We start from the raw sequence: 57,671 nt of genomic DNA on the forward strand, positions 1-57,671 counted from the left end.
ACTGGCTGATGTGAAGAACGGGAACGGAAACCGGCGTATTTTATCCGCCTCAGATGAGCTTATCGCGCCGCTTGTCTATGAAATCAATGATATTATCGTATCTTATGAAAACAGGCTTTCCGCGTTTCGCCAGACAGACGAAACAAACCGGCAGCTTATGACGAGCCTTTCGCATGATGTGAGGACGCCCTTGACTACCCTGATTGGGTATCTTGACGCCGCGCACAAAGGCATTGTTACCGGAAAAGACCGCGACGATTATATAGAAACTGCCCGGCGGAAAGCGCATGACCTGAAAGAATATATCGACGTGCTTTTTGACTGGTTCAAACTGAATTCAGATGAATTTGCGATGGAAATAAACACCGTTGAAGCGGGGGAGCTGACAAGGGATATACTGATTGACTGGATACCGATATTTGAGGATAAGCAGATAGAGTACCATATTGACATTCCCGAACAGCCATTCCGGGTAAAGCTGGATACAGACGGCTATATGCGGATATTAAACAATCTCATACAAAATGTGATTTCTCACAGCCATGCGGATAAGATAGAAGTGATTTTGTCAAAGCAGAGCGGAAATATGAAAATCCTTTTAGCCGACAACGGCACCGGAATCGAAAAAGAAGATTTGAAACATATCTTTGAACGTCTTTATTAGTGTGATAAAGGACGGTCTGAAAAGGGCAGCGGTCTGGGACTGTCTATTGTACATCAGCTTGCAGAAAAAATGAACGGAACAATAACAGCAGAAAGCGTACCGGGAAAAGGAACCGCTTTCACGCTGATTTTTCCTCTTGAAGATTAAGGCTCTCTCCTTTATGGCGGGAGCTTTCATTATTCTGGCAGCATTCCGGATAAAGCGGAGGTGCAGAGCAGATATTCACATTTTGCTTTGCTGCATATGTATGGGAATGCGGGGCGTCGCGCTTAAATTGCAAGATTAATGCAAGGTTCCGGCAAGGTTAATGCAAGGATGGCGTGGTATAATCCCTTTCAGAACAGGAGGTCTGAATATGAGCGATTACATCATTGAAACAAAAAATCTGACAAAACAGTATGGTACACAAAAGAGCGTTGCCGACCTCAATCTCCATGTGGAGAAAGGGAAAATTTACGGTCTGCTTGGAAGAAACGGAGCCGGAAAAACAACGACCATGAAAATGCTGCTTGGGCTGACACAGCCCACGTCCGGCGAAGTCAGAATATGGGGAAAGCCTTTAAAGGGCAACGAAAAGAAAATACTTCCGCGTATCGGCAGTTTGATTGAATCTCCTGGCTTTTATCCCAATCTGACCGGCACAGAGAACCTGCGTATCTTTGCTACGCTGCGGGGAATACCGAACAATCATGCAATCAAAGATGCTCTGGATTTCGTCGGTCTGCCCTATAAGGACAAGAAGCTGTTTTCGCAGTATTCCCTTGGGATGAAGCAGCGGTTGGCGATTGCCCTTGCCATCATGCACGACCCGGAGCTTTTAATACTGGATGAACCAACCAACGGGCTTGACCCTATCGGGATTGCAGAGGTTCGTTCGTTTATCCGGGAGCTTTGCGATGCACGGGGAAAAACAATTTTGATATCCAGCCACATTCTTTCGGAAATTTCTTTACTGGCTGATGATTATGGAATTATCGACCACGGTGCATTACTGGAAGAAGAAAGCCTTGTAAAGCTGGAACAGAAAAGCAGCAGGCATATCCGTTTTATTGTTTCTGATACGGCACAGGCGGCAAGAATTTTGGAGCGCAATTTCCATGAGAGCCAGTTTTCCATACAGGATGACCACAATCTGCGCCTGAACAACCTGGATGTGTCTGTCGGGGAGATTGTTACCGCTTTTGTGGAAAACGGACTGGTGGTATCGGAAGCCCACACCTGTGAAGAAAGTCTGGAAGATTACTTTAAACGTGTGACGGGAGGCGAAGGGATTGCTTAAATTAATATGTTGTGAATTTCTGAAATTAAAACGGAAAAAATTTGTATTTTTAACGATTCTTGCAGCCGCCCTGTTTCCTGTTCCTATGACCGCATTTGCCGCGAGAGACAATTTAGGATTTGACTGGCTTTATATGAATATCGGAATATTTGCATATTTTTTACTATTACCAACGGTTTTAGGTGTTCTGGGGGCGATATTGTTTTTTTCGGAAGAAACGAATGGAACTCAAAAGAATCTTAACGCGATTCCGGTTTCAACAGCCGCCCTGTTTATTGCAAAGGTAATTACGATACTGATATTTTCTGTTATATATTCTCTTGCGACGACTGGCGCGACCTTAACAGGGGGATTGCTGACCGGCAGTACCGACCATATTCTTTACAGGCTGCTGATGGGACTTCTCACAGGCGTTATGGTGGCAATTTCTGTACTTCCTGTTATCGCCATTGAATGTCTGAGCAGGAAGGGCTATATTTTTTCCATCATTTTATCGTTTGTTTATGCAAGTGCAAGCTTTGCGATTGTATTTGCTATATCAGACGTTTTGACTCCTCTGTCTGCTGTTTTCAGATGGGCCTTGCCTCGCATGACAACAGGACCTGCTACCGGTTACGGATTAGACGACTGGTTCTTAAACTCGCCCGCCTGTATTGGGGTTCTGGTATTAACCGCTGCTGTTTCGCTGACGCTTGCGATTGTCTGCAAAAGCAGGCAGGAAATTTAGGGGGGGGGGTGCCAAAAATGATGCGACTGATAAAAACAGAATTCTTAAAATATAAAAGATACAATATTCTCTGGCTTGGAATTGTATCTGTACTTTCTTCCATTATTTTAGCGGCATTCCAGTTAGCCGGAACCAATAACAGTATTTTCAGTTATACAGGACTTTCCGGGGGCGTTGTCTGGAACCACTTTAGTTTATTTCTTCCGTTTACATTCACGTTGGTGGTTGGATATTCCATTAACCGGGAATATACCGATTTTACATTAAAAAATATATTGGTTGTTCCGGTTTCAAAATTCAGGCTAATCTTATCTAAACTAATAGTGGGCTATGGGCTGGTAATTTTTGAATGGATTTTCAGCTTTACGGTTACTCTGATAATTGCGAAAATAATGGGCTGCACAGATATAAATAGTAATTCCTGCATGATAAGTCTTAAACAGATGTTTGTTGTAAGCACCTGTTGTTATATTGCGGTTCTTCCGGTCATTGTGATAGCAACGAGAAAGCAGGATAAATTTCTGTCCGGGGTAATTTTTTCATTCTTCTATGGATTTTGCGGAATATTCCTTGCTAACGGAAACCTGATTAATGTATATCCTGTGACGACAGGACTGGTGCTTTCCAATTATGCACATGATGAAAAAATTGTATATTCACCGTTATTGAGTATAGGTGTTGTTGTTATTATTTTCGTCGGCGCGATTATTCTTCTTAAAGTGTTTAATCGAAAGCATAATGACATATCACTGTAAACAGAAAACAGGAGTGATAGAATTGACTTCTTTTGCTGATAGAGGCATAATAAATCATACAAAACACATACTGATGTATGCGCTTTGCATAAGAATGAAGGAGGCGAAAGGAATGGCTGAAATTTCTTTTTCTACAAGGCTTCCGTATATTGTCACCCCGTCAGAGATGATGGAGATTCTGAATAAATAACGGACATACCTTCATGAGTAGGATGAAAAAATAAGTGTGGGAAGACACCGGTCTTGCTTAGGATTCCTGCGCTTCCGTTTCCGCGCGCAGCATGACATTGGCGATAAACCGCCCGTCCTCATACAGGAACCGGCAGTATCCGCCGTTTCTTTCTGCAATATGCCGCACGGACTGTGTTCCAAGACCAGGGCTGCGGCGCTTTGAGGATTGCAGCACGCCATTTTTTTCTCTGATTTCCCCGTCAAAGGCATTTTCCACGGTCAGCAGGATTACATTGCCGGAATGCAGATATGCCTGCACATGGACGTTTCTTTTTTCGGGCGCTGTTTTCAGGCTTGCCTCCAGTGCGTTTTCAAAAAGGTTGGCAAGTATAGAGCACAGGTCGGTTTCCGGCACAGGCAGATGGGCGGGCAGGTCAAGCTTGCAGGAAAAGGGGACGCCCGCATTGCCAAAACGCAGCGCATAATGCCCTGCCACGCCGTCTACCGCCTGGTTATCGCACAGATATATTTCCGTATCGGGAATCCGTTCGCGGACGCTGGACAGGTATTCTGTCAGAGCGTCCCATTTTTTCTGTGAAGCGAGACGCAGCAGGGCGTCGAAATGGTGCCTCATGTCATGGCGGGCTTCCCTTGTTTCATCAATAGCTTTTTTCAGACTGTCATAGCGCTCCCGCTGCATGGAAAGACGCTCATTTTCCTGCCAGAGCTGGCTGTTGCGGTTCAGGCTTGATGCCATGAGGTAAAACAGACCGTAAAAAAGCAGCAGAAGAGCCAGCATCGACAGGCTGACCACAATATACATCGGGAGCAGGCGTCCCTCTGACAGCAGCTCCGGATGGAGAGGGCGCATGAAAAGATTCAGCGCGATAAACAATACCGGCAGAATCCAGAATACATACCATGTCTGTGCAAAAGAATTGTCCTCCAGCAGCGTCCGCGCCGCGTGGGTGGCGGGATACCATACAGCCGCGAGAAATATGCAGCACATTAAAAGCCATGCAAGGGATGCAGAAGGGGAGAACCACAGGGCGTCCCCGCTGCGCCACGCAGAGATATCAATGGCATTTGCAACGCTGCCAAGACAGGAGAAACACCCGAATATGGCAAGAAACACGCAGGCAGACTTCCAGGGTGTGATATCCAGCGTGGAATGGTAGAAAATCCCGGCGGCAAGAGCAACCGGAAACAGCATATACAGCGCCGGGACAGAACCGAAAAAGCACAGCGCGCCGCCCAAGAGGCAGAGCAGGAGCGAAAACGGGACGGCGAGCGCCGCCAGCTTCCGGGGCGGCAGCTTCAGATAATGCTTCATGGGCAGGTATGCCAGCAGCAGACCGGGAAGGATGACCGACAGCTCCAGCACAGGGGAAAGAAATTCTGTCATAATCCCGGCCTCCTCTGAAAAAGATAATCGCCGAAGGCAATCCGCGCATCCTTTGCAAGGTCACGGCTGACAGGGAGCTTTTCCCCGTTTCTGAGAAGAAAAGCCGTGCCGTTAAAATCCTTTGCATATTCCAGATTGACAATGCTGCCTCTGCTGCACTGGAAAAAGCGCTCCTTTGGGAGCTGCTGCGCAAATTCCCGGAATGTCTGGCGGGTGATGGTGGTCTGTCCGTTCGCCGTATGGATATGTATCTGGTGCCGGAAGTGCTCGGCGTACAGGATGTCCCCAAGCTGCAGCCAGACAGTGCTGCCTGTTACGGGCGTTATCTCCATATACTGGTCTGGGCTGGGGAGCCGTTTTAGCGCCTCGTCAAACAATCCTGTCAGCTCCTCATCCGTATAGGGCTTTACGAGGTAGTGCATTGCCCGCACCCGGAATCCGTCGAGGGCGTGGTCACGGGAAGTGGTGGTAAACACCAGCAGGCAGTCGGAATCGAAAAGCCGCAGCTCCTTTGCCGTGTCCATCCCGTTCTCATTTTCCATATAAATGTCCAGAAAAGCCATTTCAAACCGCTCTTCCTCTGCGGCGGAAAGGAAATCATGACCACTCTTATATTCAAAAATATCCGCGCGCAGGGAAATACGGGCAAGCTGTACGTTCACACGCTCGTGCAGGATTTCACGTTCTGCAGCGATATCATCTATAATTGCAATCCGCATAAAAGCCTCCTTTACCAAAATCAGTATACAGTATAGCACATGATGGCGGACAGGTCATGACTAAATTACAATTCGTGCCGGATTTTTTACGATTCGTGCCGCCCCTATGGAAATGAGAATGGAAAAAGAGTATAATAGCGTCACGTCAAATCTGCCGCAAGGCAGGAAATTTTTCAGGAAAGGGTTGCGTATGATGCTGCCAAATGAGATAATCTGTAGACAGACAGACAGACAGACAGACAGACAGACAGACAGACAGACAGACAGACAGACAGACAGACGGACAGGATAATTCTGTCTTTTTATGCTGCCCTTTCCCATATTGTAAAAGAAAGACCGTTGACTGCGGGTGTAGTATACCCCTGCAGCCAGCGGTCTTTTTTGTTATGCATCTGCGGGAGCTGCCGGTGGTGGTTCTGCAGGTTGCCATGCACCGGGGAACTGTTGGTGGCGGTTCTGCAGGTTGCCCTGCATTGGGGAACTGCCGGTGGCAGGTTCCGCAGGTGCCATAGAAAAATATGAGAAAGGGGGAGGATTCGGATATGCGGGCAGCGTTTTATACGGAATCCAGGGAAGAGTACCAGATGCTGTCTGGGAAGCTGCTGGAGGAAATGCCGGATGCGGAGCTTCATTATATGGAACAGGACGGGTATTTCCACTTCTGGGACAGTGATATGATCGTGGTTGCGCTGGACGGTGCACGGGGGATGGAAACCGTACTGGAGTGCAGCAGCCGTTATCCGCAGGCGATGATCGTGTGGGTGACAGATGATAAATATTTTGCAAGGATGGCGATCCGCCGCCACATTTTTGATTTTATCCCCCGGCCGCTTTCAGAGGAACGTTTTTCAGAGACGGTAAGGAGCGCGGCGGTGCAGTGGGGATGGAAATCGGGGCGCAGACCCCTTCTGGAACAGGAGTGATACAGGGATGAGAACGATAAAACAGAAATTACGGAAAATATCTGCATGGGCGCTGGCGGCGGCTCTGCTGGGGAGCAGCTTTGACGTCTCTCCGCCGGCGGAAGCGGCGGCAGCCGGTGGAAATAACAATAGCGCTGCGATTCTTTCTTTTGCGGAAATTTCGGATGAGATAAAGACGCAGACGCTGGAAGTCGGCGCGCAGCAGTCGGAGATTATTCTGCCGGAGGAGCTGGAGGTTACAGTGGAGCTTCCGGATGCAGGAAACTCTGGAGGAGAGAGTGAAACGGATACCAGCGCAACAGAGCCGGAGACACAGCCGAAAACAGAGCCAGAGACACAGTCGGAACAAACAGAGCCGGAAACAGCGTCGGGACAGACAGAGCCGCAGAGCGACGGGCAGCCGACGAATCAGACCCCGGATGAAGCAGGGGGAGAGAAACAGACGGATACCGGCGCTATAACGACGGAAACGCAGGGACCGGTGCAGGATGATACGACAGAGGAAGTACCGACGGAGACAGTGCCGGAACAGGCAAAGACGCAGGAAGAGAGCCAGAAGCCGGTCGCCAATGTGCAGAGCCAGCCGGAAACAGATCCGGAAATTACGCCGGAGCCGGAAGAGACGATACAGGAACAGTCGGCAGGTGACATGCAGAATGCGGCGGCGCTGGAAGCTGCGCCGGCAGAAGAAATCCCGGAAACAGAAATCGCACAGGCGGAGGTAGACGGCGGTATCCTGACCTCACTGCTGGATGCAGTATTCCCGTCCATGACGGTTCATGCGGCGGAGATTAATAGCCAGCCGGTCACTTTAACAGATATTACATGGAAGATAGATGAAACCCAGAGCAGCGGCGGAACCTTCCAGTCCGAAACGGCGGCGACATACGTTTACGTTCCAGAACTGCCGGAAACGGTGACGATAGACAGTACAGAGTATACGCTGGAACTTGGGGAAGGCGTGGAGCTGCCGGAGATTACCGTTACGATAGCCTGGGCGGCAGATGAATACGGGACGCCTGTGGACGGCGGGACAACCGGGGACTGCAAATGGAAAGTGTATGACACGGACGGGGACGGGACGGCGGACCTTCTGGTGATCGGCGGCGGAACCTATACGACGGATTACTACTATAATGAGAGTACATCGCCTTGGATACAGTATTATAAGACCATCACGAATCTTGTGGTGGAAAACGGTGTTGAAAAGATAGGCGACTGTGCGTTTGATAGCCTGGAAGCCCTAAAAACGGCAAGCTTGCCGGAAAGCGTTTCAGAGATAGGGAGAGCAGGCTTTATGGGGTGCGGGTCCCTGGAAAGCATAGTAATTCCGGATGGTGTTTCTTGGATTTGGGAGGATACTTTTCAGCAATGCTATAGCCTGGAATCGGTTGTTCTGCCTGAAAAGCTTGCATATATAGAGGGGTACGCTTTTTATGGTTGTGGGCTGACGGACATTGATCTGCCGGAGACGCTGAGGAATATTGGCGGGGATGCATTTAATGGTTGCAGTCTGGAAAAGATGATTATTCCCACGAAGGTCACTTATATAGGTGATAGAGCATTTGTAGGAACAGCGCCGCAGAATGTTTATAATCTGTCTGGTGTGACACTTACCAGAGAAATGTTTGAACGGGATGGCTCAACAGGCACTGTCTACACCGTCACTCTGAAGGGCAGCGGTGATGCGGCTGACAGGACCCAGAAGATACTCCCCTCCCAGGTGGCAGCAGGAACCCGGTATGCGGGCACGGAATACGACGCAGCCAGTTATTTCCCGAAAGGGGATGGAAAATACTGGATGGTCGTAGACGAGGCAAGCGGTTCCTGTACAGCGGTTACTGCGGAAACGGAAGGGACTGTCTTAGCGGGAAATCCGACGCTTTATTACGCAGATTTCCTGTACGGGGAGAACATAAACGTGGAGGTGAGCCTCACCGGAGGAGATGAACGGTATACGCTGACTGTGACGGACAGCAGCACCGGAGAGACACTGACAGAGGGAACTCATTACACCCACACGATTACCAGCGTGAACGGAACGGATGAGAACGGGGAAGTCACCAGCGACGGGACAAAGCCGGGAAAAGTTACCGTGACCATTACCGGAATCCCGGAGAGCGGCTATGCCGGGACAAGGGAGGTCAGCTTCCTGGTCTCTGCGGCTGCCAGCGTAAAGCTTGGGGAGGACGGAGAGGAAACGGAGTATGCCAGCCTTTCCGCAGCCCTGGCTTCCGTAGGCGACGGCCAGACAGCCACAGTCACATTGCTGGAGAACGCGGTGGGGAATGTGACTGTTTCCGGCAATGTCACACTGACCGGCAGGGGAGATAAAGAGGTTGAAATCTCCGGTACGGTTACCGTTCCTTCCGGCGCCAGCCTTGCACTCGTGAGCGACACGGTTACTGTCAGTGGGACATCGGCTGAAATTGCATACGGAGTGTGCGTTACAGGCGGGACATTTGTAATGGAGGCAGGAACAGTTAAGGCGGTAACAACAGGTTACAGTCTGGCCTATGGAATAGAAGTCATAAGCGGAACCGCTGAAATCAAGGGAGGAACAATCACAGCAGGAGGCACAATGCAAAAATTTAGCGGATATGCCGTACATGCCGATCCAGGGAGTACTTTATCAGTTACTGCCGGGAATATCAGCAGCGACGGACTGGGGCTTTTTATTTCCAGTGATAATGTGTCACTCAGCGGAGGAACTATTTCCGGAGAGTATGCTGCGGTATTTATTGGCACGAATTCTAACAGCAATACAGTTGGTGGAACGTTGGAAAAAGGTTATGTGTATTATGGCTCAGACGGGGCTTATGCGGCGGGAGTAAACAGCACAGACAGCAGTCTCCCGGCGGGAACCTACACCATTGGCAAATGTACGGAACACGCAGGAGCCTGGGAACCTACGGCAGATAATGACATGCATACGCGTACCTGTGAGCGCTGCGGAGAGGAAGAGACAGAAGCCCATACATTTGACGAAGACAACAGATGCGAGAAGTGTACCGTGCAGGCGGCTGCCAGCGTGACCATAGACGGAGAGGAAACGGCGGTCTATTACACTTCCATAGAAAAAGCCTGGGAGGCGGCGCAGGGAAAAACCGCTGTGATAACACTTCTGACAAATGTGGGAGTCAGCGCAACCCTTACGGTAACGTCTGGCAGTAATATCACTTTAAAGAGCGAAACGGACGGCAATGGGGGCACCTATACCATCTCCGGAGATGTATTAAACGAGGATAGCGGGTTGATAAATGTTGCCGCCGGAGGAAACTTTACTCTGGATAGTGGAAACATTAACAACGGCTCAGGCGGAACGAATGCTATTGCGGTAAGCGGCGGGCATTTTGTCATGAACGGCGGCTCGGCTGTCGCACAGGCGGGCGGACATTCCGGTATCTGCGTATACAGCGGGGGAACGGCGGAGATTAACGGGGGAAGCGCCAGCGGATACAACGGTCTGGCAATCGTAAACGGAGGCTCCGGCACTGTTTCCGGCGGAACCTTTAGAGGAATCTTTGATGTCAGCAACGACTCGGCTGCGATACTTCTGAGAAACGTGGGCAGTACGACGCTGAAAAGCATACTGGAACCGGGCATGGCATATTACAGCGGAACGGATGTGATTGCAGAAAATCTGATTACGGATCTGACTGGAACAAGGCTGTACGGCACCGTGACCGTGGGCAGATGCGAACACAGCTATGGCGCATGGACAGATGACGGGGATGGAAAAACCCACAGCAGAGAATGCGTGGTCTGCAGCGCAAAGGTGTCAGAAAATCATACCTGGGATGAAAACGGGAAGTGTACGGCAGATGGCTGCGATGCACAGGGAACGATTGTAGCCAGTGTGACAGCGGACGGAGAAACAATCTATTATACGGATATTGATGAAGCATGGGCGGCGGCAAACGCCGCGGATTCCGCAGAGGTGATGCTGCTGACGAATGTGACATGCCAGTCGGTTCTGTGGGTGGAGGCTGGTTCGGATATCACACTTGCTATGCAGGAGGGTGTTGTCCTGTCTGCAGAAAAAGTTAACTATGTAATCTCTGTAAGTAGTTCTGGCAGCTTTACCATGAAGAGCGGCAGTATCGTTACGAGCGGGCCATATGGAATATGGGTTCCTGCTTCCGGAAATTTTACGCTTGAAGACGGGAGCATTGCGGCCAACGGCGACGACAGCTACTATGGAATATATGCGAGAGGAAACATTGATTTGAAAGGAGGGAATGTCAGCGGCACGAGAGATGGAGTATATATAAGAATAAGCGACGGTGACACAGGAAGTGTTACCATAGGTGATACTGTGATTTCCGGCGGACGGTATGGTGTACGGCTGTTTTCCGGAAGCGTCAGTATAAATGGCGGAGAGATAAGCGGAGGAAGCGCCGGCATATATGTGTATGAAGGAACGGCTTACCTGAATGGAGGAACCATCGGCAGTGCGGATAACGGGGTAAATATTCATGGTCTGGGAACGGTGAAAATTGACGGAAGTACCATTAATGGGAAAACAGGTGTGAATAACGAGGGCAGCTTGTCGGTTTTGTCCGGAACGATTACCGGCACGGAGATTGGACTTTCTACCGAAGCTGATAATACACAGCTGTCCGGCGGAACCTTTACCGGCGGCACCTGCAGTATTTCCTGTAAGGATAATGTCGCCCTGGCGGGGCTGCTGGCAGAGTATCATGACTGTTACGTTGGAAAAGATGACACAACGGTCAGAATTGAGGATACGGTTCTGAGCGGCACAGAGCTTTCTGCGGCGGACGGTTACGGTACGGTCACGGTGGCCCGCAATCTGGATTATGTTGCGCTGGTGGAGATGGGCGGCAGTGAAACCTTGTATTCCACCGGAGAAGAATATGAAACTGTCCTGGCTGCTCTCAATGCGGCATGGAGTGCTGCGGCGGCAGCGGGAGAGAATGCAACAGTCACGCTTCTGCAGAACATAAATATCGGAACGGGTTCGCTGGAGGTTCCGGCGGGCAGCAGCATTACACTGAAAATGGCGGACAATATCGCTCTGTCAGGCAGCAATAACGAAAAAACGGGAGGCATTATCAAGATTACCGGAGGCAGTTTTGTGCTTGCCGGTGGAACCGTCAGAAATACCATTACCTATGGCTATGGCGGGCAGGGCTTCGGTATTTACGTGGAGTCTGGCAGTCTCAGCGTGGAAGGCGGAGAGGTGGTCGGCAATTATGCCATTTATCTGCCGGAGGGTGCCGGGGAAGATGCTTCGGTACAGATCAGCAGCGGGCTGATTGCAGGATATGGATGTGGAATAGGGATATATGGCGGGCAGGTTTCTGTCGAAGGAGACGCCGAGATTAAAGCAACAGGAAATAGTTGGATTGTTGTTGGAGCGTTTGTACAGGGCGGGAAGCTTGCAGTAAACGGCGGTCTGGTCAGCGGAAATTATATCGGTATCTGGAATGGAGGCGGAAACGTGACAATTTCCGGAGGAACCGTTACTGGCGGGTACGGGATTTACATGGCGTATGGGGAGACGGAGATACTTGGCGGAATAATCCGCGGAACGGAATACCACGGAGTGTATGCCGAGCGTGGTACGCAAGAGGCGGTGAAGCTGACAATCCGCGGAGGAGAATTCGATGGCGCAGAAAGCGGTATTTATCTGTACGAAAGAAGCACAGAAGCGGAAGTCCAGATCTGTATTTATGGCGGGACATTTTATGGAAAATACGGTATTTACGCGGGGGTTGGAAATAAAAGGGTTCCAGAGCTTTTTGGCGGAACCTTTACCGGAAGTGTATGCAGCGTATATCTGGAGGACGGAACAGTTGTCGGCGACCTGCCGGCAGAGGGATATTCCCTGTATACTGTGGCGGAAGATGGTGCGCAGACACTGATTCCGGAGGAGGCTGCGGCTGGCAGCAGTCTTTCTGCAGCGGACGGTTACGGTACGGTCACGGTAAAGCGTTCAAATGAGGATGTTATCTCCGTGGAGGTTTCCTGGGGTGCGATGGATTTTGTCTATACGGACGGCGCATGGAATCCGGACACCCACACCTACGGCGAAGGCGGCTGGACGGCGTCGGAAGACGGCGGGGACAGGATCACCGTTGCAAATAAGGGAGAGACAGAGGTTTCTGTTTCTTACCAGTACCAGCAGACCAGAACCGATGTCTCCGGCAGCTTTACGGACGGGGAAGGCGGCGCAGTGGAAGGTCCGGCGGCGCTGGCGGCGGGAGATACAAAGGAAATGTATCTGTCGCTGACGGGCAGACCGCAGACAGAAGAAGGCTTCACCGGCGAGACGCTGGGAAACGTGACAGTGATAATTGGAGGTGAGTGACGGTGGGACAGACGGAAAGCAGAGAAAAAAATAAAAAGATGAAAATATTGATTGTGCTTCTTCTGCTGGTTACGGCTGCCGCTATTAGTGTGACGGTCTGGGCGCTGTTTTTCCGGGATACCACTCCGGTACTCTCGCCCGACTACGCCCCGGTGGAGGAAGAAGTAAACGCCGAGGACATCGAAGGGGAAACAGAAGAGGAGAAGCTGGAGGCTGACGAGGGCGGCGGCGCCGTCTCCATGAGCTACCAGAAAACGGTCACGGTATCCCTTGCGGACCGGACGGCGGAACTGATGTTCCAGAATCCGTCCAGATCCGTCAACGATATGATCCTGCAGCTTATCATTGTGAGCGCGGACGGGACGGAGACAGTCATCGCCCAGTCCGGAACCATCCATCCGGGGAAGCAGGTGGAAAAGCTGGAATTAATTGACGGGGCGGCAGAGCTTTCCGAAGGAACCTACAGCGGAAAGTTCAACGTGCTCTACTACGACCCGGATACTGGGGAAAAAGCGATTGTGAACGGCAGCATAGAGGGAATCGAAATTACGGTGACAGCTTAGAAGCTGCGCAGGATAGCCTGACGGCAGGAAACTTTGTACCTGCTGCACAGGATAATCCGGCGGCAGGAAAACTTTGTACCTGCGGGGCGGATGGAAAAACAGGTAGTATTTCCCGGCATGTCCCAGGAAGTCTGGTATGGGGATATTTCAGAGCTGGTACTGTATATTTCAGAGCTGATACTTCATACTTCAGCGGAGCGGACGGGATTTACATATAGGAACAGGGGGACCACCCTGCTTCATAACCGGGGCTTTTGCCACCGGCATCATAATATCCCAGTAAGGAGGAAAAATATCATGAAAAATTTAAAGAAAATGGCAGCTTTAAGTCTTGTGGCGGCGCTCGGTATGACGGCGGGCAGCACCGCGCTGGCGACGGACACAAGTCCGAAAACCCTGACGGGTGAGGGCAGTGCGACAATCGGCGTGACGGGAACCTACGACGGCAGTACGGCGGAACCGGGAAAGGTCTACAGGATCGACATCGAATGGGGAAGCATGGAATTTACCTATGAGGCAAACGTGACGAAGACATGGAACACGACGACCCATGATTATGTCGAGAGCAGCGGAAACGGCGTATGGGCAGCCGCAGCGGAAGGCGTGAGCAATAAGATTACGGTCACAAACCATTCCAACGCAGCGGTAAGTGCCGGACTTTCCTTTACCGGAACCCCGGCTGTCATTACCGGGGAATTTAAGGAGGGTGCGGATACCGTTACAGGACTGAGACTCGCTTCTGCAGAAGACACAAAGGCGGCGGTGGCAAAGAGTGCGCTCTTTAATATCACCGGCGGCACCCTGGATGCGTCTGCGGAAGCAGGTACCGCAATCGGAACCATTACCGTGACCATTACAGAATAGTGGAAAACAGGTAACAGGACAGCCTGGCTGGACTGTTACAGGAAAGCGGAAAGGAGGCTGTATGGTGAAGCGGGACATACGCGCAGCAGTCATGACGGCTCTTCTCCTCACGGCAGCCATACCGGGGACAGCGCAGGCGGGGGAGACATCCGCCGGGCAGCTCCCGGACAGTGCCGTGATCGATGTCCGGGCAAAATATGAAGGGGATATGGAAGTCCCCGCTGTCTATCTGGTGGATGTGAAGTGGGGAGCAATGGAGTTTACCTATACTTCTGCCGGGACAAGCATCTGGGATCCGGTCACCCATACCTATAAGGTGACAGAGAAAAATACGTGGAGCGGGCAGGGAAACACCATCACCCTGGAGAACCATTCCAATGCGGAGGTGACGGCGGAGCTGTCCTTCAGGGCGGCGGAGGGCTACAGCCTGACAGGTAATTTTGACCGGGAAAGGCTCACACTCCCGTCGGCGGAGGGGACAGAAGCCGGTGCGCCGCCTTCTGCGGAAGCGGTATTCATGCTGGACGGCACACTGGAGGCAGAAACGGACAGCTTCCATACTGTCGGGCAGATCACCGTGGCGGTAAAGTAGTATACAGATGAAATGCAGACTGCAGTGGCATTGAAGCAGTATACAGGTGAAAAAGAAACCATATGCAGGTATGGGAGATTCATACCGGGACCGTGTATCCGGGAAAAGGAAGGAGGGAAAAGCAGTGCCGGGGAAAACGAAATTACCGCCGGAGAGGCGTATCCTGCTGTCTGCAGGCGTCCTCTGCCTGCTTGCGCTGGCTGTCATGGTCTGGGTTCTGGCAGGGGGCGCGGGGACGGACGGCTCCGCCTTTACCCCTCCGCCCTTTGAGGAAGATGCGGTGCAGGGGGTCCCGGATGTGCCGGAGGAGCTGGGATACAGCGAACTGGACGCTCAGGCGTATAAGGTGTCCGTCTGCGGTGCACCTGTGGTGCAGGACGGGAAAGCCGTCCTGTACCTGACGGACCCGGATTCCAGCGGGGTGTGGCTGAAGGTAAGGATCCTGGATGGAACAGGGCAGGTCTTGGGTGAGAGCGGCCTGTTAAAGCCGGGGGAATATGTGGAGGCGGTGACGCTCTCTGCAATCCCCGGAGAGGATACCGCCGTGCAGCTGAAAATCATGGCTTATGAGCCGGATACCTACCATAGCGCAGGGGCGGCAGCCCTGAACACGGTACTGCATGTGGAACAGGAAGCCGGAGCCCAGGCAGCAGGGACTGCCGGATTCCGGCGCATTGCCGGAAAAGGTTTATAAAAATTATGCAGGGAGATGATGACAATGAAAAAGCTGATTCCGGGGCTTCTGTGCCTGGCGGCGCTGCTGGCCCCGGTATCCGCCCAGGCGGAAGGGCTGTCAGTGAAGACGGAGGTCGATGTGACAGTGACATATACGGAGGAAGAGCTGCAGGGCAGTACCGGTCTTGGAACCGGCGGGACCATCACCCTGCAGGACGGGACGGAAGTGAAGGTGCAGGCGGGAAGCAGCGCTGACAGTGATATCCGTGTTGCCGTGGTGCCGGTCACGCAGGAGGATGCGGAAGCATATGCCTACGTGACAGGGTGCATGGAAACATACGGGGAAAAGCCGTATGCGTTTTATATCCTGTTCTACCGGGACGGAAAGGAGGTTACACCCTCTGCGCCGGTGACACTGGCGGCTGCAGCGCCGGATGGATACGGGGAATCTGTCCTGTATTCGTTTGCGGGGGCAGGCGCAGTGCAGGAAGCAGCCGGAAAGCCTGCGGGCGGTGCATGGACATTTACTGTGTCGGACAGCCGGTATTTTGCCGCAGTCCTTCCCAAAGGAGACCAGACAGAGCCGTCCACGCCATCCACAGAGCCGGATGAAACGGAGCCATCCGTCACACCGGGGACGGAGACAGAAACCGAAACGGAACCGACCACCACACCGGGGACGGAGACAGAAACGGAGCCATCCACCACGCCGGGGACGGAGACAGAGACTGAAACGGAATTGTCCACCACACCGGGGACGGGGGATAAAACGGGAACCGCAGGGACGACTGCAGCCGGGACAAAAGGAAACGGCGGCGGGACAGATAAGGCGGCGCAGAGCAGCGCTGCAAAAACCGGGGATGAGATGCCGACCGGGCTGTGGCTGCTGGCGTTCGCAGCGTCCTGCAGCACGCTTCTGGCGGCTTTTGGAAAGAAAAGAAAGCCCAGAGAGAAATCCTGAGCGCGAAAAATTTTGCAAATTTAATTAAAGAAATGATTGGGCTGATCTGCCTTGCGGCAGATTGGCTCTTTTTTAGTGTAATTGATTAATAGGAATAGGTCTTGTGAAATATTATTCTTATTATTATATTCACAGAAAGAGGAAGAGATTTGAATGATAAAAGTACCATGAAACGAATTGAAAAAATATTTCCTGATTATTTTCAAAGATTCAAATTGCCAGATGGGGCAAGGGAAGAATCAATAATGGTATATAGAGCATGTAGAAGCGGAAAGTGTGATAAAAATTCTTTTTTACCTTCTTTTGAAGAAAGCGGGTATGTTTTGAACCCTATGGCTGATTCAGCGGATCCTGGACAATATTCTCTGTCGACATTTGAGAAACCTACAGATGTGAAAAGGTTTGCAGGTGTTATTTCTGATATGAAAGTTCCGTATCAAATTGCGATTGGAGAGACTAATCCCAGACATGGATTGGTTCAGAGGACGAAAGAGAGGACAAAGAAAAGGACTTCGCATGTAGACTGGTGGCTTTATAAAGACGCATCACCATATGAAGAATTTGAAATGATAGACAATTTTGAAGAGCATCTTCAAAATTACATTAAAAAGAGAGATGAAAAGAAATGAAAGAATTTGTTAAATTGGATAAATATGGGCAGCTTTATATTGATAAAGTTCTTTTTGAGTCATATTTACCTATTGTTTTCACATGTGTAAATGACAAAAAAGATGTTTTCATAGGCGTATGTTGCCAAAATAATGAAAAGGGATGTAAGTGGTTGCTGGGAAAAACCAACGGTATAAACATCGTAAGAATGCTGCGAGATGAGATAACTATTCGACAGTTGCTATTAGAATATTCTTTTGAAAATATATCGGTTGATTATGTAGAAGATAAATATGTAATATCTTATAATAACTCGGATTGGGATGAAAGTAGTCCATATCTGCCGAAAGAAGATTCATATATGTACGGGGAGAAGGTAAAAGCGTATCTGCGCAGAGGCGCAAAGCCGCTGGCGGCGTTTGGACGGTATCCCAATGAGGAAATCGGGTATGGGGTGCTGTGCGTGAGGGATAGTTTGCCAGTTTAATATTGACATGTGTAGTAAAAAATGCTAATATATGTGTGAGAAAAAATGCAATATGGGAGGGCTATATGAGGCAAAGTACATATGACAGGCTGGAATCGGTATACCGGAAGTTTAAAGGGTATATAGGTACGCAGGAGCTTCTGAAAGAGGGTTTTTCAAACCGCCAGATAGCGGTCATGGCAGAAGAGGGACATCTGGAAAAAGTATGTCATGGATATTATTGGCTGGCAGGGAAAAAGGAAGCGAAACCATCAGACTATAAATGCATAGAAGTATGCCTTAGCGATCCCAGGGCGATTGTTTGCATGGACAGCGCCCTCTATTATCAGGGTATGATGAAAGAAGAGCCGGAACATTTGTCTGTTGCCACGGCGCGAACGGACCGCAGCTTGTTGAGTATGTCTTTTCCGATTACACGACATTATTTTTCGACGAATTATTACTTAACAGGCGCGAGAAAAAAAGAAACAGAATTTGGCTGCTATAATATCTACGACATTGAGCGGAGTATCTGCGATATGTTTCGTCTGGAAGCGGATGTTGATATAGAGCTTGTAGATAAGATAAAAGCGAATGAGGAACAATACAGACGTATATTGAGATACGCAGAGCTGCTGCGGGTAAAACAGAAATTATGATGACAACATAAAAGAAAGATAAAGTATTTGCCGGGATGAATTGTAATTAGGTAATTGCGAAACAGGTTCCGGATATAGCTCTAATTAGTGCCGAAGCTTGGGAGTTTAGAATATCTGAGATTGAAAAGAACGGAAAAACATGGTGGATCATGATATAAGTTGGAATTGAACAGGAAATGGGCGCATTTATAGAGGGAAATGAAAAAACTTGTTTTAAAAATAGTAACTTCTATGCAATTAGGGGTTTAAGGCTTCGGATGTACTGATGCTGTTCGATCTTATCAGCCAGAATCACTCCGATAAGCTGTGTGATGCCGGCCAGGATCAGATCAGCATGAAGCGTTTTCTCATTTTGCGTCTTGCGGCCGGCGATCCCAAAGCTGTCTTTGAAGTGGCTGATGGAGCGTTCCACAGTGGTTCTGATCCTGTATGTATCGTTCCATTCTTCAGTCCCACGCACAGTGCCGGGATAAGTACGGAAGTCTTTTTCCGGGTAAAGGTATACCATTCTTCCGCATGGTGAAGATGTGCAGGGAGTGTCACAGTGACAGACACGGTGATATTTTCCTGTGGAAGGATTCTTTTCCCATCTGACTTTTGGACAGCTGAATTTATAGCGCACAATGCCGTTCTTCCGCTTACTGGTCCCTTCATATTTCATGGGAAGGGATGGGTCATCCGGACAACAGGGGATCCCATTTTCATTTACGGAACAGTCACTGTTTTCCAGTCCGGAACGGGAATTTAATGGGATGTAGGCTTTTTGAAAGTGAATGCCATTACCGTCAGCATCCATGCCAAAGGTGTCTCCTGAAAGAAGCTCTTTATAAAGTCTGGCGGAGTCAAAGGCGGCATCTCCTAAAAAAATATCCGGGCTGATGAGGGGATGTGCAGCAAACAGGTCCTGTAAAGTAGGGATAAGCAGCCTGGCATCATGGACCGATTTATCCTCATCCGGAGAACCGGACTTCTTTCCAGGAATAATTTCAGGATGCTTATCAAAAAAATCCTTATTGTAGAGGTCGATATGCCGGACAATGCCCAGACCATTTGTGACAATGCCAAATTTGTAGGCATAACAAAAATGCCCGTCAATGTAAAGCTGCTTAATATCGGAATTTGCGGCAGCATGGGAAGGCATGGAGCCGTAAGCAGCCTTGTAAGGGTCATAGTTCTGATCAAAATGCATGGTCTTTGCATATGCTTTGAGCTGTTTGATAATACGGTTGGAATATTTGGGATTGTTTTCCGTAACCCAGGCCTCTATGCCAGAGGAATCAAAGATGGTCATATCAGCCCTGGCAGAATCGATTGCCTGACAGACTGGCTCAGTAAGATCGACCAGGTGGTGAAAAAGGAGCTGCAGATCTTCAAGAAAATCCTGCTTGAACCGGGTGATTTTAGAAGCATCTGGAACCTTGTTGAAACCACAGAATTCACGGAGATGCCGGGAATACTGAAGGAAAACAAGGAGCAGGGAGTCAGTAGGGACAGAAAAAATCCGCTGGATGATAAGCGCCCATAAAAAAGCGTTCAGAGGGTATTTACGGGATCTGCCCGTTGATGCATAGAAATGCTTCCGGAAAGAAGCAGGAACAATTTCATCAAGGTCAATGTGCTGTTGTAAGAGGGACAGAAACTGAGGTTTGTCAGATTCAAAAATTTCCTGGCAATCTGAAAAAATATCTGCCAAAGAAAGCTGATTGTATGGTATCATATAGGTACAACTCCTTTCAGGTGGATATGGTTGATTTTTGTTTGGTCACTTAAATTTTACCACAAACCTGTGAGGAGTTGTTCTGTTTTATCAAAGAAAAAAGCCCGATTTTATGCGGGCTGTGGCGTTTCGCAAACGCCTATGAATTGTAATTATATGGAGGTGTATAGCAGTATTATGGATGAAAAAAAGATTGGAAGATTAAAAAAACTTTTTGATGATGTTATTCATATATCAGAAGATGGAGCAATTGAATTTTGGTATGCCAGGGAATTGCAGCCATTGTTAGGATATTCCAGGTGGGAAAATTTCGAGTTAGTTATAAAGAAAGCGATGATATCTTGTGAGAATGCAGGCGGAAATGTAAACGATCATTTTCGTGGCGTCACGAAAATGATAAAATTGGCGAAAAATGCAGAAAGAGGTATTAAAGAATATGTGCTGACACGTTATGCATGTTATTTGATCGCCCAAAATGGAGATGTGAGAAAGGATGAGATTGCTTTTGCCCAAAGCTATTTTGCTGTTCAGACAAGAAAACAGGAACTTATTGAAGATAGGATTAGGCTGATTGAGCGACTGAATGCAAGAGAGAAATTAAGAGAATCTGAAAAAAGACTGTCTCAGAATATTTATGAACGTGGTGTGGATGATGCTGGGTTTGGAAGAATAAGATCCAAGGGTGATCAGGCGCTTTTTGGCGGATTTACGACAAAGGACATGAAGGAACGTCTAAAAGTAAAAGAGAACAGACCTTTGGCAGATTTTCTTCCAACATTGACTATAGCCGCTAAAAATCTGGCAACAGAAATGACCAATTATAATGTGGAACAAAAAGAATTATATGGCGAAGCGCCTATAACAGATGAACATGTTCAGAATAATTCAAGTGTAAGAGAGATGTTAGGACAGAGAGGAATAAAGCCGGAGGATTTGCCTCCGGCAGAAGATCTGAAAAAGTTGGAACGCAGAGTAAAAAGAGATGAGAAGAATTTAATGAAAGGATGAAAAATCTTTAGTCCTTACTTGACAGCAGCATATGCAGAAGATGGAGAATTTGAAGATGATATCAATTACTTTTCTTTGATTGATAATCATTTGCAATATAATACGGAATACTATAAATGTATTGCAAAATCAATGGGAACAATAAACAAAGGAATTGAACCTGTTGCAGATGCGTTGGCAGTATTTTCGTCGGTTTTGGGAAATATCTCAATTCCGAGCGAAATAATAATCAGTACCTTGAAAGTGTTTGGAGAATTGTGTACTGACATTGTAATAGATACGGATAAATATATGAATCAATATAAATCAGTTTATAATAGCGCTTTTAATGTATTATCGGAGGATTTAAGTATAGAAGTGAAATCGGATGACAATATTTATGCAGATGCGGCGTGAAGGAGAGAGAATGGGTAACTATAATAGTATATTAAACTTACAAAAACTGGTATTTGATAGAATTGAATTTGATAGAAAAGGTTTTAAGAACACCCAGGAGCTGAAATTTGAATTACAAGTACAAATAGGATTAAATGAAGACGACACATATAAGGTAACGCTTGTTTTGAAAGGTACAAAACAAGATGAGTATAATATTGATATCAGCCTATCTGGTTTTTTTAGAGTTGAAGGACAAGTGGAAGATAAGACAGTTCAGGATTTAATAAAGAAAAATGCTGTGGCAATTTTGATGCCTTATCTCAGAAGTGAGCTTACATTGTTAACAGCACAACCGGATACGGATAGTGTAGTACTTCCACCTTTTAATATTAATAAGATGTTTGGAAATTAAAAAGCACATTTGATTGGGCTGATCTGCCTTGCGGCAGATTGGCTCTTTCTTTTATTTAAAATAATTTTCATCCACCAGACGCTGTAGGCTTGATATGGCTGCCTCATAGGAAAGCGGCGAAAATAACAGGTTTTCAGTTATTTTTAAATAATCTTCTTTGTAAGCCTCTTTTGCTATGATTTCTTCAAGAATACAGTTGATATCCACACCTTCTGCAGCGGAAGGACAAATAGAAAGAGGCGCACGTAATGCACGGACTTCCCGTATTAATTTAGGCAATGACTCTGAAAAGGAGATATTTTCTACAATCTTATGTATATCATAAAGATGGCGGGAATGCCGCTCTGCTTTTCCATCCAGATAATAGTCACAGAGTGCAAATACTTTGTCAACCAGTGTGCGTTCAATAGTCTGCGTTGTAATCTCAAATGGCATCAGATTAAATTCTTCTGCCAGATATACTTGATTTGACTGCCGCAGAAACCGGTAGATATAGTTATCGGTCATACGCACTGTAGTTGGAAACGGGAGCAAGGCAATATAGGTTTCAATTATAAGCTCTGATTTGAGTTCTGCTGTTGGTGCATAGATGGAAGGATATGCAGCGTGATAGCAGTTGTAATTTCTACGACTGCGGGTTTCCTCAAGGTTGGTAATTGGAAAATTCAAGCAATTCATAGAATCAACCACAGCTTTTTTTAACTGGCGTTTTCTGCTTTCGCCGGGAATACCTTCCGAGGCAGCGTATGAAATATCAATATCTTCAGAAAAACGGTCAAGAATCTGATAGCACTTTGTCAGAGAAGTGCCGCCTTTGAATACCATTCCTCTGATGCGTGATGAGAGTTCCCGCAGAGTAAGTGTTACATAATAATCTTTTTCGATAATGTTTGCAGGTATTTTCAATTCTACGGATGCAGCGGCAATTAGTTCTTCAAAGGCATCCTTATCGTTATGCAAATTCATAAATCAATCCCCATTCAATCAGTTTTTTTGCTGTCTGAGCAGTTATATAAGGCAAAACATCTGCAAGCCGGTTTTTGGTAAAACCATTTTGGCGGATGTATTGTTTCAAAATGGCAGTTGTTTCCGACACTGGAAGTTCTGCGTATTTTTCTGAAGCAGATACAGCATCTAAAAACTGCAGGAGCCGAACATTTTTTTCTGTAATCATTGTGGAAGGACGTTTGAGTCGGATGCTTTGCCCGCCGATAGTAACGGTTCGCCCTTTGGTAGACTCCTTATTGGTGACGATTTCAATGGTTGCGGGCATCTGAGTTGTAAGCCGGAGCTGGTTGGAAAGGTATGCGCCGGAAAAATATCCAAAGATTTCAGAGCCATTCTGGATGTATTTCCGGCTCACTACTTTCAATGGATCCAGGTAAGATTTTTTTAATAATCTGGATTGTCTGGGAAGATAATATATTCCGGTATCGAAACGAATCAAATCGCCGGACTTTACCATGCGTTTAAAATATTGGCGCAGGGCATTGTCGTTTAAATTGTCCAGTTTGATTTCGTTGATAAAGATAGGCTCATTGCAACCATAAGTTTTTTCTAAATATTCTTTCAGCATATCTGTATCCACTCCTTTCACCCCCATAATACTATATTTATATCAATAAAGTCAATAAATATGTCAATTATATTGTGATAATACAGGCGCAGGAAAATATATCTGAAAATGTGCATGTCGCGGATATTACAGAAAGTGCGGTCATTGAGTATGGTATGATAGAGTCAACAAAAAAATGCAATCCGGTAAAAAGAAAATTTTATTATATTGCATGTCGAATATTTAGGCAGAAAGTATAAAGAGATTCGGGTTACTTACTTTTCTGAGGGGTAAACAGAGACATATTTTATTTTTTACATGGATTAAAACAAAAATATTGTTTTAATTTTGATTTATGCTATAATACTGATAGAGTGTTGTAAAGGAAGGTGTATCTGATGAAACTGTTGAGGGTTCGTGCATCAAACTATAAAAACTGCTGTGATGATTTTACGATTGATCTTGTGGCAAAGTCTAAGAAAACAAGTGAGGATAAGGAATATGAGCTGCAGGAGATAGCAGAAGATTTGTATGTGTTTAATACGGCTGCATTTGTTGGTAAGAATGCTTCCGGAAAAACCTCTGCAATCGAGCTGATGGAGTGTGGTTATTCCATTCTCAGTGAATTCCGTCTGGAAGATAAACATTATAATTATGACAATGTAAAATTAGAAATGATTTTCTATCATGAGAATTACATTTACAAGTATAATACCCTTTTAAAAGCCGATTCGAATTTAGGAAGTAAAGCGAATTTCACAGAACAACGCATCTGTCGGAAAAAATATTATAAATCCAGGATAAAAGAAATTTATTCTGATGAGGGATTTGAAGAGATTACGAATTTAGGAGAACTTCCGGAAGATACTTCTATCGTATTTTTCGTGCTGAAAAAGAAAGTGACCCGTGCTGTTTATTTTAATTGTGATGGCGAGGGTGCGAATACTTATCATCTGATGTTCAGAGCAATGAAAACTTATAAAATATCTGAAACGGTTCTGATGAAAGTAATCAGGATTTTCGATGATAAGATTAAGAGCCTGGAAGTGGTAGACGAAAAACATTACAAGATTGTGTATCAGGATTGTGTGAAAGAGCTTTCGGATTCTGAGATGGTTTATATGCTTTCCAGCGGGACAACCAAAGGAGTTCTTCTTTATATTTTTGTAGTTGCGGCACTGGAAAACGGCTTTGATCTTTTGATAGATGAAGTGGAAAATCATTTCCATAAGACATTGGTTGAAAATATGATAAGCTTATTCAAGGATAAGACGGTTAATAAAAAATCCGCAACACTTATTTTTACCACGCATTATTGTGAGGTTTTAGATTTGTTCAACCGTCAGGATAACATCTGGATTGCAAAATCAGATAATAAGATTCGTCTGGATAATATGTATGAAAGCTACAATATCAGACCGGAGCTTTTAAAGAGCCGTCAGTTTTACAACAATGCTTTTGATACTTCTGTAAACTATGAAGATCTCATGGCATTGAAGAAGGAGCTGATGAGATGAAGTATCTGATTATGTGTGAAGGACCGAATGAGCTTGAAATTATCCGGATGCTGTTGGAGAACGATAAACTGATTTTGACAGAAGATGATTTGCTGAACTTGGTGCCTTATCATGCAAGGCAGATTGAAAAAAATGCTGCTGTAAAGGCTGCGCTGAATCTGTATCATGGGGATGTACATGTACTGAGAATTGGTGATAAATTAAGCGATGAACTGAAAATTCCGAGAGAGTACAGAGATAAAATTAAAGGCATTAAAAAATACTGCACAAAGCCGGAATTAGAAATGCTGCTGATTATTTCTGAAAATAAGGATTCGGATTTTGAAAAAGTAAAATCAAAGCTATCTCCCAAAATGTTCAGCAAGGAGAATATTGTGTATAATCGAATCCGATACAATAACAGCACAGCCTTTTATCGGGAATATTATGGAGAACGGATGGAGTTGCTGGTAGATACAATTAAACGATATAAACAGCTGAAAGGAAAACATCAGAAAGACGAGCTTTATCTTGCAGATTTATTGAAATAAAAGTATATTACAAACAACTATTGACAGATGGTAACTACCGTAAAGTATAATCGGTTATGACAACCGGTTTAAGCAGATGTGCTATAACGCAATTTAACAGATGTGTTTTAGCGCAGAATCTGAAACAGCGAAAAGCAAAGGAGTGAAGAAGTATGAAAGTATTGCTTGTAAATGGGAGTTCCCGGAAAAATGGCTGCACAAATGTAGCGCTGTGCGAAGTGGCGCGTGCCCTGAATGAAGAGGGAATTGAAACGGAGCAGTTTTTTATTGGAAATGAGGCGCTGCCGGATTGCATTGCCTGTCGCAAGTGCAGGGAAACCGGGCAGTGCGTATTTCATGACAGTGTAAATGAGTTTGTGGAGAAGGCGAAATCCGCGGACGGCTTTGTCTTTGGCTCTCCGGTTTATTTTGCGCATCCGAGCGGCAGGCTGCTGACCTTCATGGACAGAGCGTTTTATTCCGGCGGGGCGGCGTTCCAGTTTAAGCCGGCGGCAGCCGTTTTATCTGCGAGACGTGCAGGAACCACGGCGTCCTTTGACGTAATTAACAAGTATTTTACGATTTGTTCCATGCCGGTCGTTTCCTCCACCTACTGGAATCACGTTTACGGTGCGCAGCCGGAGGAAGTAGCGGAGGATAAAGAAGGGCTGATGACAATGTATAACATCGGCAAGAACATGGCGTGGCTGCTGAAATGCATCGCCCTTGGAAAAGAAAACGGGCTGGCGCATCCGCATAATGAAAAGGTATTAACAAACTTCACAAGGTAAACAGACACATAAAAACAGGGATATCCAGATGTGTACCGGAAAAACCGGCGGACGAAAAAAGTCTGCCGGTTTTTTTACCAGTTTTACCCTGTACAGAACCAAATATACCAGAAAAATTTTCCGGTCTTTTTTTGTGGTATTGTCTTATCACAGGATATGAAAACCCAGAGAAAGAGAATGGAGGAAAAGAGTATGGGAAATGTGGAAGTTGCATATGAGGACGTCATAAGCGTCATCCAACTGGTGAGAAATCATATCATTGTGATTGCGGCGGCGCTGGTCGTCATGATTGCAGTGATGATTTTCGCACGGAAATTCAAAAAACCGGCAAAGGGATTTATCAGATGGCAGTCACTGATTGCATTTGTGATAGTGACAGCGCTGACCGTGAACAATATGTTATCCGGCGCATTGTATAATACGATCAATGTAGTGCTGGCGGATAAAGGGGAACTGTCACAGGAGAATGCAGATAGTTCCAGACAGATTATCGAAGAAATCACCAATGAAGGCATTGTAATGACCAAAAATGAGGATAGTTTTCTGCCGATCGCACCGGAAAAAATCAACGTGTTCGGCTGGGCATCCACCAATCCGATCTACGGCGGAACCGGTTCGGGAACCGTAGATGCAAGTACGGCAGTTGGTATCCTGGAAGGACTGGAAAATGCCGGATTTGAGACGAACAAAGAATTATCTGATATGTATGTGGAATACCGGGCGGACCGTCCGCTGATCAGCATCAACGACGGACAGGACTGGACGCTGCCGGAGGTGCCGGTTGCACAGTATTCCGAAGAAATGATTGAGAATGCAAAAGCGTTTTCCGATACGGCGGTTATTGTGATTGCGCGTACCGGCGGCGAGGGAGCGGACCTTCCCCATGATATGGGAAGCGTGATGGATGGCTCCACACTGGAAATCGGAACAAAGTATGTGAGGGGAACCTACACAAATAATGGCGACTATGACGATTTTGAGGATGGGCAGTCCTATCTGGAGCTGAGCCGCACAGAGGCGGATCTGGTAGAGATGGTCTGCAGTGAGTTTGACAATGTCATTGTCGTATATAACGGCGCAAATGCGCTGGAGCTTGGCTGGACAGAGGATTATGAACAGATTAAGAGCGTCCTGCTCTGTGCAGGCGCCGGGGCGACCGGGTTTAATGCCCTTGGAAATATTATTTCCGGCGAGGTCAATCCGTCCGGAAAGACGGCAGATACCTGGGTAAAGGATCTTCACCAGACGCCGTATATCAATAATATTGGACATTTTGCTTATACCAATACGCAGGAAGTATCAGACGCAGCATTGGCGGCATGGGAAAGAGCAGACGGCATCGTATCTTTTGTAAACTATACGGAGGGAATTTATACCGGATACCGTTTCTATGAGACAGCGGCAGAAGAAGAACTGATTGATTATGACGAGCTTGTTATGTATCCGTTTGGATACGGTTTAAGTTATACGACCTTTGAACAGGAAATGGGAGAGCTGGAGGTTACAGACGATACCATCAGCGTGGATGTTACCGTTACCAACACCGGCAGCATGGCAGGTAAAGAAGTTGCAGAACTTTATTATAATCCGCCGTATACAAACGGAGGAATTGAAAAATCCAGCGTAAATCTGGCGGCATTTGATAAGACGGACCTGCTGGAGCCGGGACAGTCGCAGACGCTGACACTTGCGTTTAATATTGAGGATATGGCTTCCTATGATACGTATGGCAATGGCGCATGGGTACTGGAGGAAGGAACATATGAGATTAGTCTCCGCTCTGACAGCCACACGGTGATTGATACAAAGGAATACGAGCTTGCGGATGAGATTGTATACAATGAATCCAATCCTCATGCAGGCGATGTGACTGCGGCGGCAAACAAACTGGATTTTGCGGAAGGAAATGTTACATATCTTTCAAGAGCAGATGGATTTGCAAATTATGAGGACGCTGTAAAGGGACCGGAAAGCTATGAGCTGGACGGCGAGGTCAAAGGAAATGGGACCTGGAATCCGGAGGATTACAACAATCCGGAGGATGTGATGCCTGTGACGGGCGCAGATAACGGGCTGGAGCTCTATGACCTGCGGGGCGCAGCGTATGACGACCCGCGCTGGGAGGAACTGCTGGATGAGGTAACCGTAGATGAGATGGTAGAGCTTATCGCGTATGGCGGACATCAGACGGCATCCGTGGAGTCGGTAAATAAACTCCGGACGCTAGATACAGACGGACCTGCCGGGCTTAATTCCAGAACAATCAATGCTTTTGGTACCGGCTATTGCTCCGAGATTCTGATTGCGCAGACCTGGAATGAAGACCTGGCTGCAAAAGCGGGTGAAGGAATCTGCAGGGAATTTACAGATTTTCATATTGTGGGATGGTATGCACCGTCCATGAACCTGCACAGAAGTGCGTTCGGCGGACGTAATTTTGAATACTATTCAGAGGACAGCCTGCTGAGCAGCAGGATGGCACTGGCAGAAGTAACGGCAGCAGTGGAGCAGGGAGTTTATCCGTATATCAAGCATCTGGTGATGAATGAGCAGGAAACCAACCGGAACGCGCTGCTGTGCACCTGGTTTACGGAACAGAGCGCAAGGGAGCTTTATCTGAAACCGTTTGAATACTGTGTAAAGAATACCCCAAGCGGAAAACTGGCAGTGATGTCTTCTTATAACTTCCTTGGTACCGAATGGGCAGGCGGATGCTCCGCACTTCTGAAGGATATTCTGAGGGAAGAGTGGGGATTTGAAGGAATGGTAATCTCCGATTACTTTGGAAATTATGGATATATGGACGCAGACCGGGCAGTCAGAGGCGGAACAGATATGATGCTGGGAACCTCCGGAAACGAAGCAATTATGACCGATTTGAGTGCAACCTCCGTAATTGCAATGAGAGAAGCCACGAAAAATATTTTCTACGTAGTAGTAAACAGCAACGCATATGAGGAGTATGTACCGGGTGCAATTCCATCCTGGATGCAGATTGTATACATTGTGGATGCAATACTTGCGGCGCTGCTTATCCTTGCAGAGGTTTTCTTGATCAGAGGCTATTTAAAAAAGAAAAAAAGCGTGATTACGATAGAGAGCGCGACTGCGGAAAAGAAAAAATAAGAATTTTCAAAAAGAAATTGAGAAATTGAGGAAAAGATATTGACCGGTAGTTACTATCGCAAATTATAATCGGTTACGGAAAACGGCAGAACAGTATCTGTATAAAAGAAAAAACGAGGAGGAAGGACAATGACAATGAAAAAAATAGCTGGAATTATTACGGTGGGAGCCCTGCTTCTGTTTACACTGACTGCCTGCGGTAGCAGCAATTCTTCTGCCAACGCCGCTTCTGCGGAAGAGGAGACGCCTGCAGCGCAGGCGGAGGAAACCGTGGCAGCGGGAACGGAGGCACTGGATACGGCGGCTGCGGATACGACGGCTCCGGATGGCGGAAGCGTTCTGGTAGCGTATTTCTCGCACACGGGAAATACAGAGGAAGTGGCGCAGATGATTGCGGAGTATACCGGCGGCGATCTGGCCAAGATTCAGCGGGCAAGCGAATACGAGGATCTTGAGGCAGAGGCTGAAGCGGAAATCAAGGATGGTGTGCATCCGGAAATCACGGTATCCGTGGACAGTATCGAAGAGTATGACACCATATTTGTGGGCTATCCCATCTGGTGGGATGAAGCTCCGGCGATGATTTCCACATTCCTTGCGGACAATGATTTTTCCGGAAAAACGGTGGTTCCGTTCTGCACCAGCGCAAGTGACGACATCGGCAACAGTCTTCATATTTTCAGCGAGCTCTGCCCGGATGCAGAGATTGCCGAGGGGCTTACCGCAAATAATCCGGAGGATATCGAACCCTGGATTCAGAGCCTTGGGCTTATGGATGTCACACAGGCGGAATCTGAAACGGAAGTACAGACAGGCTCTGTGGCAGACGCCGAAAACACAACGGCGTCCGGCGGGACAGAAGAAGCGGGCGCGGGAAATATTCTGATAGCATATTTTTCTGTTATGGAGACGGACGGCGTGGATACGGTAGCCGGAGCGAGCCGCGTTGCAACGGACGCCGGGGTCATGGGCAATAATGAGTACATTGCGCAGATTATCCAGCGGGAAACCGGCGGCGATGTGTTTGCCATTGAGACGGTGCAGGAATATCCCACCACACATGATGCTCTGCTGGAATTTGCCTATGAGGAAAAAGCGGAAAATGCCAGACCGGAGCTTGCGACGCAGATTGAAAACCTGGACAGCTACGATGTGATTTTCCTGGGCTTCCCCAACTGGAACGCCGACCTGCCGATGCCGCTTTATACATTCCTGGAAACCTATGATTTCAGCGGAAAAACCATTATTCCGTTTACGACCCACGGCGGCAGCGGATTTTCCAGGACGATCGAGACGATTTCCGGTCTGCAGCCGGGCGCGACCGTTATTTCCGACGGGCTTTCGATTTCCCGGAACAGTGTTCCGGAAGCGGAGGGCGAAGTTGTGGATTGGGTAAATAGCCTCGATTTAAACGTTGAGTAAGATAACAGATGAAGGCCTGCCCGCCAAATCACGGGCAGGCTTTATAATTCAATTTCCTCCCTATTAAGTCAAGTCTTTTTTCCTTAAAAATCAAGGATTTTTTCAATATATCATCAATAAATATCTCAGAAGAAGGAGCCATAGGAATGGACATTTCTCTGTATCTGGTACGAAAATAGCTGGTTTTGGGTACACGAAGTAAAACGTCTTGGTTTTCTGTTTTACATGGCCTTGTGTATACCCATCCATCTACGGCAGCGAACCTCCCGTGTCTACCAGGATCATCAGACAATTGCTGAGTCCTAACTTCTCTCGTCCCGCCTGTCCATAACCAGGGTGTCAGCTCAGCTCCTCATCAGGGTCATGCCCTCTGGAAAATATTCCTGCCGACTACTGGCTCATTCTTTGTATGTTTTATTACTGACTTTCTTCCTTCCTGCAGCAGCACTTTTCAGTGGACGTTTTCCTGTTGCATTCCGATTTTTATACTTCCAGCTACCGTGGCCAGTCTCAGCATTCAGGCATTCTTTACTCAAATGCTCAGGCCAACCACGATATACTGTTTCCTGATATTTTTATGCTGCCATTATAGTTTCCGGTCTTACGATATCACTCAGCATCTTCTGACCATCATAATCTACACCTTTTGTTAATATCGTGTAGAAGATCCTGATCAGCTTACACGCAATCGCTATGACCGACTGCATCTTCTTCAAAGGATTCTGGCTCCTTCTCCTGTAATAGTCATAGATTTCTTTAAACTCTTTGTTCTTTGCTATCACAGATATCGCAGCTTCATACAATGCATACCTCAGGCGCTTTCTTCCCCTGTGGCTGATGCGGCTTTCTCCGTTGTGTTTGCCGGAACTGTCTGCAACAATGGCATAACCTGCCAGTTTCTGCAGCTGCTTTGGGTTATCAAAACGACAAATGTCACCCACCTCTGCAATAAAACAACTTACGGTTTTTAAACCGATTCCCTTGATCTCCATCAGTTTATCAATGTATGGGATCTCTGAAAGTTTTTCTTCTATCTCCTGCATCAGATCATCCATTCTGTTTTTATATACTTCGTAATCGTTCAACAGGTTTCGGATCTCTATTCTGGCACTTCCCGGTGCTTCCGTACTTCCGATGCTGTGCTCCGCAGCTGATACCAGGGTCCTTGCCCTCTTTAAGCCAGCGCCCTTCAGCTTTGCATCCCTCCATACCTGATTCACACCATCTACGCCTAGTTCTTTGATATCACATGGCAGCGGTGCCTTTTTAATCACCATCATCCCGCTTACCGCGTCCGGACTTTTATAAACGTCTTTTATTTCCGGAAAATAAATGCAGAACCATCGGACAATCCGGTTTTTGATCCTTGTAAGTTCTTCCTGCGTCTGAATACGAAGATTTGACAGATTTCTAATCTCTGCGTATATTCCTGTAGGGATATACGGATACGAAAATCTTCCTTCATTTACCAGTCCCGCAATTGTTTTTGGATCCTTACGGTCATTCTTGTTCGGGTTGTTATCATCCAGTTCTTTGGACTTCTTTACATGATGCGGATTCACATGCACCGGCTTCATTCCCTGTTCCTGCAGGTACGCTCCAAGGTTCAGCCAGTAATGACCGGTAGGTTCCATCCCTGGAATCACCGCCTCTTTCCCATGCTTCTCTGCTATATCTTCCATCCATGCCTTAAATGAAGCAAACCCGGCTTCATCATTGTTGAAAGCAAACGGCTTTTTTGAGTACTCGTAATTTCGCCAATCAAAAGCCCTTGCATAATGAGTTTCACTTCCAACATCGATCCCAACAATTAAAGTTTTTTCCGTAATAGATGCAATTTTTGCGTTCTGTGTGTTATAATTCATTTCAGATACCTCTCTGTTCAATAAGATTTTTTACTAACCGTGCAAAGTCAGTAATCTTATTTTACACTGAGGTATTTTTTTCTCAACCTTCTTTCGCGGAATTCCTTATATTTGAATTATACAAGAAGCTCCTTTACGATTGTATCATATCTCAGATACCTTTCACTAAAGTTCTTAAACTATTATATCAGGCACAGGCTCTCGTGACAATATCAGTAAAGAAAATCGCTGCCATAACGTGCGATGCGGTTACTGTTCACGTCGTTCACAGTAACATTCGCAAATCCATTTAGAATTCGCTTCGCGAATGGGATTTGCTCACACCTGTATCACTTTCTTACGGACTTTGTAGTGAATGCAAAGTCCTAACCTGAACAGTAACGCGATGCGTGCAATGCACGTTGCGTTCGATAATGTACGGGGAGACGAATCGTCCAGAAATCAGAATAGGAACATTTAATTTAGTCAAATTAAACGTAAATGACAAAATTGACAAGGTTGACGTCTAGGTTAAAGTATAGTAAAATAGACATAATGAATTACATCATGCAGAACATAAATGTTTAAAAACTGATGAGGTAATTGAATGAGAGATTATAATTATAGAGAAAAATGGCATAAATTGTTGACTCCGGAAGTAGTTAAGAAACTTACTCTTATTCATGAATATAAGGGAGAACAGAGACTGTTTATTGAAGCTCATAAAGATGCACTCAGCGAGTTGATAGAAATAGCCAAACTTCAGAGTACAGAGGCCTCAAATAGAATGGAAGGTATTTCAACAACAGATGACAGATTGAAGAATTTGGTGCAGTCGAAAACAACTCCACGAAATTACAGTGAGTCTGAAATTGCAGGGTATAGAGATGTATTGAATACGATACAGGAGAGCTACGAATATATTCCAATAAACACCAATTACCTTTTGCAGTTACACAGAAATTTATATAAATTTCTTGGAAATGTAGACAGAGGAATCTTCAGGACTTCGGATCATATTATTTGGGAGGCAGATGCGGACGGGAACGAAATAATCCATTTCAGACCAGTAGATGCCAGGGAAACACCGGCTTCAATAGATGAATTGTGCAAAGCATTCTGTTCGGCAAAGGCTGAGGTCGATCCATTGCTGTTGGATGTTATGTTTGTTTTGGATTTCTTATGTATTCATCCATTTAATGCTGGCAATGGAAGAATGAGCCGATTGCTTACGTTGCTTTTGCTGTATCAGTCAGGCTTTATTGTGGGCAAATATATCAGTATTGAAAAGATAATGGAAGAATCGAAAGAGACTTACTATGAAGCACTTCGAGATAGTTCCATAAACTGGCATAAAAATAAAAATGATTATAAGCCTTTTGTGAATTATATGCTTGATGTGATTGTAAGTGCTTATGAAAAATTTGAATCCAGAGCGAAGTTACTGACAGCTCCTGATTTGTCAAAAGCAGATCGTATTCGGGAAATAATCAAAAATCATATAGGTACGATTACAAAATCTGAGTTGATGGATATGAATCCGGATATCAGCGATACAACAATACAGCGAGCTTTGGCAGAACTATTGAAAAGTGGAAAAATAAAAAAAATCGGCGGAGGACGTTACACAAAGTATGTGTGGAAAGCGGAGGACTAAATGATTACGGGCGAATTAAAAAATAAAATTGACGGTTTATGGGATATTTTTGCTTCCGGTGGGTTGGTAAATCCACTTGAAGTAATCGAGCAGATTACGTATCTGATGTTTATCCATGATTTGGATGATTCGGATAATACAAGGGCGAAAGAAAGTGCAATGCTCGGACTTCCATATCAGAGTATTTTTCCGGATGAAGTAAAGATCGGAGAAAGAACGATTGATGGTTCGCAGCTCAAGTGGTCAGTCTTTCACGATTTTCCGGCAGAGAGAATGTATTCAGTAATACAGGAATGGGTATTTCCGTTTATAAAAACATTGCACAATGATAAGGATAGCGCTTACTCAAAATATATGGATGATGCAATTTTTAAACTGCCGACACCACTTGTTTTATCAAAAGTAGTAGATTCGTTGGATGAAATTTATAAGATGATGAATGAAATTCAGATTGCGGATGTACGGGGGGATGTATATGAGTATCTTTTGTCAAAAATTGCGCAGTCAGGTCGTAATGGACAGTTTAGAACACCCAGGCATATTATCCGTATGATGGTCGAAATGATGGATCCTTCCAGCGACGAGGTGATCTGTGACCCTGCCTGCGGAACATCTGGATTCCTGGTAGCCGCAGGAGAATATTTGAAAGAAAACAGGAAGGAAGAAATTTTCTTTGATAAACAGAAGAAAGATCATTATATGAACCATATGTTTCATGGATATGATATGGATCGGACAATGCTTCGCATCGGAGCAATGAACATGATGACTCATGGAATAGATAATCCATTTATTGAATATAGAGACAGCTTGTCGGATCAGAATCCGGATAAGGATAAGTATTCGTTAATACTTGCAAATCCACCGTTTAAGGGAAGCCTTGATGCAGAGTCGGTATCTGGAGATTTGCTTAAAGTATGTAAGACAAAGAAAACGGAATTACTATTCCTGGCGTTATTTCTCCGTATGTTAAAGATAGGGGGGAGATGTGCCTGCATTGTCCCGGATGGCGTGCTGTTTGGCTCATCAAAGGCACATAAAGACATCAGAAAAGAAATTGTTGAGAATCAGAGATTAGAAGCAGTTATTTCTATGCCTTCCGGTGTGTTCAAACCATATGCAGGAGTATCAACAGCTATTATTATATTTACAAAAACGGAACATGGCGGAACAGATTATGTATGGTTTTATGACATGACGGCAGATGGATTCAGCCTGGATGATAAACGGACTCCAATTGCAGAAAATGATATTCCTGATATTATTGGAAGATTCAAAAATTTAGATAAGGAAACAGAAAGAAAACGTACAGATAAATCATTTATGGTTCCGAAACAGGATATCGTTGATAATGGTTATGATCTTAGCATTAATAAATATAAAGAAATCGAGTATGTACCGGTTGAATATCCACCCACATCAGAAATTATGGCTGATATTCGTGAAATTGAAAGGGAGATTGGTAAGGAAATGGATGAGTTGGAGAGGCTGCTGAATTTATAGGAGGATAAAATGACGGTACAGGAACAGTTAATAGATAAAGCGAAGGAAGCATTTTTGTTAGCGATTGAAATATATAATAAACCTTCGATTAAATATCGATTAGAAGGATTTAGCTTTTTTATTTGTAATGCATGGGAATTGATGTTAAAAGCACATATGGTAAATAAATTTGGAGAAGAATCAATATATTTTCCAGATAAACCAAATCGTACGATATCTTTAGAACGCTGTGTTCAAAAAATATTTACGAATGAGAAAGCTCCATTGCGTAAAAATCTCGAGAAAATTATAGAGTTAAGAAACACAAGTACACATTTTATTACAGAAGAATATGAAGCGGTATATGTTTCGTTATTACAAGCATGTGTGTTTAATTTTGTAGATAAGATGATGGAATTTCATAATGTTGATATGACGCAGGTGATTCCAGAAAATTTCATTACTTTGTCGGTAAGATTGAAATCTTTAGATGAAACTGAAATAAGAGGAAAATATGAAAAACAGGTTGCAGAGCGTTTGATATCCGTTAATGATTCTTTACAACCGTTAATGGAAGAAAATAACAGTGCTTTTGCGATTAAAGTGGAGCATTATCATTATGCGACTAAAAAGAGAGAAGAAGCTACAGAAATTTACCATATAGAAAAAGAGGCTAAGGATGGGGTGAGAGTGATTAAAGAAATCAAAAACCCAAATGAAACTCATAAATACAATGCGAAGGCTTGTATTAAGGAAATAAACAAGCGTTTGAAGAAAAATAAAATTGCTATGTTGTATAATGGAAAAGAAGCAGAATTAAATATGTACCACTTTCAAAATTTTACGGCGTATTTTTGCTTAAAGGAAAATGAAAGAATGTGTTTTACATATCAAATATCTGCTCAGCCACAGTATAGTTATTCGCAGCAAGCGATTGATTTTATATATGGTGAAATAGAAAAAGCACCAAGTACAATACTTGACAATTTAAAACAAAAATTGACAAAAAAATAGCCAACCCCAGGAGCAAAGGATTCTAAGCAACTGAAATGCCTACTCCCATTCGGGAACCCAGCTTTAATCCGTCACAAGTTGACTATTATTAATAATAACATAATTTAATTATATGTCAAGGCTTTGGAGAAAGTTTATTGTAAGACTTGACCAGATTTGAAATAAGTAGTAGGAAAGGAAACACAAATCCGGGTTTGTGGGGACGATATAGTGATATTTAATGATGTTCTTGAAATAAAAAATGGCCGTAATCAAAGAAGGGTAGAAAATCCAGACGGAAAGTATCCTGTTTATGGTAGCGGTGGAATTATGGGATATGCAGATGATTATATTTGCAGTGCGGAAACAGTAATTATTGGGAGAAAAGGTAGCATTAACAATCCTATTTTTGTTGATGAGCCGTTTTGGAATGTTGATACGGCATTTGGTTTGGAAGCCAAACGGGAAGTGTTGATTCCTAGATATTTATACTATTTTTGCAAGCATTTTGACTTTAAACAGTTAAATAAAACTGTAACAATACCGAGTTTGACGAAATCAGATTTGTTGAAGATAGAAATTAAGCTACCATGTCTATCAAATCAGCAGTCTATTGTTCATAGATTACAAAGCGTGGAGCAAATTATTGATAATTACTATCAGCAACTTGAAAAATTGGACGAACTTGTCAAAGCCCGATTTGTCGAGATGTTTGGGGATCCAGTTGAAAATCCACATGGATTTAGAAAAGTAGCACTTTCCGAGTTGGCGGAGATAAAGATTGGTCCTTTCGGCTCATTATTGCACAAAGAAGATTACATTGAAGGTGGACATCCTCTCTTAAATCCATCGCATATAGTGGGTGGAAAAGTAGTTCCAGATAGCAAGCTGACAATATCTGATAAAAAATATGATGAACTTGAAGCATATCATTTGCATACGGACGATGTAGTTATGGGGCGTAGGGGAGAAATGGGACGTTGTGCTGTTGTTACATCTGAAGGTTTCTTATGTGGAACTGGTAGTTTGCTAATTAGAACCAAAGGTGAAGTAACAGCAGACTATATACAGAAAACAATCTCATTTCCGTCATTTAGAAAGACGATTGAAGACATGGCTGTTGGACAGACGATGCCGAACTTAAATGTTCCTATTGTGTCGAAATTCCAGATTATTAAGCCTCCAATTGAAGTGCAAAAAAGATATTATGAATTCGTTGCTCAAGTCGACAAATCAAAAATTGCCGTACAGAAAGCATTGGATCAGACACAGTTATTATTTGACAGTTTAATGCAGAAGTATTTTGGATAGGAAGGAGGATGGGAAATGGCGAAAATGACAGTATATCATGGTGGCTATATACCGGTTGAAAATCCCAAAATTCGTGTCGGGAGAAATACAAAAGATTTTGGGGAAGGATTTTACTGCACAATTATTAAAGAACAGGCACAGAGGTGGGCAAGACGATATCATACTAAAATTGTGTCTATTTATGATGTGCGATTGAAATCTGATCTGCAAATCAAGGAATTTAAAGAAATGACGGATGAATGGCTGGATTTTATCATTGATTGTAGGAGTGGGAAGAAACATACATACGATATTGTGATCGGAGCAATGGCAAATGATCAGATCTACAATTATGTTTCTGATTATATGGATGGAACTATTACGAGAGAACAGTTTTGGGTACTGGCAAAATTTAAGTATCCGACACACCAGATTAATTTCTGTACAAAAGAAGCATTAAAATGTCTTGAATATAGAGGATTTGAGGAGGTTGTGTAATGGAAAATGCGGGGCGGGAGCCAGTAAAGGATAATGATTTGTTTTTTACGTGCAGTTTGATTGATTATATTGCAAGAAAGACAAAAAATACAAGAGCAGAGGTTGTAAATGCATTAGGCAAAAAGAACCTTGCGAAAATCTATGATTTAGCGGATGTTTATCATAGTGATAACATAGAACGTGTCAGTGATGATTTTATCAAAGAAGCTGGTATTAAAACGGGAAGCTTTGATAATGTAGCAGCGTGTAAATATGCCATTCCATCGTATTGGGATGTTGGCAAAGTATATAAAAGGCTGATAAAGGCTGTAGCAAAGTGCGAAAAGATAGAAATTATTGATGCACTATTGGAGGTTTATAATTCGTTTATAAGTAGCAAAATTGATGATTATAACAGCAGTATGTACTATGAAAATCCATCGTATCTCCTGGAATGTTATTTAGAAAATAAAGTCATTTAAAAGTTTTTAGAGTAGAATGTTGGTACTAGATGAAAGGAGTACCAACATGGAAGAAAAGATTGTATTAATTATTAACAAAATGGCAGATTATTTAAACGTTTCGCAGATGAAAAAATTGCAGGAGGTTTTATTGCAAACATTTTCGGAAAATTCTGTGCATAAAGAGGAGACTTCAAATCTTGAGTATCTACAGTTGTTTTTAGATGCGAAAAAGATTGAAGGATGTTCCGCCAGAACTATTCAATATTATAGCTCTACAGTAGAACGAATGCTTCGAAACATAGAACAACCTATACGAAAGATTTCCACGGAAGAAATCAGAAAATATCTTGTTGATTATCAGAAAATCAATAATTGCAGCAAAGTTACAGTGGACAATATTCGGCGAAATATTTCCAGTTTTTTCTCATGGTTAGAGGAAGAAGACTATATTTTGAAAAGTCCGATGAAGCGTATTCATAAAATAAAAACAAAGCAACCCGTGAAAGAAACAATTTCTGATGAAGCAATAGAATTACTTCGGGACAGTTGTGAATGTTCCAGAGATCTGGCTATGATTGATTTGCTGTATTCTACAGGAATACGTGTGGGTGAGTTAGTGAATTTAAATATTTCAGATGTAGATTTTGAAGCTAGAGAGTGTATTGTTTTTGGAAAAGGAGATAAAGAACGAAAAGTATATTTTGATGCCAAGGCTAAACTTCATCTACAAAATTATTTGAAGACAAGGGCTGATGATAATCCAGCACTTTTTGTATCATTAGATGAACCTCACGATCGGTTGAAAATTAGTGGCGTGGAAATTCGTATCCGTTCCCTTGGTAGAAAATTGAATATGGAAAAAATCCATCCCCATAAATTCCGCAGAACAATGGCAACAAGAGCTATCGATAAAGGTATGCCGATTGAACAGGTGCAAAAGATATTGGGTCACTCTCAAATAGATACGACCATGCAATATGCTATTGTAAACCAAACAAATGTAAAAACATCCCATCAAAAATTCATTGCTTAAAACAATCCGGGTTTGTGGGGACGAATGTAGATGGTAAAATTAATTGAAATTACAGGTAAAGCCATATCTGGTGAATGGGGAACTGATGATGAAACTGGAGATGGTATCCCGGTTCTTAGAACCACCAATTTCACAAATGAAGGGGTAATTAATTACAGTGATATAGTTACCAGAACGATTACAAAGAAAAATATAGATGAAAAATTTCTCCGAAAGGGAGATATTATTATTGAAAAGTCAGGTGGAAGTGATAAGTTTCCAGTTGGAAGAGTCATTTATTTTGATGGAGAAGATAATACTTATTTATTTAATAACTTTACTGGATTACTCCGAGTAAAAAACCAAGAAGTGTGGTATCCGAGATATGTATTCTATTCTTTATTTGCAAATTATCAGCGCGGTGGTACAAAATCTTTTGAGAATAAAACGACGGGTCTTCATAATTTGAAAACGGATGATTATGTATCTAAATATGAGGTGGCTGAAATTGATAAGAAGGAACAGATTTTAATCTGTGAAAGGCTTGATAAATTATATGGAATTATAAAATTAAGAGAACATGAATTACAATTTTTAGACAATCTCATCAAAGCCCGATTTATCGAGATGTTTGGGGATTCAAGAATCAATTCAAAAGGGTTTAGGACAAAAAAAGGCAGTGAGCTATTTAAAATATCAAATGGGAAAGCTGTAGCTAACGATAAACGTTTTGAAGATGGTATCCCTGCGTATGGTGGAAATGGTATTTCTTGGTATACAGACGAGGTTTTATATGAACAAGACACAATTGTCATTGGAAGAGTCGGATTTCAGAGCGGGAATGTTCATTTGGTGAAGGGTCCTGTTTGGATTACCGATAACGCAATGTACATTAGTGACTTTTATGATGATAGTTTGTGCTTGGTTTTTCTCTGCGAAATGATGAAACAGATTGATTTTACAAGACTCCAAGATGCTGGGGATTTAAAAAAAGTCACTCAAAAACCGTTTATGAAAATGGACTATATCCTGCCATCAAAACAGTTGCAGGATGAGTATGTGGACTTTGTAAAACAAGTCGACAAATCAAAAGTTATGGTAATGGATATATGTCATTATTATGTTAAACCACGCTAAATGATTAGCGGTAATAATAGATGCCACAAAAGGACTGTTTATGGGAGGTATTCTATGAAGACCAATTTTGACTACCTAAAGAAAGATTCAAAATTTTCGGGATTTGCAGATGTAGCCATATCAGCAGAGAAGATTATTCTTATGGACCCGGAGGCCAGTATTCTCAATAGCCGCCGGGCAATGGAGTTTGCGATTAAATGGATGTATTCAGTGGATTCTGATCTTGAAATGCCGTATCAGGATAATCTGCAAAGTCTTATGAATGCAGAGGAATACAGGCATATTGTGGGTCCGGATTTGTGGAAACGCATGGATTATATAAGGAGATGTGGAAACAATGCGGCGCACAGTAATAAAAAATTAGGAAAAGATGAGGCAATGCTTTGTCTTGAGAATTTGTTTATCTATTTAGATTTTATTGCGTATTGTTATTCGGATCAGTATGAAGAACATTCTTTTGATAAAACGCTCATTACTTCCCGGATTGAGAAAGCAAGGGAATCCAAAGATGCAGCGATAGCTGTAAAAACAGAATTGGCAAAAGAACAAGAAAAATCTGCCAGACAAGAGCTTGACTTGCAGAAATTAATTGCGGAAAATGCTTCTTTAAAGGAAGAATTATCTTCCCGCAGGCAGGAACAACAGCAAACATATGTTCCTAAACCGTTGGATTTATCAGAATATAAAACCAGAAAGCTATATATTGATTCTATGCTTACAGATGCAGGCTGGGTGGAAGGAAGGGATTGGAGAAATGAAGTAGAACTTTCCGGAATGCCTAACCAGTCAGAAGTCGGTTTTGCAGACTATGTTCTTTATGATGATATGCACCGCCCATTGGCGATTGTTGAGGCTAAGAGAACCTGTGTGGACGTTTCGAAGGGAAGACAGCAGGCAAAGCTTTATGCTGATCTATTAGAGCAAAAATACAAAAGAAGACCTGTTGTTTTCCTTACGAACGGATTTGAAACACATATTATTGATGGACAATATCCGGAGAGAAAATGTTCGGCTATTTATTCAAAAAGGGATTTGGAGAAATGGTTCAATTTAATGATGACAAGAACAAGTCTGAAACATGTTGTAGTGAATAAGAATATTGCCGGACGGTACTATCAGGAATCTGCAATTAAGGCGGTTTGCAGCAGTTTTGGTGAAAAGAATCGAAGGAAAGCTTTGCTTGTAATGGCAACAGGTTCCGGAAAGACAAGAACAGTCATTGCATTGTGCGACTGCCTGCTGAAAGCAGGCTGGATCAGGAATATTCTTTTTCTTGCGGATAGGAATTCACTGGTTACACAGGCGAAAAGAAGTTTTGTGAATATGCTGCCGAATTTATCGTGTACAAATCTCGTTGAAGAAAAAGATAATTACAATGCACATTGTGTTTTCTCAACTTATCAGACGATGATGAATTGCATTGATACGACATGCGATGATAAAGGAAAACTCTTCACATGTGGACACTTTGATCTTGTGATATGTGATGAGGCACATAGATCCATTTATAACAAGTACAGAGATATCTTTGCCTATTTTGATGCCCCGTTGATTGGTCTTACAGCTACACCAAAAGACGAAATTGATAAAAATACATATGAGGTTTTTGAATTAGAGAACGGTGTTCCGACATATGGATATGATCTGGCACAGGCTGTAAAAGACGGATATCTTGTTGACTACGTTTCCGTTGAATCGGAATTAAAGTTTATAGAACAGGGAATCGTATATGATGAGTTGTCAGAAGAAGACAAGCAGACATACGAGGAAACTTTTACAGATGAACATGGGAATCTGCCGGAATCAATAAGTTCGTCAGCTCTTAATACATGGATATTCAATGAGGACACGATAAAAAAGGTTTTGCATATTTTGATGACGGAGGGCATTAAGATTGATTACGGGCAGAAACTTGGTAAGACGATTATTTTTGCAAAGAATCATGACCATGCTGAAAAGATACTGGAAGTCTTTCATAAGGAGTATCCACATCTCACGGATTATGCAAAAGTAATAGATAATTATATGACGTATGCACAGAGTGCGATAGATGAGTTTTCTGATCCGAAGAAGATGCCTCAGATTGCAATTTCTGTAGATATGTTGGATACGGGGATTGATGTACCGGAAGTTTTGAACCTGGTATTTTTTAAAAAAGTAATGAGTAAAGCAAAATTTTGGCAGATGATTGGACGTGGTACAAGACTCTGCCCTGGTCTGATTGATGGAGAAGATAAGCAGAAATTTTATATCTTTGATTTTTGCAAGAATTTTGAATTTTTCCGAATGAATAAAGGAAAAGCTACGGCAAACATGATTGCGCTTCAAGGAGCGATTTTTAATTTGAAGTTTGAAATTTCCTATAAGCTTCAGGATATCGAATATCAAACTGACAGACTGATTGCATATCGTGATGCATTGGTTCAGCAAATGAGTGAAAAAGTACAAGAACTGCCAAGGGATAACTTTGCTGTACGTCAGCATTTAAAGTATGTGGATATGTATTCTTCAGAATCAAATTATAATGCGCTTACATATGAGGATACCTTGATTGTCAGAGAAGAAGTAGCGCCTTTGATGTTACCGGATGAGGATGAAGCAAGCGCTGTTCGGTTTGATGCACTGATGTATGGAATTGAATTAGCATACTTAGTTGGAAAAAGGTATTCAAAAGCCCGGTCAGATTTGCACAAAAAAGTCGCCGGAATTGCAAGTGTGGCAAATATTCCTGAAATTCAGGCACAGTCGGATCTGATCAATAAGATTTTGAATACAGATTATGTAGATAATGCCGGGATTAACGAATTTGAAGAAATCAGAGAAAAACTCCGTAATTTGATGAAGTATATTCCTTCGGGAACGAGCAAATACGTAACGAATTTTACAGATGAATTGCTTTCAACGGAATGGAAAGAATCGGAACTCGAAAATGATGAACTCAATAATTACAAGGCAAAAGCGGAGTATTATATCAGACAACATCAGGATAATATTGCAATCGCAAAATTAAAGACAAATCAACCTCTGACATCAACGGATGTTGAAACGTTAGAAGAAGTATTATGGCATGAGGTTGGTACAAAGCAGGATTATGAAAATGAATTTGGAACCAAGCCGCTTGGTGAATTTGTCCGTGAAATTGTAGGATTGGATATGAATGCCGCCAAAGAAGCATTCTCGGAGTACTTAACAAATACAAGTCTTGACAGCAGACAGATTTATTTTGTGAATCAGATAGTGGAATATATTGTTCATAATGGAATGATGAAAGATCTTTCTGTTCTTCAGGAATCACCTTTTACTGATCGGGGAAGTGTGGTGGAGATATTCACAGATTTGAACGTGTGGATGGGAATCAAGAAGGTTATAGATACAATCAATGCAAATGCGGCAGCGTAGAAAGAGAAAAATTTGAAGATGAAAGTTGTGGCGAAAGTTATGATGCCGTTTGTGATTCGGATATAAAAATTTTATACTACAAGTTCAATGACAAATGAGGCAGCATCCCTTAAAATTATTTCCAGGACATAAGTATGGAAATGATTTAAGGGAGGACTTCGTATGAGCGAAAAAATGTTAGTAACACAGGCACTGGACGAAAGAGACCTGTTAGTGAAGAAAATCAATGATAAGATTGAGAAAGCAAGTTTCGTAGATACAGCTAAGCCAAATGAGGAAAAAGTATATGCAAAGCGAATTAATAGGGAGGAATATGCGAAAGAAGCAGAGGCGGCTTATCAACAGATTAACGATTTGATCGAACGCTTCCAGAAAATTGACGCTGCAATCGTGGATTCTAATGCGAAGACAGAAGTTAAGACTTCCTACGGCACTTTTACAGTTGCGGGTGCAATCTCACTCAGAAGCAGGCTTCGAGGCATGGATTCTTATGATGGGGAGGCAGATTTCGAAGGCAAATTGAGAGACAAATTAAATGATGAGTATAATGAGCGCGTTCGTTTTTGTGATATAAAGAATAACCAGCTTCAGGCAACGGCGGAAAATATGCGTTTGAGTATTTTGGGGCGTGATGCCAAGGCAAGGGATGATAAACCATTAGGAGTTGTTGATGCGTATGTAAAAGAAAATACTACAGAGCTTGTGAATCCATTGGATATAAAGAAGAAGTTAGAGCTGCTGGAAGAAAAGAGAAACACGATGCTTACGGAATTGGATACACAGATCAAGGTATCCAATGCGACTACTTTTATTGAAATAGCATAAAATATTGCCTGCATTACGAAAATTCCGAACTTAGTTTCCCTGTAACGGGGTTATGTTACAAGAAGAATATACCAATTCTGAAAAATTGGATTGCTCAATATAGAAGTGGCGCAGCTGGCAGCGCACATGGCAGCTAACCATGATGTCGCGGGTTCAAATCCTGCCTTCAAAAAAGTTGAGTATATATGGTGCTGGATAACATCTCCGATTGTGAATTGTTTTTGGTATTATCTGAACTTTCAATTATAAATAGTTAATGGTTTTGTTCTTGAAATGTTTTAAGTAAATGAATAACTTTCCTTTAGGCATAGAAATGTGCTGAAATCCATGAAGCAGGTTAAGGTGAGAAACTGATTGACCGGGGATAAGCCTCATGGCTGTAATGCAGGCAATATCATAAATTGGAGCTGTGGCGAAAGCTACAGCTTCTGTCGTTGTTATGTATCTGTGGGTATCTGGTGAAATCCTTTGTGCGTGAGGATTATGAGAAACAGAAATATCGTCGAGCAGGGCACATATGATAAGCTGATTGAGGAGCAGGTAAGGTACTATCAGCTCTACACAGGAGATAAAGCAAACAAAGCAAAAGCATATTAAAGCTTCAGAAATCTCTTAAAGTATGTTATACTGGTTAAGATTTTGTATCATATTAATCAGAGGAGATTGTTTATGAAGAAAAAATTTTGGTTGAAACTGCTGCTGATTCTGGTGGTATTAGCGGCAGCGGTACTGTTGTTTGCCGGAAATTATCTGGTGGATTTTGCGATTGTGCGCGAGGAGAATGTGGAAAAAGATGTTGCGCCGCCCGCAGAGATTTCGGATGAGGCGGGAAATATCATGGCGGAAAATCTTGCCGCGATAAATGCGCAGAAGGAGGAGTGGCTGGCGGAAACGGCTGTGGAGGAGGTGTCGATTACATCGGAGGACGGTCTTTTGCTGAAAGGGGATTTGTTTTCCGGGGATGAGGACAGTCATCGGTGGCTGCTTGCGATTCACGGCTACACGGGGCAGCGGTCGGATATGCAGAATATAGCCAGCTTCTACGGCGTACAGGGCTATCATGTGCTGACGCCCGATATGCGCGCTCATGGAGAGAGCGAGGGAAAATATATTGGTATGGGCTGGCTGGACCGGAAGGACGTCCTGCAGTGGATTGATTTTATTCTTGAGAGGGATTCGCAGGCGGAAATTATTCTGCACGGCGTGTCGATGGGCGGCGCGACGGTGATGATGGTCTCCGGCGAGGAGCTTCCAGAGAATGTGAAGGGAATCGTGGAGGACTGCGGTTATACCTCGGTGTGGGATATTTTTGCGGATGAGCTGGCGTATCTGTTCCATCTGCCCACATTCCCGGTTATGGATGCAGCGAATCTGGTAGCCAATATCCGGGCAGGCTATGATTTTAAAGAGGCGTCCGCGGTGAAGCAGGTGGAAAAAAGCAGTGTGCCGACAGTATTTATACACGGCTCTGAGGATAACTTTGTACATACAGAAATGGTCTATGAGGTGTATGAGGCGTGCACGGCGCCGAAGGAGCTGCTGGTTGTGGAGGGCGCCGGACACGGGCAGGCATATCAGATGGATCCGGAGCTGTATTTTTCAACTGTATTTGATTTCCTGGACAGAGAGTGCTTCTGATGACGGCATAAAAGAGAGCGGACGGTGGCGCGAAGAAATTCAAATGACACGCCAGAGCTCGGATATAGATGTGGCGGAAGCCGTTGCCATCCGTCCGTCACAGACTGATGTGAGACAAATCATGAGATTTTAAGTGACCGGAGGATGTTATGAGATATTATATTGCGGATTCCCACTTTTTTCACGGGACTCTGAATACGAAGATGGATAACCGCGGCTTTGCCAATGCGGACGAAATGAACGCGTATATGCTGAAGCGGTGGAATGACAAAGTGCGGAAAAACGATGATGTCATCATTCTGGGCGACCTGTCCTGGGGAAAAGCAGAGGAGACGAACGAACTGCTGGAGCAGCTTAACGGGCGTCTGCATCTCATCCAAGGCAATCATGACCGGTTTCTGAAAAACAAAAAATACAACGCCGACCGGTTTGTGTGGATTAAGCCTTACGAGGAGCTACATGACAGCAAACGGAAGGTGGTGCTCTGCCACTATCCCATCATGTGCTACAACGGGCAATACCGCGTGGATTCCAAAGGGAATCCGCTGGTGTATATGCTGCACGGGCATGTGCACGATACGATAGATCAGCGGCTGCTGGAGCAGTTTGGCGATATCACACAAAATACTGTGCGCGAGGTGCAGGACGGCAGCGTCCGCGCAATTCCCTGCAACATGATAAATTGTTTCTGTATGTACTCTGATTACACGCCGCTCACACTCGACGAGTGGATCGCCTGTGACCGGGCGCGGCGCGCTCAGCGCAGACCAACGTAGAAATGGGATATATAAGAATTGGTTTCTTATAAGGTTTCTTATAATTTTTCTTTTACTCCGTTTACTTTCTAACGTGAATTGGATATAATAAAATTAACCTCAAATTTTCTTTAGATTTCAAGAATAGAAAGGATGATTTTATGAACCTTGCAAAAATTTCTTCAAACGGTCAGATCACAGTTCCGGTTGAAATTCGCCGTCTGCTCGGTCTGAAATCTGGTGATAAAATTCTGTTTCTGCAGAAGCCAAATGGTGAAATTGTAGTCTGCAATGCTTCCGCCCAGGCAATACGCAAAGCACAGGCTGCCTTTTCCGGTGTCGCTGAGGAAATGGGTGTTTATAATGAAGATGATATTCAGGCACTTGTGGATGAAATACGGTACGGAAAGGAAAGATAATCGTGCGGATTCTGATTGATACAAACATCCTTTTTTCTGCATTGCTCTTTCCACGGTCAAAGCCCGCAAAGGCTCTGCTCTATATTGCCCAGAACCATGAAATGGTTCTTTGTGACCGCAATATAGCAGAGCTGCGGGACATTCTGAACCGTAAGGCACCCAAATATCTGCCGGATGCGGAAGTACTTCTTGCAGAGATGTCTTATGAGCTGATCCCTGCAGTTGACTATGCGGAAAAGCTGATACGTGATGCAAAAGACCAGCCAATACTGAATGCCGCTATCGTCTCCGATGTAGATGTGATCCTGACCGGAGATAAAGACTTTTTAAGTCTCGATATGGAACATCCAAAATGCATGACGGCTACACAGTTCTTTGAGTATGAAGGCGTGGAGGAATGACCTCTGCGCCTTTTCTGTTTGCGCGTCATGGGCGCGCTCTAACGGGTGCAAGTCCCGAACATGCCCGGATAGTGGGAAATGTATAGCTGAACAGCAAGGGTGTCCATCGCGAGGTGGAATCTGAAGGAAGCTGTAGGCAAATCTCTGGTCCGACGGACAGAAATCGCATATAAGGCTAGGCTACGAGAGATAAGCTGGCAGAAAGCAACGAAGTCTAATAACTATCACGTTTGTAGTAGCAGAGTAAATGCGGCGGATATATGGAGAGAAAGAGCGTGCACCTTAAGCGTGGAGGTCTCACAGAGGTTCCATCAGCCTAGTAACAACGAACTGTGAGAAGTCAGCAGAGTCCATAGTAGTGAGGAAGTCTCAGTAATGGAGATGGAGCGAAGGGGCGAACAATCAATCAGTTTGAGTAGGTCTCGTGTTGCAGAAGAGACAGACATCCGCCGTAACCAATCGGGGAAAAGATGGTCAAATCAAGCGAGACGGAAAGGAAAGAACGCATGGACACAAGTAGTCTAATGGAGCAGATATTATCCAGAGATAATCTCAACAGAGCGTACCTGCAAGTCGTACGAAACAAAGGTGCAGAGGGAGTGGACGGAATGAAGTACACGGAACTTAAGGAGCACCTTGCAAAGAACGGCGAAATCATCAAGGAACAGCTGAGGACAAGGAAATATAAGCCTCAGCCAGTACGAAGAGTGGAGATACCAAAGACGGATGGCGGTGTCAGAAATCTGGGAGTACCAACAGTAACAGACAGATTTGTACAACAAGCCATAGCACAAGTGTTAACACCAATCTATGAAGAACAGTTTCATGACCACAGTTATGGATTTAGACCAAACAGATGTGCACAGCAGGCAATCCTTGCGGCACTCGACATGATGAATGACGGAAATGACTGGATTGTAGATATTGACCTGGAAAAGTTCTTTGACACAGTAAACCATGACAAGTTAATGACTTTAATTGGCAGAACAATCAAAGATGGAGATGTTATCTCTATTGTAAGGAAATATCTTGTAAGCGGAATCATGATAGATGATGAGTACAGGGAATCAGTTGTGGGAACACCACAAGGAGGAAATCTTTCTCCGCTGTTAGCAAACATCATGCTCAATGAACTCGATAAGGAAATGGAAAAGCGAGGGTTGAACTTTGTAAGATATGCGGATGACTGCATTATCATGGTAGGAAGCGAAATGTCTGCAAAGCGGGTGATGAGAAATATATCACGTTTCATCGAAGAGAAACTGGGACTCAAGGTCAACATGACCAAGAGCAAAGCAGACAGACCACAAGGGTTAAAATACCTTGGATTCGGATTCTACTATGACCCAATGGCACACCAATACAAGGCTAAACCACATGCAAAATCAGCTGAGAAATTTAAGAAGAAGATGAAAGAACTCACCTGCCGTAGCTGGGGCGTTAGCAACAGCTATAAAGTGGAGAAACTCAACCAACTCATCAGAGGATGGATAAACTACTTCAGGATAGGAAGCATGAAAACGCTCTGTAGAGAACTGGACGGAAACATCAGATATTAGATTGCGCATGTGTATATGGAAACACTGGAAAACTCCCCAGAACAGAGCAAAGAATCTGATGAAACTTGATGTACCAAGATGGGCGGCATACAATATCGCTTATTGTGGCGATAAATACGCTCGTCTCGCACACAATGGCTGGATACAGAAAGCTATAAGTACAAAGAGACTAACCTCATTTGGATTAGTCTCAATGCTGGATTACTACACCGAGAGGTGTGTCACTTGTTAAGTTGATTGAACCGCCGTGTACCGAACGGTACGCACGGTGGTGTGAGAGGTCGGAATTTCTCATTTAAGAGAAATTCCTCCTACTCGATTCTGCAAATCCCTGTCTTGACCGACAGAGAGAGGACAGGCAGCAACCAGTACACAAACAGTCCAGCACCGTATAATGTGGAATGTCTTTCTGATATACCACGAAGCAGATATTCATGCCTGCGGGTATTTGCCGGGAATTACAAAAACAGGAAAAACGGCACTTTTTTGATAAAAAATGGACTGTGCATTCCTTGGATAATTGAATATAATAAAAATATTTAGCAGAAGGAGGAAAATGCAGTGAAGCAGATTTATCGTTCATATAAGGTAAATAATATGGTTCTTTTGTATCTTCTGGACAGTGAAACACAGACGATGGGATTTACTGTGCTGCCGGAAGATATGGGCGCTGATAGAAGAAGCAATCGCTCTTTACAGAAAATGTACGCCGATTATCAGAAATGCAAGAGTGAGCCGCAGCGGATCCGTGGTACGTTCTTATGCAAAGCCGGAGGGGTATCAGATCGTTGAATTGCTCAGCGAAGAAGGAGCGCTTCTGGTCGTACACAGCTTTCAGCATGAGGGGATAATTGCAGGGTATCAGAAAAATCTGAGAGGTTATCATATCAGCAGCATGTTTGCAGATAACGCAATCAGTGCCTCTCTGGGAGAGGAAGGATATCTGCAGATCGAAGCTATGCATGCGTTTGACGGAGCTGTTTTTCATTGCCTGCGGGCAGAATAATTTCCTGGGAGGGGCCGGCCGTGAAAAATTTTCATTCTCTGAGAGTAAAGATAGCAGCAGTATTTTGTGTCTGTGTCATTATTCCTCTGCTGGGCGTAAACCTGGTAGTGTTCAAGTGGTATCAGCAAAACCTGGAGGAAAGCACAGTACGGGTATATGATATGGTCAGCGACCAGATTGAAACGAACCTTGATACATATCTGACTGCCGTAAAACGGATTTCACTGTATCCATATTACAACAATCAGATACAGGAAATCCTTTATGATATATCCATACATGGAGACCGGAGTGTAATGACCAGGGAAAACAATGATATTATGAATGACTTTCTGTTTAATATGCTGATTCAGGATCAGGAAATCCAGTCGGTGTTTATTACAGACCTGGATGGAAATGTGGTTTATAATAAGAGCAACGGAGGATATTATCGCGATACGGATTACTTCAGAAGCTATATTGCATCTATGGATGAGGAATTTCTGATAATTCCCACGCACCCCCAGAGCTATGTGAACCGTACCCGCAAAAATGTTTTCAGCTATGTGCGTGTAATTAAAGAAGTAAATACAAATACACCGATCGGCTATGCTATTCTGGAAATGGACAGCGGGCTGATTCTGGAAATGACAGAAAAAAACAGTGATGTCTCAGATGCGTATATTGCGGTTACACTGCAGGATGGTTCCATGCTGAACGGAACGATACCGGAAGAGCAGTTGGAAGCTTTTTCAGAGTATTTTTCTGAGACCGGAAGGGATGACAGCGAAGGAAGTGTAATAATTGATGGGGATCGTTACCTGCTCAGTGTATCTGCAAAAAGTGACAATGGCCTGGTGACCTGGATATTTCAGAAGGAAGAGGTAGTCATGTCGGGGCTGAATCAGATGGCCGGGCTGACGACGCTTATCTTGATTCTGGTCAGTGCGGCAGTTCTGGCAGCAACGGTAGTGGCTTCACGGCAGCTGACAGCTCCGCTGGTGCATCTTCGCGACGCAATGATGCAGGTAAAGCATGGAAACTTTAAGGCGAAAGTAAAAGAAGCCGGAGGCAGAGATGAGGTAGGAGAGCTGACAGACTGCTTTAACTCTATGCTGGATGCGATCGACGATTTGATCACAAGGGAATATAAGCTGAAGCTCCAGGAAAGAGACGCAAATCTTCAGGCGCTGCAGAACCAGATTAATCCGCATTTTCTGTATAATACGCTGGAGAGCATTACGATGATGGCGGAAATTAACGACGATACGGATGTGGCGGAGATGGTGACGGATCTGGGCAAGTTTATGCGGTTTACACTTACGACCAGAGATGCAATGGTACGCCTGAGCGAGGAGCTGGCCTGTGTAGAGAATTATGTACAGATCCAGAATGTCCGGTATGACCATTGTATATCTCTGAGTGTGGATTGTCCGGAGAAGTTGGCAGATAACCGGATCGTAAAGCTGAGCATCCAGCCGGTTGTCGAGAACGCTATCTTACATGGCACAGGAGGAGCCGGGAGCGGAATCCATCTTCGAATCAGAGTGCGGGAGGAAAATTCTGATATGGAAATTCTTATCGCGGATGATGGGCAGGGGATGGATCCGGAAACGCTGGCGGGCGTTATAAAAAATCTGGAGCAGGGAGAGGAGACGGAACGGCCCGGGCAGAGTATCGGTCTGAAAAATGTGCATCAGCGGATAAAGCTGAGGTATGGAGAAAAATACGGATTAAAAATAACAAGCAAACCGGGAAAAGGGACGGAGGTTCGACTGCTGCTGCCGTGCAGCCGGGAGGAAAGTCATGCTTAGAATTATGGTTGTGGATGATGAACCCATTATATTAAAAGGGATAAAGAGTATCATTAAGAGACGGGCACAGGATTATGTGGCAGCGGGAGAAGCAAAAAGCCTGGAGGAGGCGGTAAATACGGCGCTTGCGTGCCGGCCGGATGTCATTATCACAGATATTCGTATGCCGGACGGAACAGGGCTGGAAATGATCGAACGGCTGCTGGATAAGCTGCCGGATACGAAATATGTGGTACTGAGCGGATACGGAGAATTTGAGTATGCGCAGGAGGCACTGCGGCTGGGAGTTTCTGATTATATATTGAAACCGGTAAACAGCAGAGAAATTTATTCTGTGCTGGAGAAAATGGCGGCGCTGTTTCAGGAAAAAAGGCAGAGCCTTTCAAGGAAAAATGCGGAAAGAATCAGAGACGCTCTTTATCAGTTTTTTTACCGGAATAACAGGGGAGAAGAGGGAGTGCTGCGGCAGAGTCTGAAAGAAAGCTGTTTTTTCACAGTAGTGTTACTCCAGCTCCCGGCGATATGCGGAAGCGAAATACGGCAGCAGGGAATCCGGGCAGCAGAGGGCTGGCTGGAAAAAAATCAGACGGGTTTTGTGACAGCAGATGGCAATGAAATATGTATTCTGCTGCAGACGGAGAAGGTATCGGATATTCATTTTATAAATCATTTTCTTCTGGAGCAGATGAAGGAGCTGGGGATAGAGGGAAGCTGCCTTTATGTCAGCGACACTGTGTCGGATACGGACAGTCTGTCCGGGCTTTTTAGGCAGGCAAAGCAGTGCCAGGGAATGAGCTTTTACAGAACGAAGAAGCAGCAGATACAAAGATGGAGCGGAGAGGAAATGGTTCCGTTTACCATTGATTTACTTCAGAATCACGTGGAATCTGAGCTGTGCGCTCTGCTTGAACAGAGAAAAGCGGAAGAAGCGGAAGAAAAGCTGCGCGGTCAGATGACATGGTGTGCCCGGAAGATGATTATCCCGCAGGATGTAGCGCGGTATTTCCAGGGACTGCTTCGTCTGGCGATTGCCCAGATGAGGACGGACGGTTTTTTACCGCCGGTTCTTGACGACATCCTGAATGAACAGATTTTCAGTGTAAATGACTGCAGCAGCAGCGAAGAACTTCTGGAAAAAGTAAAGGTTATATTGCAGGAACTGACAAGGGAGGATCAAAGAACCGGTGAGACAGGCTCCTCGCGGATCGTTCAGGAAATCAAAAGATATATTCAGGAGCATTATGCGGAAAATATTAATTTAAATGCGCTGGCGGATCAGGTTTATTTAAGCCCCAAATATCTCAGCGATTTGTTCAAACGGGAAACAGGAGAAAATTATACCAGTTATCTTCTGTACGTGCGCATGGAGCATGCAAAAAAATATCTGATGCAGTTTGATCTGAAAATATATGAAGTAGCGGAGCTGACCGGATATGCAAGTCCGAAACAGTTTATCAGGGTATTTAAAAAGGAAGTGGGAGTTACTCCGGGTGAGTATCGGAATCAGGTGGGAAATGGAAAACAGGCACCTTTTCGGGAATAGGAGCGCTTTTTTGCATGCACGGGAAAGTTTATAATAACACCATCAAAAAAGTGCAGTGCACACGAAAGGAGAAGCATGGACATGAAAAAATGGGGGAAACGGTTGTTTGCAGTATCTGCATTAGCGGCAATGTGCGCAGGAGGAACTGTTTTTGCAGAAGAGGAAATTACACTGACTTATATGGGATGGCTGGACAATAATGAAGACGGCCTCCGGGCAGTGGCGGATCTGTATGAAGAGGCGAATCCAAATGTAAAGATCGAAATCGAGCTTCTGGAATCGGATCAGTATGATACAGTCTATATGGCAAGAATGGCTTCCGGTGAAGCGGCGGATCTGATGTCCATCCGTTATCAGGAGGACAATAAAAAGAATTATGCTTCCGGAGACTATGTGGCGGATCTGACCGGTCAGCCGGCGGTAGGATATCTCAAGGAGGGACTTGACCAGGTGTCTGCGTATGAAGGCGAGATTCAGGGAATCCCGGTGGCAGCTGATTGCTGGGGACTGTGGTACAATGCAGATATGCTGGAGAAGCTTGGGCTGGAGGTCCCGACTACTATCGGTGAATTCAGAAACTGCTGCGAGACTGCAAAGGAGGCCGGATATGTGCCGATTGCAAATGGTCTGCAGGATGGATGGACGGCGTGGATGACGCTCTGGACGCTGTGGGGCAAGGCAGGAGAGGCGGACCCGACGCTGTTTGACAGGTTCCAGATTGGGGAAGCAACGCTTTCTGATGTAGAGGAGGTCAGATGGGCATTTGATACGGCGAAAGAATACTATGACGCAGGTTATTACCCGGAAAATGTGCTTGGGACATCACAGGACAGCGCCGTGCAGCTCTGGTACAACCAGGAAGCCCTGTTCTGCCCGAACGGAAGCTTTTTCCTTACGGAAGTAGAGGCGGCAGATCCGGATTTTACATATGGGTTCTGTAAGCAGCCTTATAATGAAGAGCCGCAGGAGGATATCTGTGCGCAGGGCGGATATACATTCAGTATGGCGGCATATAAGCAGGGGGAACATGTGGATCAGGCAATTGATTTTATCAATTTCTTCTTCACGCCGGAAAATTACAGTGTGTATGTGGAAAAAGCGGCAGTGATCGGCACTACGGTTGAGGGCGTTACAGGAGGCGATTCCGGAGCGGCAAAGCAGATTGGAGAATGTATCACGCCGATGAATACGAATCTTCATCCGGGGGCTGCCCAGGATGCGGCTACTGATGGGCTGGCGGCTGTGTTTGCGGGAGTGAAGACTTCGGATGAGGTCGTAGCGGAAATGGACCAGATGCTGCAGGATTCTTTAACAAAATAGGCTGATTTATGGGGGCTGGGGGAAAACTCCCGGCCCTTTTTCTGCCGGAAAGGAGAAAATATGAAGCAAAAAAACCGAAAAAAGCAGCTGGAACCCTATTTGCTTATCTTGCCAGGGCTGCTGATATTTACCGTTTTTTTTGTGATCCCGGTGATGACTACCTTTGTATACAGCTTTACAAATTATGACGGATTTCAGCCGAAACTGAATTTTGTGGGATGGAAAAATTACATTAATATATTTACCAATGATAAAAAATTCTGGGCCTCCATTGTCAATAATATAAAGCTGGTTCTCTGTTACAATACCATTGGCCTTTTTATTTCGGTTTCGCTTGCGCTTGTCCTGAATAAAATACGGTTTAAAAATTTTTACCGGGCCTGCTTTTTTATTCCTGTCGTGATGAGCACAGTTGCGATCGGATATACCTGGAGCTTTATGTTTGACCCGACAAACGGAATTTTCAGCGCTATTTCAAAGCTGCTGGGACTTCCGGTGGTGGATTTCCTGGGGAATTATAAGCTGGCGCTGTATGCGGTGATCTTTGTAGATATCTGGAAAGGGCAGGGAAATAATATGATCATTCTCCTGGCGGGGCTGCAGTCTATTCCGGCGGATGTGTACGAGAGCGCCAGGATCGACGGTGCGACTACATGGCAGCAGATACGTTACATTACGCTGCCGCTGCTGAAGCCGACGATTTCCGTTGTAATATTGCTGACGACGATCGGCTGCATCAAGGCCTTTGACCTAACCTACGTTATGACAAAGGGAGGACCGTTTAACAGCTCTGAGCTGATGACCGTGCGTATTTTTAATGAGGCATTCGGAGGTTCCGCCCATTATTATGGATATGCATCGGCGGAATCGACGATTCTGTTTGTGCTGGTACTGATTGTTTCACTGATTCAGCTCAAAGTTACGCGTGAAAAGGAGGCATGAAAAATATGCGGAAAAAAGCTCTGAGCATATGCGGCTATAGTCTGATTACGGTGCTGGCGCTGCTGTATATGTACCCTGTGTTCATGGTTTTGATGAATTCTTTCAAGACCTCTGCGGAAATACGCACATCCGGATTATCCATGCCGGAGAGTCTTTATCTTGGCAACTATGTGACTGCCTGGGTAAAAGGAAACTTTGGACGTTCCCTTATTAACAGTATTATTGTGACTGGGGGAAGTCTGGTGGCAATTTACTTTCTGAACATCATTACGGCGTATCCGTTTGCAAGAATGAAATTTGCCGGAAAAGGCGCCCTGTTTATGCTTCTGCTCAGCGGGATCATGTTTCCGATACAGATGGCGATTATTCCGCTGTTCGGAATGATTACGAGGCTGGGACTGGTGAATAACCCGCTGGGGCTGATTTTTGTGTATACTGCCTTTTCTATTCCGATGGGGGTACTGTTGATTTCGAATTTTATAAAGGGGCTGCCGGTTGAGATTGAAGAGGCCGCGAGTATTGACGGGTGCGGGACGGTCCGCATGATGTTTCAGATTGTCAGACCGCTGATTAAACCGGTCATGAGTACATTGATCATTATTAATGCGATTAATATATGGAATGATTTGCTGCTCCCGATTATTGTCCTCACTACAAAGGATTCCAAAACGATGCCGGCGGGACTGATGTATTTTTCCGGTCAGTATAATACACAGTGGGAGTATGTAACGGCGGCGGTAATAATTATCAGTCTGCCGATGATTATTTTCTATATCCTGATGCAAAAGGATATTGTAAACGGACTGGCGTCCGGGGCGGTAAAATCGTAAATACAGATTTGAGAGAGGAGATTGAAATGAAGCTGACACCCAAAATTGTAGGAATTATTGGAAAAAGAAATGAATGGTATT

General features: G+C 44.6%; 47 protein-coding genes and 3 pseudogenes (2 of these 50 only partly in view). 44 read left to right on the plus strand and 6 right to left on the minus strand.

Annotated features, from left to right (window positions below):
- The 4 genes and pseudogenes from NQ534_RS09990 to NQ534_RS10005 all read left to right on the plus strand — a co-directional run.
- Window positions 1-811, plus strand: a pseudogene (locus NQ534_RS09990) (sensor histidine kinase) (it extends 107 nt beyond the left edge of the window).
- Between the two features lie 208 nt (window positions 812-1,019).
- Window positions 1,020-1,943 carry an ABC transporter ATP-binding protein gene (locus NQ534_RS09995; RefSeq protein ID WP_040784968.1) on the plus strand — a complete coding sequence of 308 codons (924 nt, stop codon included), beginning with the start codon at window positions 1,020-1,022 and terminating at the stop codon, window positions 1,941-1,943.
- On the plus strand, window positions 1,936-2,670 hold the full coding sequence (locus NQ534_RS10000) for an ABC transporter permease (protein ID WP_006863895.1): 735 nt from the start codon (window positions 1,936-1,938) through the stop codon (window positions 2,668-2,670). The genes NQ534_RS09995 and NQ534_RS10000 overlap by 8 nt, the downstream gene beginning before the upstream one ends.
- 17 nt (window positions 2,671-2,687) lie before the next feature.
- The gene (locus NQ534_RS10005) at window positions 2,688-3,425 is read left to right on the plus strand and encodes an ABC transporter permease (protein ID WP_006863894.1); all 738 of its coding nucleotides are present in this window, start codon (window positions 2,688-2,690) and stop codon (window positions 3,423-3,425) included.
- Between the two features lie 247 nt (window positions 3,426-3,672).
- Here NQ534_RS10005 and NQ534_RS10010 read toward each other — a convergent pair whose 3' ends face one another.
- Together NQ534_RS10010 and NQ534_RS10015 are read right to left on the minus strand one after the other, a co-directional pair.
- Window positions 3,673-5,001 carry an ATP-binding protein gene (locus NQ534_RS10010; RefSeq protein WP_006863892.1) on the minus strand — a complete coding sequence of 443 codons (1,329 nt, stop codon included), beginning with the start codon at window positions 4,999-5,001 and terminating at the stop codon, window positions 3,673-3,675.
- Window positions 4,998-5,720 (minus strand): LytR/AlgR family response regulator transcription factor, encoded by a 723-nt coding sequence (locus NQ534_RS10015; RefSeq protein ID WP_040784966.1) that lies wholly within the window; start codon window positions 5,718-5,720, stop codon window positions 4,998-5,000. Before NQ534_RS10015 ends, NQ534_RS10010 begins: the two co-directional genes overlap by 4 nt.
- A 542-nt stretch (window positions 5,721-6,262) precedes the next feature.
- Between NQ534_RS10015 and NQ534_RS10020 the strand changes: the two genes are divergently transcribed.
- The 10 genes from NQ534_RS10020 (at window position 6,263) to NQ534_RS10065 (ending at window position 18,369) form a co-directional block, all read left to right on the plus strand.
- Window positions 6,263-6,643 carry a response regulator gene (locus NQ534_RS10020; protein ID WP_040784963.1) on the plus strand — a complete coding sequence of 127 codons (381 nt, stop codon included), beginning with the start codon at window positions 6,263-6,265 and terminating at the stop codon, window positions 6,641-6,643.
- 7 nt (window positions 6,644-6,650) lie between these two features.
- Window positions 6,651-12,980 (plus strand): leucine-rich repeat protein, encoded by a 6,330-nt coding sequence (locus NQ534_RS10025; RefSeq protein ID WP_006863887.1) that lies wholly within the window; start codon window positions 6,651-6,653, stop codon window positions 12,978-12,980.
- A gap of 2 nt (window positions 12,981-12,982) precedes the next feature.
- Window positions 12,983-13,543 (plus strand): hypothetical protein, encoded by a 561-nt coding sequence (locus NQ534_RS10030; protein ID WP_050778375.1) that lies wholly within the window; start codon window positions 12,983-12,985, stop codon window positions 13,541-13,543.
- Between the two features lie 297 nt (window positions 13,544-13,840).
- A complete protein-coding gene (locus NQ534_RS10035; protein WP_143115854.1) occupies window positions 13,841-14,407 on the plus strand; it encodes a hypothetical protein in 567 nt (188 codons plus the stop codon).
- A 61-nt stretch (window positions 14,408-14,468) separates the two neighbouring features.
- A complete protein-coding gene (locus NQ534_RS10040) occupies window positions 14,469-14,999 on the plus strand; it encodes a hypothetical protein (protein ID WP_006863884.1) in 531 nt (176 codons plus the stop codon).
- A gap of 46 nt (window positions 15,000-15,045) precedes the next feature.
- On the plus strand, window positions 15,046-15,693 hold the full coding sequence (locus tag NQ534_RS10045; RefSeq protein ID WP_040784958.1) for a hypothetical protein: 648 nt from the start codon (window positions 15,046-15,048) through the stop codon (window positions 15,691-15,693).
- Between the two features lie 24 nt (window positions 15,694-15,717).
- Entirely contained in the window at window positions 15,718-16,635 is a 918-nt protein-coding gene (locus NQ534_RS10050; RefSeq protein WP_050778374.1) for a hypothetical protein, read from the plus strand.
- A gap of 149 nt (window positions 16,636-16,784) precedes the next feature.
- On the plus strand, window positions 16,785-17,264 hold the full coding sequence (locus NQ534_RS10055) for a hypothetical protein (protein ID WP_040784956.1): 480 nt from the start codon (window positions 16,785-16,787) through the stop codon (window positions 17,262-17,264).
- On the plus strand, window positions 17,261-17,731 hold the full coding sequence (locus NQ534_RS10060; protein WP_006863879.1) for a hypothetical protein: 471 nt from the start codon (window positions 17,261-17,263) through the stop codon (window positions 17,729-17,731). The genes NQ534_RS10055 and NQ534_RS10060 overlap by 4 nt, the downstream gene beginning before the upstream one ends.
- 65 nt (window positions 17,732-17,796) lie before the next feature.
- Complete coding sequence (locus NQ534_RS10065; RefSeq protein ID WP_006863878.1) at window positions 17,797-18,369, plus strand: type IV toxin-antitoxin system AbiEi family antitoxin domain-containing protein; 573 nt, start codon at window positions 17,797-17,799, stop codon at window positions 18,367-18,369.
- Window positions 18,370-18,693: 324 nt separating this feature from the next.
- Here the strand turns inward: NQ534_RS10065 and NQ534_RS10070 are convergent.
- Window positions 18,694-20,086 (minus strand): annotated as a pseudogene (locus tag NQ534_RS10070) (transposase).
- Between the two features lie 177 nt (window positions 20,087-20,263).
- Between NQ534_RS10070 and dinD the strand changes: the two are divergent.
- Genes dinD through NQ534_RS10085 form a run of 3 tightly spaced genes read left to right on the plus strand, consistent with a single transcriptional unit; the run spans window position 20,264 to window position 21,884 of the window.
- Window positions 20,264-21,094: a DNA damage-inducible protein D gene (gene dinD / locus NQ534_RS10075; protein WP_040785672.1), complete on the plus strand. Its 831-nt coding sequence runs from the start codon at window positions 20,264-20,266 to the stop codon at window positions 21,092-21,094.
- 18 nt (window positions 21,095-21,112) lie between these two features.
- Window positions 21,113-21,490, plus strand: coding sequence for a hypothetical protein (locus NQ534_RS10080; protein WP_006864622.1), 378 nt, complete (start codon window positions 21,113-21,115; stop codon window positions 21,488-21,490).
- A 10-nt stretch (window positions 21,491-21,500) separates the two neighbouring features.
- Window positions 21,501-21,884 carry a protein-export chaperone SecB gene (locus tag NQ534_RS10085; protein WP_143115916.1) on the plus strand — a complete coding sequence of 128 codons (384 nt, stop codon included), beginning with the start codon at window positions 21,501-21,503 and terminating at the stop codon, window positions 21,882-21,884.
- A gap of 51 nt (window positions 21,885-21,935) precedes the next feature.
- On the opposite strand, the gene NQ534_RS10090 is transcribed toward NQ534_RS10085, so the two are convergent.
- On the minus strand, window positions 21,936-22,850 hold the full coding sequence (locus tag NQ534_RS10090) for a nucleotidyl transferase AbiEii/AbiGii toxin family protein (protein WP_006864624.1): 915 nt from the start codon (window positions 22,848-22,850) through the stop codon (window positions 21,936-21,938).
- Window positions 22,837-23,460: a DUF6088 family protein gene (locus tag NQ534_RS10095; protein WP_242655432.1), complete on the minus strand. Its 624-nt coding sequence runs from the start codon at window positions 23,458-23,460 to the stop codon at window positions 22,837-22,839. Before NQ534_RS10095 ends, NQ534_RS10090 begins: the two co-directional genes overlap by 14 nt.
- A gap of 377 nt (window positions 23,461-23,837) precedes the next feature.
- Between NQ534_RS10095 and NQ534_RS10100 the strand changes: the two genes are divergently transcribed.
- From NQ534_RS10100 to NQ534_RS10120, 5 genes are all read left to right on the plus strand, one after another.
- Entirely contained in the window at window positions 23,838-24,956 is a 1,119-nt protein-coding gene (locus NQ534_RS10100; protein WP_006864627.1) for an AAA family ATPase, read from the plus strand.
- Window positions 24,953-25,486, plus strand: a complete 534-nt coding sequence (locus tag NQ534_RS10105; protein ID WP_006864628.1) for a hypothetical protein — start codon at window positions 24,953-24,955, stop codon at window positions 25,484-25,486. The genes NQ534_RS10100 and NQ534_RS10105 overlap by 4 nt, the downstream gene beginning before the upstream one ends.
- Window positions 25,487-25,638: 152 nt before the next feature.
- The gene (locus tag NQ534_RS10110; protein WP_006864629.1) at window positions 25,639-26,256 is read left to right on the plus strand and encodes a flavodoxin family protein; all 618 of its coding nucleotides are present in this window, start codon (window positions 25,639-25,641) and stop codon (window positions 26,254-26,256) included.
- Window positions 26,257-26,448: 192 nt separating this feature from the next.
- Window positions 26,449-29,382 (plus strand): glycoside hydrolase family 3 protein, encoded by a 2,934-nt coding sequence (locus tag NQ534_RS10115; protein WP_040785677.1) that lies wholly within the window; start codon window positions 26,449-26,451, stop codon window positions 29,380-29,382.
- Window positions 29,383-29,511: 129 nt separating this feature from the next.
- Window positions 29,512-30,804, plus strand: a complete 1,293-nt coding sequence (locus tag NQ534_RS10120; protein WP_006864631.1) for a flavodoxin — start codon at window positions 29,512-29,514, stop codon at window positions 30,802-30,804.
- A 575-nt stretch (window positions 30,805-31,379) separates the two neighbouring features.
- On the opposite strand, the gene NQ534_RS10125 is transcribed toward NQ534_RS10120, so the two are convergent.
- Complete coding sequence (locus NQ534_RS10125; protein WP_006863856.1) at window positions 31,380-32,669, minus strand: IS110 family RNA-guided transposase; 1,290 nt, start codon at window positions 32,667-32,669, stop codon at window positions 31,380-31,382.
- A gap of 586 nt (window positions 32,670-33,255) precedes the next feature.
- On the opposite strand from NQ534_RS10125, the gene NQ534_RS10130 reads away from it, so the two are divergent.
- The 22 genes and pseudogenes from NQ534_RS10130 to NQ534_RS10235 form a co-directional block, all read left to right on the plus strand.
- Window positions 33,256-34,305 carry a Fic family protein gene (locus NQ534_RS10130; protein ID WP_006864605.1) on the plus strand — a complete coding sequence of 350 codons (1,050 nt, stop codon included), beginning with the start codon at window positions 33,256-33,258 and terminating at the stop codon, window positions 34,303-34,305.
- Window positions 34,306-35,808 carry a class I SAM-dependent DNA methyltransferase gene (locus NQ534_RS10135; protein ID WP_006864606.1) on the plus strand — a complete coding sequence of 501 codons (1,503 nt, stop codon included), beginning with the start codon at window positions 34,306-34,308 and terminating at the stop codon, window positions 35,806-35,808.
- 9 nt (window positions 35,809-35,817) lie between these two features.
- Window positions 35,818-36,801 (plus strand): DUF3644 domain-containing protein, encoded by a 984-nt coding sequence (locus NQ534_RS10140; RefSeq protein ID WP_006864607.1) that lies wholly within the window; start codon window positions 35,818-35,820, stop codon window positions 36,799-36,801.
- A 210-nt stretch (window positions 36,802-37,011) separates the two neighbouring features.
- Window positions 37,012-38,091, plus strand: a complete 1,080-nt coding sequence (locus NQ534_RS10145; RefSeq protein ID WP_006864608.1) for a restriction endonuclease subunit S — start codon at window positions 37,012-37,014, stop codon at window positions 38,089-38,091.
- Window positions 38,092-38,106: 15 nt separating this feature from the next.
- The gene (locus tag NQ534_RS10150) at window positions 38,107-38,568 is read left to right on the plus strand and encodes a DUF3990 domain-containing protein (RefSeq protein ID WP_006864609.1); all 462 of its coding nucleotides are present in this window, start codon (window positions 38,107-38,109) and stop codon (window positions 38,566-38,568) included.
- Complete coding sequence (locus NQ534_RS10155; RefSeq protein WP_006864610.1) at window positions 38,568-39,029, plus strand: hypothetical protein; 462 nt, start codon at window positions 38,568-38,570, stop codon at window positions 39,027-39,029. The genes NQ534_RS10150 and NQ534_RS10155 overlap by 1 nt, the downstream gene beginning before the upstream one ends.
- A gap of 46 nt (window positions 39,030-39,075) precedes the next feature.
- A complete protein-coding gene (xerA, locus tag NQ534_RS10160) occupies window positions 39,076-40,044 on the plus strand; it encodes a site-specific tyrosine recombinase/integron integrase (protein WP_040785654.1) in 969 nt (322 codons plus the stop codon).
- A 30-nt stretch (window positions 40,045-40,074) separates the two neighbouring features.
- The gene (locus tag NQ534_RS10165; RefSeq protein ID WP_006864612.1) at window positions 40,075-41,160 is read left to right on the plus strand and encodes a restriction endonuclease subunit S; all 1,086 of its coding nucleotides are present in this window, start codon (window positions 40,075-40,077) and stop codon (window positions 41,158-41,160) included.
- 54 nt (window positions 41,161-41,214) lie between these two features.
- On the plus strand, window positions 41,215-44,559 hold the full coding sequence (locus NQ534_RS10170) for a DEAD/DEAH box helicase family protein (protein ID WP_040785658.1): 3,345 nt from the start codon (window positions 41,215-41,217) through the stop codon (window positions 44,557-44,559).
- Between the two features lie 162 nt (window positions 44,560-44,721).
- Window positions 44,722-45,384, plus strand: coding sequence for a hypothetical protein (locus NQ534_RS10175; RefSeq protein WP_006864614.1), 663 nt, complete (start codon window positions 44,722-44,724; stop codon window positions 45,382-45,384).
- A gap of 669 nt (window positions 45,385-46,053) precedes the next feature.
- A complete protein-coding gene (locus tag NQ534_RS10180) occupies window positions 46,054-47,022 on the plus strand; it encodes an alpha/beta hydrolase (RefSeq protein WP_006864615.1) in 969 nt (322 codons plus the stop codon).
- A gap of 149 nt (window positions 47,023-47,171) precedes the next feature.
- Window positions 47,172-47,798 (plus strand): metallophosphoesterase family protein, encoded by a 627-nt coding sequence (locus NQ534_RS10185; protein ID WP_006864617.1) that lies wholly within the window; start codon window positions 47,172-47,174, stop codon window positions 47,796-47,798.
- A 140-nt stretch (window positions 47,799-47,938) separates the two neighbouring features.
- Window positions 47,939-48,196, plus strand: a complete 258-nt coding sequence (locus NQ534_RS10190) for an AbrB/MazE/SpoVT family DNA-binding domain-containing protein (protein ID WP_006864618.1) — start codon at window positions 47,939-47,941, stop codon at window positions 48,194-48,196.
- Window positions 48,197-48,198: 2 nt separating this feature from the next.
- Complete coding sequence (locus tag NQ534_RS10195; RefSeq protein ID WP_006864619.1) at window positions 48,199-48,597, plus strand: putative toxin-antitoxin system toxin component, PIN family; 399 nt, start codon at window positions 48,199-48,201, stop codon at window positions 48,595-48,597.
- Window positions 48,598-49,103: 506 nt separating this feature from the next.
- A pseudogene (ltrA, locus tag NQ534_RS10200) lies at window positions 49,104-50,388 on the plus strand (group II intron reverse transcriptase/maturase).
- 390 nt (window positions 50,389-50,778) lie between these two features.
- Window positions 50,779-51,162: a hypothetical protein gene (locus NQ534_RS10205; RefSeq protein WP_143115901.1), complete on the plus strand. Its 384-nt coding sequence runs from the start codon at window positions 50,779-50,781 to the stop codon at window positions 51,160-51,162.
- A gap of 20 nt (window positions 51,163-51,182) precedes the next feature.
- Window positions 51,183-52,955 (plus strand): sensor histidine kinase, encoded by a 1,773-nt coding sequence (locus tag NQ534_RS10210; protein WP_040785343.1) that lies wholly within the window; start codon window positions 51,183-51,185, stop codon window positions 52,953-52,955.
- Window positions 52,948-54,498 (plus strand): response regulator transcription factor, encoded by a 1,551-nt coding sequence (locus NQ534_RS10215; RefSeq protein ID WP_006864330.1) that lies wholly within the window; start codon window positions 52,948-52,950, stop codon window positions 54,496-54,498. The genes NQ534_RS10210 and NQ534_RS10215 overlap by 8 nt, the downstream gene beginning before the upstream one ends.
- An 81-nt stretch (window positions 54,499-54,579) precedes the next feature.
- Complete coding sequence (locus NQ534_RS10220) at window positions 54,580-55,818, plus strand: ABC transporter substrate-binding protein (RefSeq protein ID WP_040785341.1); 1,239 nt, start codon at window positions 54,580-54,582, stop codon at window positions 55,816-55,818.
- Window positions 55,819-55,878: 60 nt separating this feature from the next.
- The gene (locus NQ534_RS10225) at window positions 55,879-56,760 is read left to right on the plus strand and encodes a carbohydrate ABC transporter permease (RefSeq protein ID WP_006864328.1); all 882 of its coding nucleotides are present in this window, start codon (window positions 55,879-55,881) and stop codon (window positions 56,758-56,760) included.
- A gap of 5 nt (window positions 56,761-56,765) precedes the next feature.
- Window positions 56,766-57,590 (plus strand): carbohydrate ABC transporter permease, encoded by an 825-nt coding sequence (locus tag NQ534_RS10230; RefSeq protein ID WP_157200770.1) that lies wholly within the window; start codon window positions 56,766-56,768, stop codon window positions 57,588-57,590.
- 26 nt (window positions 57,591-57,616) lie between these two features.
- Window positions 57,617-57,671, plus strand: partial view of a hypothetical protein gene (locus NQ534_RS10235; RefSeq protein ID WP_006864326.1) — the beginning only. The gene runs 1,538 nt beyond the window's last position; 55 of the gene's 1,593 nt are visible here — the first part of the coding sequence; its start codon is at window positions 57,617-57,619; its stop codon lies beyond the right edge, outside the window.

The sequence above is a fragment of the Marvinbryantia formatexigens DSM 14469 genome (assembly GCF_025148285.1).
Classification (GTDB): Bacteria; Bacillota; Clostridia; order Lachnospirales; family Lachnospiraceae; genus Marvinbryantia; species Marvinbryantia formatexigens.

Excerpts from the sequence above, each read along its gene's own strand:
- xerA (WP_040785654.1), top strand. The coding sequence starts at position 39,076 with ATGGAAGAAAAGATTGTATTAATTATTAACAAAATGGCAGATTATTTA.
- NQ534_RS10125 (WP_006863856.1), bottom strand. The coding sequence starts at position 32,669 with ATGAATTATAACACACAGAACGCAAAAATTGCATCTATTACGGAAAAA.
- NQ534_RS10175 (WP_006864614.1), top strand. The coding sequence starts at position 44,722 with ATGAGCGAAAAAATGTTAGTAACACAGGCACTGGACGAAAGAGACCTG.
- NQ534_RS10005 (WP_006863894.1), top strand. The coding sequence starts at position 2,688 with ATGATGCGACTGATAAAAACAGAATTCTTAAAATATAAAAGATACAAT.
- NQ534_RS10105 (WP_006864628.1), top strand. The coding sequence starts at position 24,953 with ATGAAGTATCTGATTATGTGTGAAGGACCGAATGAGCTTGAAATTATC.
- NQ534_RS10190 (WP_006864618.1), top strand. The coding sequence starts at position 47,939 with ATGAACCTTGCAAAAATTTCTTCAAACGGTCAGATCACAGTTCCGGTT.
- NQ534_RS10050 (WP_050778374.1), top strand. The coding sequence starts at position 15,718 with ATGAAAAAGCTGATTCCGGGGCTTCTGTGCCTGGCGGCGCTGCTGGCC.
- NQ534_RS10110 (WP_006864629.1), top strand. The coding sequence starts at position 25,639 with ATGAAAGTATTGCTTGTAAATGGGAGTTCCCGGAAAAATGGCTGCACA.
- NQ534_RS10155 (WP_006864610.1), top strand. The coding sequence starts at position 38,568 with ATGGAAAATGCGGGGCGGGAGCCAGTAAAGGATAATGATTTGTTTTTT.
- NQ534_RS10120 (WP_006864631.1), top strand. The coding sequence starts at position 29,512 with ATGACAATGAAAAAAATAGCTGGAATTATTACGGTGGGAGCCCTGCTT.
- NQ534_RS10020 (WP_040784963.1), top strand. The coding sequence starts at position 6,263 with ATGCGGGCAGCGTTTTATACGGAATCCAGGGAAGAGTACCAGATGCTG.
- dinD (WP_040785672.1), top strand. The coding sequence starts at position 20,264 with ATGGATGAAAAAAAGATTGGAAGATTAAAAAAACTTTTTGATGATGTT.
- NQ534_RS10130 (WP_006864605.1), top strand. The coding sequence starts at position 33,256 with ATGAGAGATTATAATTATAGAGAAAAATGGCATAAATTGTTGACTCCG.
- NQ534_RS10115 (WP_040785677.1), top strand. The coding sequence starts at position 26,449 with ATGGGAAATGTGGAAGTTGCATATGAGGACGTCATAAGCGTCATCCAA.
- NQ534_RS10035 (WP_143115854.1), top strand. The coding sequence starts at position 13,841 with ATGAAAAATTTAAAGAAAATGGCAGCTTTAAGTCTTGTGGCGGCGCTC.
- NQ534_RS09995 (WP_040784968.1), top strand. The coding sequence starts at position 1,020 with ATGAGCGATTACATCATTGAAACAAAAAATCTGACAAAACAGTATGGT.
- NQ534_RS10220 (WP_040785341.1), top strand. The coding sequence starts at position 54,580 with ATGAAAAAATGGGGGAAACGGTTGTTTGCAGTATCTGCATTAGCGGCA.
- NQ534_RS10150 (WP_006864609.1), top strand. The coding sequence starts at position 38,107 with ATGGCGAAAATGACAGTATATCATGGTGGCTATATACCGGTTGAAAAT.
- NQ534_RS10185 (WP_006864617.1), top strand. The coding sequence starts at position 47,172 with ATGAGATATTATATTGCGGATTCCCACTTTTTTCACGGGACTCTGAAT.
- NQ534_RS10025 (WP_006863887.1), top strand. The coding sequence starts at position 6,651 with ATGAGAACGATAAAACAGAAATTACGGAAAATATCTGCATGGGCGCTG.
- NQ534_RS10040 (WP_006863884.1), top strand. The coding sequence starts at position 14,469 with ATGGTGAAGCGGGACATACGCGCAGCAGTCATGACGGCTCTTCTCCTC.
- NQ534_RS10090 (WP_006864624.1), bottom strand. The coding sequence starts at position 22,850 with ATGAATTTGCATAACGATAAGGATGCCTTTGAAGAACTAATTGCCGCT.
- NQ534_RS10085 (WP_143115916.1), top strand. The coding sequence starts at position 21,501 with ATGGGTAACTATAATAGTATATTAAACTTACAAAAACTGGTATTTGAT.
- NQ534_RS10165 (WP_006864612.1), top strand. The coding sequence starts at position 40,075 with ATGGTAAAATTAATTGAAATTACAGGTAAAGCCATATCTGGTGAATGG.
- NQ534_RS10225 (WP_006864328.1), top strand. The coding sequence starts at position 55,879 with ATGAAGCAAAAAAACCGAAAAAAGCAGCTGGAACCCTATTTGCTTATC.
- NQ534_RS10215 (WP_006864330.1), top strand. The coding sequence starts at position 52,948 with ATGCTTAGAATTATGGTTGTGGATGATGAACCCATTATATTAAAAGGG.
- NQ534_RS10230 (WP_157200770.1), top strand. The coding sequence starts at position 56,766 with ATGCGGAAAAAAGCTCTGAGCATATGCGGCTATAGTCTGATTACGGTG.
- NQ534_RS10140 (WP_006864607.1), top strand. The coding sequence starts at position 35,818 with ATGACGGTACAGGAACAGTTAATAGATAAAGCGAAGGAAGCATTTTTG.
- NQ534_RS10065 (WP_006863878.1), top strand. The coding sequence starts at position 17,797 with ATGAGGCAAAGTACATATGACAGGCTGGAATCGGTATACCGGAAGTTT.
- NQ534_RS10015 (WP_040784966.1), bottom strand. The coding sequence starts at position 5,720 with ATGCGGATTGCAATTATAGATGATATCGCTGCAGAACGTGAAATCCTG.
- NQ534_RS10135 (WP_006864606.1), top strand. The coding sequence starts at position 34,306 with ATGATTACGGGCGAATTAAAAAATAAAATTGACGGTTTATGGGATATT.
- NQ534_RS10180 (WP_006864615.1), top strand. The coding sequence starts at position 46,054 with ATGAAGAAAAAATTTTGGTTGAAACTGCTGCTGATTCTGGTGGTATTA.
- NQ534_RS10060 (WP_006863879.1), top strand. The coding sequence starts at position 17,261 with ATGAAAGAATTTGTTAAATTGGATAAATATGGGCAGCTTTATATTGAT.
- NQ534_RS10095 (WP_242655432.1), bottom strand. The coding sequence starts at position 23,460 with ATGCTGAAAGAATATTTAGAAAAAACTTATGGTTGCAATGAGCCTATC.
- NQ534_RS10170 (WP_040785658.1), top strand. The coding sequence starts at position 41,215 with ATGAAGACCAATTTTGACTACCTAAAGAAAGATTCAAAATTTTCGGGA.
- NQ534_RS10100 (WP_006864627.1), top strand. The coding sequence starts at position 23,838 with ATGAAACTGTTGAGGGTTCGTGCATCAAACTATAAAAACTGCTGTGAT.
- NQ534_RS10010 (WP_006863892.1), bottom strand. The coding sequence starts at position 5,001 with ATGACAGAATTTCTTTCCCCTGTGCTGGAGCTGTCGGTCATCCTTCCC.